The following is a 56,371-nucleotide window of genomic DNA, read 5'->3' as shown; positions in this document are numbered from 1 at the left end:
TCCGCCTCGCACGACCGGCTGCACGCTCCGGCCCCCGTCCTCGGCCAGCTCGCCGCCGCCGGGCTGACCGGGCGCAAGTCGGGCCGCGGCTTCTACACCTACGCGGAGCCGGGCAGCCAGACCGTGGTTCCGGACGCGCTGACCCCGTCGCAGGACGCCGGGGCGGGCGCGGGCCGCACGGTGCGTTCGGTCGGGGTCGCGGGCTCCGGGACGATGGCTTCGGGGATCGCGGAGGTCTTCGCGAAGGCCGGTTACGACGTCGTGCTCGCCGCCCGCAGCCAGGAGAAGGCGGACGTCGCCAAGGGCCGGATCGCCAAGTCGCTGGAGCGATCGGTCACCAAGGGGCGGCTGACGGCCGGGGCCCGGGACGAGACCCTCGCCCGGATCACCGCGGCCGGCTCGCTGGACTCGTTCGCCGAGGTGGACCTGGCCGTGGAGGCGGTCGCCGAGGACCTGCTGGTCAAGCAGCAGCTGTTCGCCACGCTGGACAAGGTCTGCAGGCCGGGTGCGGTGCTCGCCACCACCACCTCGTCGCTGCCCGTCGTGTCGATCGCCCGGGCCACGTCGCGGCCCGAGGACGTCATCGGGATGCACTTCTTCAACCCGGCGCCGGCGATGAAGCTGGTCGAGGTCGTCCGTACGGTGCTCACCGCCGACGATGTGCACGCCACGGTCCGCGAGGTCTGCGCAAAGGTGCGCAAGCACCCGGTGGACTGCGGGGACCGGGCCGGTTTCATCGTGAACGCGCTGCTGTTCCCGTACCTCAACAACGCGATCAAGATGGTCGAGGAGCACTACGCGACCCTCGACGACATCGACGCCGCGATGAAGCTGGGCGGCGGCTACCCGATGGGGCCCTTCGAGCTCCTGGACGTCGTCGGCCTCGACGTCTCGCTCGCCATCGAGAAGGTGCTGCACGGCGAGTTCCGCGACCCGGGCCTCGCGCCGGCACCGCTCCTGGAGCACCTGGTGGCCGCGGGCTGCCTCGGCCGCAAGACGGGACGCGGCTTCCGCGAATATGCCCGCCGCTGAGAGGGCCCGGTCCGGAAGGCCCGACGCGGGGCCTTCCGGGCCGGGAGCCGACTGGGGCGGGCTGCTCGGCCCTTCGGGCAGCCCGCCCCCACAGGCGCACTCTCCTGCACCGATGCAGTACGTTCACACCATGTCCCAGCCCGCCAGGTCCCCCCGTGTGTCCGCCACGCCCGACGTCCCGGAAAGTGCCGCGGGCACCCGCGCCGCCGCCCAACGGCTCAAAATGCGCCGTGAACTGGCCGCCGCGGCGATGGAGCTCTTCGCCACCAAGGGGTACGAGGCGACGACCGTCGACGAGATCGCGGGCGCCGCGGGTGTCGCCCGGCGGACCTTCTTCCGGCACTTCCGGTCCAAGGACGAGGCGATCTTCCCGGACCACGACGACACCCTCGTGCGGGCCGAGGCGGTCCTCAACGCCGCCCCCGCGCACGAGCACCCGCTCGACACGGTCTGCCGGGGCATCAAGGAGGTCATGCGGATGTACGCGGCGAAGCCCGCGGTCTCCGTGGCCCGGTACAAGCTGACCCGCGAAGTGCCCACCCTGCGGCAGGCCGAGATCGCCTCGGTGGCCCGCTACGAACGGCTGTTCACGCGCTATCTGCTGGGCCACTTCGACGAGCGCGACCACCTTGCGGGCAATGACGATCCGCTGCTGGCGGAGGTCGCGGCGTCGGCCGTGGTCACCGCGCACAACCACGTGCTGCGCCGCTGGCTGCGCGCGGACGGCCAGGGCGACGTGGAGGCGCAGCTGGACCAGGCGTTCGCCATCGTCCGCGACACGTTCGGGACGGGGATCGGCGCGGGCCGGACCGCCGGCACCGATCCGGCGAAGCCGTCGGCCGCGTCGGTGAGCACGGAGGGCGAGGTCCTGGTGGCCGTGGCGCGGACGGACGCGCCGCTGGACGAAGTGATGCGCACGATCCAGCAGGCGCTCAAGGAGCGCTGAGCGGGGCCCTGCCGCTCCCGGCCGTCCGGCCCCGTCCGCCGGGCCTTCACACACCCTCGTCGGTCTGCCACGGCGGCGGCGCGGAGCCCTCGCTCCACGCCGTGAGCTCGTCGCCGTCCAGGCACAGGATCGCGCACTGCTCGGCGTAGTCCAGGGCCGGTCCCGTGTACGCGCTGGTCGTGACGCAGACGGCGATGTCCGCCTCGTGCACGGCGTAGCAGGTCCCGCCGAAGCGCTGAAGGTCCTGGGAGCCGACCTTGGTGGCGGGGCCGTAGCACTTGCACTGGACGACCAGGCGCCGTCCGTCGGGGGCCGTAGCGATCACGTCCGCCCCCAGATCGCCCGCTCCGCCCACGACCTGCACGTCGCGGCAGCCGTCCCGCTCGCAGAGCGCGGCGACCGCGTCCTCGAATCCGTCGGCGTCCAGGGCCGCGTAGTCCGCGGCCTCGCCCTCCGGTTCCTCCGGTTCCGCCGGTTCCGGCTCTGTCAGGACGGCCGTGGGGGCGAGGTCGTCGTGGGGGTGTCCGAGCGGCTCACGGGCCGGGGCGGAGGGCTCCCGGGACGGGTCGAAGAGTTCGCGCACGGCCTCGGAGAACGGTCCGGGCCTCCCACGCCGCCTGCGGCGCGGCCCGCGGAGATGCAGGAGCAGGACGCCGGCCGCGCCGAGCGCCGCGGCCGGCACGACGGCGGCCGGATGCCTGCACACGCCCTCCCAGACGGTGCGCAGCGTCAGCCATCCACCGCAGAGCAGCAGGGCCGTGGCGCCGAACCCGAAGGCCGTCCTGCGCACACTGAACGCCTTCCGGGGCCCTGCGTTACCGCATTCCCGTGCCGGTGCCGTCATCCGCACCGCCCCGCTCGTCCCGCTCGCACCGATATGAGTCTTCCAAGATCATCCATGTCTGCCGTCTGCCCGGGTCCGGCGGATCCAACGGCCGCGAAATGCGGTTGCCGGGGCATCGGCCCGGTGCTGTGGTGTGCGGATGAACGATCAACTGGATCCCCGCCACGCAGAGCTACTGGCCGTTTTCGACCGCGAGATGCGCGAGCACGCCCGCGCCGACGGCCCCGGCGTCCGCGTCGAGCGCACCGGCGGACTCGTACGGCAGGTGGGCGCGGCCCACGACTGGAACGGGGTCGTCTGGTCGTCGCCGGACCTGGACGCCGCCGGGGCGGACGCGGCGATCGCCGCGCAGGTGGCCCACTGGACCGAGCTCGGGTACGACGAGTTCGAGTGGAAGCTGTACGCGCACGACCGGCCGGCCGACCTGGGGGCACGGCTGCTGGCGGCCGGTTTCGAGCCGGAGGAGCCGGAGACCCTGCTCGTGGCTCCGGTGGCGGACCAGCCCACGACCGTCCGGCTCCCGGACGGCGTCCATCTGCGCACGGTGCGCGACGAGGCCGATGTGGACCTGATGGCGCGGGCCCATGAGCAGGCGTTCGGCTCGGACTGGTCCCGGCTGCGTCCTCAGGTGCTGGCCCGGCTGAGGGACGACCCGGACCACTTCGTGGGCGTGCTGGCCATGGCGGGCGACGAGCCGGTGAGCTCGGCCCGGATGGAGCTGTACCCGGGATCGGGCTTCGCCGGGCTGTGGGGAGGCGGCACGGTCGAGGCGTGGCGCGGCAGGGGCGTCTACCGGGCGCTGGTCGCCTTCCGGGCGGGCATCGCCGCCGAGCGCGGCTACCGGTACCTCCAGGTCGACGCCACCGAGGACAGTCGGCCGATCCTCCAGCGCCTCGGTTTCGCGGCCCTGAGCACGACGACGCCGTACGTCTACCGCCCCGCCTCCTGACCCCCACAGCGGGGCACATGACGGCAAATCGCCCGCCGTGTTGCTCATGCGTGGCACCCGGATGACAATTGAGGGAAATTGCTGGCACCCAGTGCCTTGCCAGCTGTCACGGAGTGCCATACGTTGAAGTCGTCCGGGCGGCCGGCGTGCTGAGACCTCACGTACGCCGGCTGTCCCCGCAAGCCACGTGCCTGCGCGCCCGGACGCCTGCGTCACAGGCAAACCCTTCTGCTCCACCGAGCAAGCAGCCGAAGCACCATCCGCCGAACCGACGGCACACCTCCACGCAACACCGCTCCCCCTGCTTCGCAGGACCCTCAAGCGTTCCCTCAAACGCCGCACCGCCGGAGGCACACCGTGAAGGAAATCCTGGACGCGATCCAGTCCGAGGACAGCACCGCCGCAGACATCGCGGCCCTGCCCATTCCCGAGTCGTACCGCGCGGTGACCGTGCACAAGGACGAGGCCGAGATGTTCGCCGGCGTCGCCAGCCGCGACAAGGACCCGCGCAAGTCCCTGCACGTCGAGGACGTCGCGGTGCCCGAGCTCGGTCCGGGCGAGGCCCTGGTCGCGGTCATGGCCAGCTCGGTCAACTACAACTCCGTGTGGACGTCGATCTTCGAGCCCGTCTCGACCTTCGGCTTCCTGGAGCGCTACGGCAAGCTCAGCGACCTCAGCAAGCGCCACGACCTGCCGTACCACGTCATCGGCTCCGACCTGGCGGGCGTCGTCCTGCGCACCGGCCCGGGCGTCAACGCCTGGAAGCCCGGTGACGAGGTCGTCGCACACTGCCTCTCGGTCGAACTGGAGTCCTCGGACGGCCACAACGACACGATGCTCGACCCCGAGCAGCGCATCTGGGGCTTCGAGACCAACTTCGGCGGCCTGGCGGAGATCGCCCTCGTCAAGTCCAACCAGCTGATGCCGAAGCCGGACCACCTCAGCTGGGAGGAGGCGGCGGCTCCCGGGCTCGTCAACTCCACCGCGTACCGCCAGCTCGTCTCCCGTAACGGCGCCGGCATGAAGCAGGGCGACAACGTCCTCATCTGGGGCGCGAGCGGCGGACTCGGCTCCTACGCCACGCAGTTCGCCCTGGCCGGCGGCGCCAACCCGATCTGTGTCGTCTCCAGCGACCAGAAGGCGGAGATCTGCCGCAAGATGGGCGCCGAGGCGATCATCGACCGCAACGCCGAGGGCTACCGGTTCTGGAAGGACGAGCACAACCAGGACCCGCGCGAGTGGAAGCGGTTCGGCAAGCGCATCCGCGAACTGACCGGCGGCGAGGACGTGGACATCGTCTTCGAGCACCCCGGCCGCGAGACCTTCGGCGCCAGCGTCTACGTGACGCGCAAGGGCGGCACGATCGTCACCTGCGCCTCGACCTCGGGCTACAACCACGAGTACGACAACCGCTACCTGTGGATGTCGCTCAAGAAGATCGTCGGCTCGCACTTCGCCAACTACCGCGAGGCGTGGGAGGCCAACCGCCTGGTCGCCAAGGGGAAGATCCACCCGACGCTGTCGAAGGTCTACTCCCTGGAGGACACCGGCCAGGCCGCGTACGACGTGCACCGCAACCTCCACCAGGGCAAGGTCGGTGTCCTGGCGCTCGCACCGCGCGAGGGCATGGGCGTGCGCGACGAGGAACTGCGCGAGCGGCACATCGACGCCATCAACCGATTCCGGAACGTCTGACATGACCGGCCGCCAGAAGGACCGCCCCTGGCTCATGCGGACGTACGCCGGTCACTCGACCGCCGAGGCGTCCAACGAGCTCTACCGGCGCAACCTCGCCAAGGGCCAGACGGGCCTGTCGGTCGCCTTCGACCTGCCGACGCAGACCGGTTACGACCCCGACCACATCCTCGCCCGCGGCGAGGTCGGCCGGGTCGGCGTGCCCGTCTCACACCTCGGCGACATGCGCCGGCTGTTCCAGGACATCCCCCTGGAGCAGATGAACACCTCGATGACGATCAACGCCACCGCCATGTGGCTGCTGGCGCTCTACCAGGTCGTCGCCGAGGAGCAGGGCGCGGACGCGGGCAGGCTCCAGGGCACCACGCAGAACGACATCGTCAAGGAGTACCTCTCGCGCGGGACGCACGTCTTCCCGCCGGGGCCCTCGCTGCGGCTGACCACCGACATGATCACGTACACGGTCAACCGCATCCCCAAGTGGAACCCGATCAACATCTGCAGCTACCACCTGCAGGAGGCCGGGGCCACCCCCGTCCAGGAGATCGCGTACGCCATGTCGACGGCGATCGCCGTACTCGACGCGGTCCGCGACTCCGGGCAGGTGCCCGAGGAGAAGTTCGGCGACGTGGTCGCCCGGATCTCCTTCTTCGTGAACGCGGGCGTCCGCTTCATCGAGGAGATGTGCAAGATGCGCGCCTTCGGGCGCATCTGGGACCGCGTCACCCGCGAGCGCTACGGCATCACCGACGCCAAGCAGCGCCGCTTCCGCTACGGCGTCCAGGTCAACTCGCTCGGGCTGACCGAGGCGCAGCCGGAGAACAACGTCCAGCGCATCGTCCTGGAGATGCTGGCCGTCACCCTCTCCAAGGACGCCCGCGCCCGCGCCGTGCAGCTGCCCGCCTGGAACGAGGCCCTGGGGCTCCCCCGGCCCTGGGACCAGCAGTGGTCGCTGCGCATCCAGCAGGTACTCGCCCACGAGAGCGATCTGCTGGAGTACGAGGACATCTTCGCCGGGTCGCACGTCATCGAGGCCAAGGTCGACGAGCTGGTCGCCGACTCGCTCGCCGAGATGGACCGGATCGAGCAGATGGGCGGCGCCATGGCGGCCGTCGAGTCCGGCTACCTCAAGTCCGAGCTGGTCTCCTCGCACGCCGCCCGGCGCGCCCGGATCGAGGGCGGCGAGGAGAAGATCGTCGGCGTCAACATCTACGGGACGACCGAGCCCAACCCGCTCACGGCCGACCTCGACGGCGCGATCATGACGGTCGACCCGGCCAACGAGGCCAAGGTCGTCGCCGCGCTCCACGAGTGGCGCGACAACCGTGACGAGCCCCGCGCCACCGAGGCGCTCGCCGCGCTGAAGAAGGCCGCGGCGGGGACCGAGAACATGATGGAGGCCACCGTCGAGTGCGCCCGTGCGGGCGTCACCACCGGTGAGTGGTCCTGGGCCCTGCGCGACGTCTTCGGCGAGTTCCGTGCGCCGACCGGTGTGTCGTCCGCCCCGGTCGCCGTGACCGCGGAGGCGGGCACCCCGCTCGCGCTCGTACGCGAGAAGGTCGCCCGGACCGCACAGGACCTGGGTGCGGGCCGGCTGCGGCTGCTCGTCGGCAAGCCCGGTCTGGACGGGCACTCCAACGGCGCCGAGCAGATCGCCGTGCGCGCCCGCGACGCCGGTTTCGAGGTCGTCTACCAGGGCATCCGCCTGACGCCCGAACAGATCGTGTCGGCGGCGGTCGCCGAGGACGTGCACTGTGTCGGTCTGTCGATCCTGTCCGGCTCGCACGCCGAGCTGGTGCCGGACGTACTGAACCGGCTGCGCCGCACCGGCGCCGGCGACATCCCGGTGATCGCGGGCGGGATCATTCCCCCGGCTGACGCCGAGGCCCTGATCAAGGCCGGTGTCGCCGCCGTATTCACCCCGAAGGACTTCGGTATCACGGAGATCATCGGCCGTATCGTCGACGAGATCCGGAAAGCGAACAAGCTCGACCCTCTGGAGGTCCCCGCATGACCACGCCTGCCCCGTCGCCCGCCACCACCCCGCAATCGGGCGGCTCCGCCGCACAGCCCTTGAACCGGCTGCGCCCCCGCCGCTCGTGTCTGGCGGTACCGGGAAGCAACCCGCGGTTCCTGGAGAAGGCCCAGGGCCTCCCGGCCGACCAGGTCTTCCTCGACCTGGAGGACGCCTGCGCGCCGCTCGCCAAGGAAGGCGCCCGGCACCACATCGTCGACGCGCTGAACAACGGCGACTGGACGGGCAAGACCCGGGTGGTACGGGTCAACGACTGGACGACGCACTGGACGTACCGCGACGTCATCACGGTCGTCGAGGGCGCGGGACCCAACCTCGACTGCATCATGCTGCCCAAGGTCCAGGACGCCCAGCAGGTCGTCGCGCTGGACCTGCTGCTCACCCAGATCGAGAAGACGATGGGCTTCGAGGTCGGGAAGATCGGCATCGAGGCGCAGATCGAGAACGCCAAGGGCCTCGTCAATATCGACGACATCGCGGCCGCCTCGCCCCGCCTGGAGACCCTGATCTTCGGCCCGGCCGACTTCATGGCGTCGATCAACATGAAGACCCTGGTCGTCGGCCAGCAGCCGCCCGGCTACGGCGCGGACGCGTACCACTACATCCTGATGCGCATCCTGATGGCGGCCCGTACGCACGACCTCCAGGCGATCGACGGCCCCTTCCTCCAGATCCGCGACGTGGACGCCTACCGCGAGGTCGCCGGCCGTGCCGCAGCCCTCGGCTTCGACGGCAAGTGGGTGCTGCACCCCGGTCAGGTCGACGCGGCCAACGAGGTGTTCTCGCCCTCGCAGGAGGACTACGACCACGCCGAGCTCATCCTCGACGCCTACGACTGGTGCACCTCCGAGGAGGGCGGCAAGAAGGGCTCCGCGATGCTCGGCGACGAGATGATCGACGAGGCCAGCCGCAAGATGGCCCTGGTCATCGCGGGCAAGGGCCGCGCGGCCGGCATGCAGCGCACCTCCAAGTTCGAAGCTCCGGAGGCCTGACCATGCAGTTCGGACGCACATACGAGGAATTCGAGGTCGGTGCGGTCTACAAGCACTGGCCCGGAAAGACCGTCACCGAATACGACGACCACCTCTTCTGCCTGCTGACCATGAATCACCACCCACTGCACATGGACAGCAACTATGCCGAGAAGACGACCGACTTCGGCAAGAACGTTGTCGTCGGCAACTACATCTACTCGCTGCTGCTGGGCATGTCGGTCCCGGACGTCTCCGGAAAGGCCATCGCCAACCTGGAGGTCGAGTCGCTGAAGCACGTGGCGCCGACCTTCCACGGCGACACGGTCTACGGCGAGACCACCGTTCTGGACAAGACCCCGTCGAGGTCCAAGAGCGACCGCGGAATCGTTTACGTGGAGACCAAGGGCTACAAGCAGGACGGCACCCTCGTCTGCGTGTTCCGCCGCAAGGTCATGGTCCCCACCGAGACGTACATCAAGGAGCGGGGCGGCGAACAGCCCGGCCGCCCGGAGCTGAAGCAGCCTTCGCAGAAGAACGTGGAGAAGTAGCCATGACGCGACTCGCCCAGACGGCCGGTCTCAACGACGTCCAGCAGGAAATCCTCTCCACGGTCCGGGATTTCGTCGACAAGGAGATCATTCCGGTCGCGACCCAGCTGGAGCACCGCGACGAGTACCCGACCGAGATCGTCGAGGGGCTCAAGGAACTCGGCCTGTTCGGGCTGATGATTCCCGAGGAGTACGGGGGGCTGGGTGAGTCGCTTCTCACATACGCGCTGTGCGTGGAGGAAATCGCCCGCGGCTGGATGAGCGTGTCGGGAATCATCAACACGCACTTCATCGTGGCGTACATGCTCAAGCAGCACGGCACACAGGAGCAGAAGGACACCTTCCTGCCCCGGATGGCGCTGGGCGAGGTCCGGGGCGCGTTCTCGATGTCCGAGCCGGCGCTGGGCTCCGACGTCTCGGCGATCAGCTCCAAGGGCGTCAAGGACGGCGAGGAGTACGTCCTCAACGGCCAGAAGATGTGGCTGACGAACGGCGGCACGTCCTCGCTCGTCGCCGTCCTGTGCCGGAGTGACGAAGGCCACCCCGAGGGCACCCCGCCCCACAAGTCGATGACGACCTTCCTGGTGGAGAAGGAGCCCGGATTCGGCGAGGTCCGGCCCGGTCTCACCATCCCGGGAAAGATCGACAAGATGGGCTACAAGGGCGTCGACACCACCGAGCTCATCATGGACGGACTGCGCATTCCAGCCAATCGTGTGCTGGGCGGCACCACCGGCCGAGGGTTTTACCAAATGATGGACGGCGTGGAGGTCGGTCGCGTCAACGTGGCTGCGCGTGGCTGCGGTGTCGCACAGCGTGCATTCGAACTGGGCGTTTCCTACGCGCAACAGCGCCACACCTTCGGAAAACCGATCGCCCAGCACCAGGCGATCCAGTTCAAGCTGGCCGAAATGGCCACCAAGGTCGAGGCCGCGCATGCGATGATGGTAAATGCAGCGCGCAAAAAGGACTCCGGGGAGCGAAACGACCTGGAGGCAGGGATGGCGAAGTACCTCGCCTCCGAGTACTGCAAGGAAGTCGTCGAGGACGCCTTCCGTATCCACGGCGGTTACGGCTTCTCCAAGGAGTACGAGATCGAGCGCCTCTACCGTGAGGCCCCGATGCTGCTGATCGGTGAAGGTACCGCCGAGATCCAGAAAATGATCATCGGGCGCCGACTCCTCGAGGAGTATCGTTTCCAGGGTTGATTGTCCCATTCGCGGTGATTTAACCGCGAAGAAGATCACACCCTGTCATCCTCATCCGGTGCCTTCCAGACGTCCGACTCGGCTGCTGGCTTGCCCAGTTGCGGTCCGCAACCGATAACATCGCCGGAAAGCCGCCGTCCCCCGTTGCCAGCGCGGCCTCATCCGCTACGAAGGTCATCCATGCCCGACAGCCATACCTCCGCACCACGCGGCGGGGTCCGCCTTGCACGCGGAGCTTCGCCGTGGCTCCTGCCGACCGTCGCCACCGCCGCACTCAGCCTGACCCGGGCCCGCAGGTCCGGTCGCTGGGCGGCCGTGGCCGTGCCCACCACCGCGCTCGCGGCGGGCATGCTGTGGTTCTTCCGCGACCCGGAGCGCGAGATCACCCAGGGTCGCGTCATCTCACCGGCCGACGGCGTGGTGCAGAGCATCATGCCGTGGAAGGACGGACGTACCCGCGTCGCGATCTTCATGAGCCCGCTGAACGTCCACGTCAACCGCGCGCCGCTGGCCGGCACGGTGACGTCGGTCGAGCACATCCCCGGTGGGTTCGTCCCCGCGTTCAACAAGGAGAGCGAGAACAACGAGCGCGTTGTCTGGCACTTCGACACCGAGCTCGGCGACATCGAGATGGTGCAGATCGCGGGTGCGGTCGCCCGCCGCATCGTCCCCTACATCCCGCAGGGCACGAAGGTGGAGCAGGGCGAGCGCATCGGCCTGATCCGCTTCGGCTCCCGGGTCGACATCTACCTTCCGGAAGGTATCGATGTCGCGGTCGAGGTCGGCCAGGCCACCACCGCGGGGGTGACTCGAATTGACCGTGATTGATCCTGATACACAGGCCGGCTGGGTGCCGGAGGCCGAGGCCGAGGACGACGCCGAGGACATGCCGCTCTCCATGCGGCTGTCGATAGCGGACACCCTCACTCTCGGTAACGCCACGTGCGGATTCATGGCGGTGTACTTCACCACCACCGGGATCCTCATCCCGCACCTCACGGGCAGCGACGAGAGCGGCATGGCGCGGCACTCCGCGGCCACCGCCGTGATCCTCATGCTCATGGCCGCCATCTTCGACCTGTTCGACGGACTCGTGGCCCGCAAGCTGCGTTCGTCGCCGATGGGTGCGGAGCTGGACAACCTGTCGGACCTGGTCAGCTTCGGGCTCGCCCCGGCGTACTTCGTCCTCGTGTACGGCATGGTCGCGGACGACGCGCACCAGCGGGTCTCGGCGCTCGCGGCGATCGTGGTGCTGCTGGCGGTGGTGCTCAGGCTGGCGAGATTCTCCTGCGTGACCTTGAAGGACGGCATGTTCCAGGGCATGCCGAGCCCCTTCGGAGCGCTCACGGTCATTTCGATCGTGCTCCTGGAGCTGCCCTTCGTGCCGACGCTGCTCGCGATCGTCGGAGTGGCGTGGCTGATGGTGAGCCGGGTCGAGTACCCGAAGCCGCGAGGTGTCCTCGCGGTGGCGATGCTCGGCTGGATCGTGGCCGCCATGGGGCTCCTCGCCGCATGGGCGTTCGACGCTCCCGGTGGGCAGCTGCTGCTGCAGACCGGCTGCGCGCTCCAGGTGGTCCTGGGAGCGGTCATCCCGCTCTTCGCGACCGCTCGCCGGGTGAACACCTTCCGCGACAACCGGCGCGAGGCACGGGCGGCTCAGCTGCCGTAGTCCGCACGTCATGCGAGAGGGCCCGGATGCTCCCCAGCATCCGGGCCCTCTTGCATGGGGGGCGTCCGGGCCGGAGAGGGACCCCGTACGTCTCGGAGCCGGGCGGCGCGGCGGCGTCTCACTCGTGCGACCGCGCCTGAGGGCTGTCGGTCCGGACGCATTCGATCAGGTAGTCGCCGGTCTCCGGGTCGCGTGTGACGCCGTGCGTCTCGCTACGGAATCCGGGGAACGAACGGTCGAACGATTCGAGCGCGGTCAGGTAGCCCAGCAGCGGTCCGTCCGGACCGCCGGTGCTCTCACCGGGCATGAGGACGGGAATGCCCGGCGGCGTCACGGTGACCATGGCCGCGGCCACACGGTCGGCGGCCTCCCGCAGGGGCACCCGCTCGGTGCCCCTGCGGATGAGTCGTTCGTAGCAGTGCTGGGGCGGTACGACGGGCACGGGGAGCTTCTGGAACGCGGTGTCGAGCAACTCCACCAGACGCCCCTGCCGCAGATGGTCGTGCATCTGCCGGCACAGGTCCCGCAGGCTGCTGCCCGCGTAGCGGCCCGGGTGCTCCGCCACCAGTGCGGGCAGCAGGTCCGCCAGTGGGACGTTCTGGTCGTAGAGCGTCTTGAAATCCATCAGGGCGTCCATGAGGGTGCCCCACTTGCCCTTGGTGATCCCCATCGAGAAGAGGATCAGCGTGGTGTAGCTGTCCGTCTTCTCCACCACGATGTTCCTGGTGGCCAGATAGGCGGTGAGTACGCGAGCGGGGACACCCCACTCCGCCATGCGCCCTCTCGCGTCGATACCGGGGCAGGTCAGGGTCACCTTGACCGGGTCGAGCAGACAGTACCCCCGGGAGAGGCCGTCGAAGCCGTGCCAGTCGGCGCCCGGCTCCAGCTCCCAGCACGACGGGTGCGTGCCGAGCAGGGCCGGCGGGGCGTCGGCGAAGGGCACCCGCTCGCCGGTGACGGGATCGGTGACAGTCTCGGGCTGCCAGACGCCGAAGAACCATTCGGGCCGGTCACCGGCCTGCGCGATCCGCTGTGCCGTGCGCACCATCGTCTGGCGGAAGCGGACGGCCTCCGTCACCGCTTCGTCGATCAGCCACGTGCCCTGTGGCCCGTCCATCATCGCGGCGGCCACGTCGAGTGAGGCGATCATCGGGTACAGCGGCGAGGTGGTGCCGTGCATCATGAACGCCTCGTTGAACCGCTCGTGCTCGACCGGGGCCCGCGGGGCCGACCTGACGTGCACCATGGCGCTCTGCGACATGGCCGAGAGCAGCTTGTGCGTCGACTGGGTGGCGAAGACGGTCGGCCGCTCCGGCTCCGGAAAGCTCTCCGCGTCCACCGCCATGCCGTAGCGCCCCGCGTAGAGGGGGTGGAAGCGGGCGTAGGCGAACCATGCTTCGTCGAAGTGGAGCCGCGGGGTGCTGGGTGCGAGGGCCCGCGCGACCTGGACCGACTGGTAGCACAGTCCGTCGTACGTGGAGTTGGTGAGCACCGCGTACTGTGCCTCGGCGGAGACCGCGCCCCGGGTCAGCGGGTTCGCGGCGATGGTGGAGGCGATCGCCGTCGCCTCGATCCCGGCCGGCGGCAGCGGCCCCGCGAGTCCGTATCCGTTCCGGGTGGGGATCAAGTACACCGGCCGCGCGCCCGAGAGGACGAGACCGTGCAGGACCGACTTGTGGCAGTTGCGGTCCACCAGAGCGATCTCGTCACGGGTGACGCTGAAATGCCCGACCATGCGGTCACAGGTCGAATCGCCGTGCAGAACGAAATACGTGCGGTCGGCGCCGAAGATCCGGGCGGCATTCGCCTCCGCATCGCCGACCGCGCCGGTGTGTTCGAAGAGCGAGCCGAGTTCCTCCACCGAGATCGACAGATCACTGCGCAGAATCCGTTCCCCGAAATAGTCGTGGAAGGCCCGGCCCACCGGTGACTTGAGAAAGCCGACTCCCCCCGCGTGAGCCGGGGTGTGCCAGGAATATTCGTGGGCGTCGTCGAATCGGCGCAGCGCCTTGAAGAAGGGCGGCAGAAGGCCCTCCTGATAAGCACGGGACGCGGCTACGATCCGTCCCGCGATGAAGGGGGCGGTATCCTCCAAAGGCCAGATATAGCCGACGACGGACTCGGCCACCCACAGCGGCAGATGCTGGAGGTCGTCGCCGTCCGTGACGAGGAAGACCGGAAGATTCCGAAAGCGCCCATCGGCCTGGTGCAGGACATCGGCGCCTCCGCACTCGGCGCCGTCCGTATCCGTCTTCGGAAGGCCCCAGTCCACGACGGCCGCGACCATTCCGGCTTCGGTCCGCAGTACCGCCAGGGCGTCGCGCGCGGTCAACGCTCTGCGCACCTCGAATCCGCGGTCCACGAGCACACGCTCGATCCGGCGCAGTTGTCCGGCTCTGGCGCTTTCCCCTTCCTTGCGCTCGGGGACCGCGAACATAATAAGACCGCTGGACATGCGAAACCCCACTCCGCGAACCGATGAAGCACCGATTCCAGTGCGCCGGACCCAAGAAAAGCACTGACTCGCCAAGCGGCGTAGGGAATGAGAAGCGAAACCACCTGAACGGGCTTCCGCACCGCACCGCCGCAAGGGCACCCCTCCACGCCGTGTTCTTCCGATCGGGTGCGAATATTTTGCGCACCGAACGAGGGCTCGGCGGAGCACTCCACCGCACGTCTCACGGAATCAGCAGCCGCCCCACAGCCCCGTCGAGGCATCGCCGTGGGCGCGCCCCCGGCCTCACCGCTGGGCGACCAAGCGTAGCCAATCCCCTCAGAGCACTCATTCCTCACAGGTTTGAGTCTCATTTTTGAGTAGTTGAAGCAGAATTTTGCGCACCAGCGTGGACTTCCTTGCGTCGCTGCTCCTAGCCTGTGGGCGTCCGCAGAGCCCCCACGAGCCGCAAGGACGACTGTCACGTGACCCCACCATCCCGACGCCCATTGCTCAGACGATCCCTGTCCGCCTCTCTCTCGCTGGCACTCGCCGCGTTCGGCGTCACCGCCGCCGCGGTCCTGTCCAGCGCTCCGCCCGCCCAGGCGGCGGGGGTCCCCGCCCCCTCCCCCCTGGCGGTCCCCGGTCGCGGTGCGACCGTCCCGTTCAAGGAGCAGGAAGCCGAGTACGCCGCCACCAACGGCGCGCTGATCGGCCCCAACCGCCTCTACGGCACGCTGCCCTCGGAGGCGTCCGGCCGGCAGGCCGTGACGCTGGACTCCGTCGGCGAGTACGTGGAGTTCACCCTCACGTCGCCCGCGAACGCCATGTCCTTCCGCTACTCGCTGCCGGACAACGCCGCGGGATCGGGCCGGGACGCCTCGATCGACGTGCGGGTGAACGGCGCCTCGCCGAAGGCGGTGCCCGTCACCTCCAAGTACGGCTGGTACTACGGCGGTTACCCGTTCAACAACAACCCGGGCGACACCAACCCGCACCACTTCTACGACGAGGCCCGGACCATGTTCGGGTCGACCCTCGCGGCCGGTACGAAGGTCCGGCTGCAGGTCTCGTCCACCGCCGCCTCACCGTCGTTCACCATCGACCTGGCGGACTTCGAGCAGGTGGCCGCGCCGACCGCCAAGCCCTCGGGCGCCCTCGACGTCGTCGCCGACTTCGGTGCCGACCCGACCGGGGCCGCCGACTCGACCGCCAAGATCCAGGCGGCCGTCGACGCGGGCAAGGCGCAGGGCAAGGAGGTGTACATCCCGCAGGGCACCTTCCAGGTCCGCGACCACATCGTCGTGGACAAGGTGACGCTGCGCGGAGCAGGGCCCTGGTACTCGGTGCTGACCGGCCGTGACCCGTCGAACCGGAGCAAGGCCGTCGGCGTCTACGGGAAGTACGCCGCGCAGGGCGGCAGCAGCAACGTCACGCTCAAGGACTTCGCGATCATCGGCGACATCCGGGAGCGCGAGGACAACGACCAGGTCAACGCCATCGGCGGCGCCCTGTCGAACTCGACCGTCGACAACGTCTGGATGCAGCACACCAAGTGCGGTGCCTGGATGGACGGTCCGATGGACAACTTCACCATCAAGAACAGCCGCATCCTGGACCAGACCGCCGACGGCGTGAACTTCCACTACGGCGTCACCAACTCCACGGTCACCAACACCTTCGTCCGCAACTCCGGTGACGACGGTCTGGCGATGTGGGCGGAGAACGTCCCGAACGTGAAGAACAAGTTCACGTTCAACACCGTGATCCTGCCGATCCTGGCCAACAACATCGTCACGTACGGCGGCAAGGACATCACCATCTCCGACAACGTCATGTCGGACACCATCACCAACGGCGGCGGGCTGCACATCGCCAACCGCTATCCCGGAGTCAACTCCGGCCAGGGCACAGCCGTTTCCGGCACGATCACGGCAGCGCGCAACACGCTCATCCGTACCGGCAACAACGACTACAACTGGCGCTTCGGCGTCGGCGCGATCTGGTTCAGCGGACTCAACGAACCGATCAACGCCACCGTCAACATCTCCGACACCGAGGTGCTGGACAGCTCCTACGCCGCGATCCACCTCATCGAGGGCGCGTCGAACGGGCTGCACTTCAACAACATCAAGATCGACGGCGCCGGCACCTACGCCCTCCAGATCCAGTCGCCGGGCACGGCCACCTTCACCAACGTCGTGGCCACGCACATCGCGCAGTCCAACCCCATCCACAACTGCGTGGGCAGCGGCTTCCAGATCACCCGGGGCAGCGGGAACTCTGGCTGGTACGCCGATCCGCCGGCCTGCACCGGCAACTGGCCGGACCCGGTGTGGACCAACGGAGGAGTGCCGGGCGGCGGCACCGGTCCGACTGACCCGCCCACCGACCCGCCGACCGACCCGACCGACCCGCCCACGGATCCGCCCGCCGAGACGGGCAATCTCGCCCAGGGCCACCCGGTCGCCGAATCCGGCCACGCGGACGTGTACGGCGCGTCCAACGCCGTGGACGGCAACGCGAACACCTACTGGGAGAGCACCAACCACGCCTTCCCCCAGACCATCACCGTGGACCTCGGCGCGGCCAAGGCCGTCAAGCGCCTGGTCCTGAAGCTGCCGCCGGCGGCAGCCTGGTCCACCCGCACGCAGACGCTGAGCGTGTCGGGCAGCAACGACAACAACACGTTCAACTCGCTCAAGGCATCGGCGGGTTACACCTTCAACCCATCGAGCGGCAACCAGGCGACCGTCACCCTGCCCGGCACATCGGCCCGATATCTGCGGCTGACGTTCACCGGCAACACCGGCTGGCCCGCCGCACAGCTCTCCGAACTGGAGGCCTACACCAGCTGACCGCGTCACGCACACGGCCGCCGTACGGCACGCATCACGCGTGCCGTACGGCGGCCGCCGTCGTGGGACCCGTGCTACTTCAGCGTGTAGGACTTCGCCGCCGGGGCCGCCTGCGCGGGCCTGACGACCTTGAGGCCGCCGGGGGTGGCGGCATCCGGCTTCATGATCACGCTCTCCCGGGTGGAGGGTGCCGCCGGGTCGGAGAAGTCGTGCGGCATCCCGAAGTCGCTGCCGAAGTCCTTGATGGTCAGCAGGGCCTTGTCAATGCCCTCACGGGTGAGGTCCTTGGAGGCGCAGGCCTTCTTCAGCGCCTCGCCGAACAGGCTCGCCGCGTTGTATCCCGCGATGACGCCGTTGTCGAGGCCGTCCTTCGGGTACGCGGCGCCGTACGCCTTGGCGAGCTTCGCCGGACCGGCGCCGGCGTCGCCGATCGGCAGGGTGGACGCGGCGACGTAGTAGTCCTTCGCCAGGGCCGGCCCCGCCTGGGTCTTCAGCAGCTGGGGCGCGAACGCCGAGTTGTTGCCGACGACCGGGACCTTGAAGCCGGTGGCGGCGGCGACACCGACCAGCGAGGCCGCCTGACGGGGGCCCGCGCTGACGACGACGGCCTTGACGCCGGCCTGCTTGAGTGCGGCGACCTGGGCGGTCATGTCGTTGTCGGTGGGCTTGATCTTCTGCTCGACGACGGTGAGTCCCGCCTCCTTCGCCGCGTACTTCGAGCCGGCCAGGGCGTTCTCGCCGTAGTCGCCCTCGAAGTAGACATGGCCGATCTTGTCGCCCTTGGCGATGCGCTTCTCGGCGAGCAGGTAGTCGATCGCGTTGATCGTCTCGACGTCGTACGTGGCTCCGATGACCCGGACGTACTTGCTGCCGAGCAGATTCGCCGACCAGGCCTGCGGCAGGACGAGTCCCTTGTCCTGGCCGTCGATGCGCTGCTCGACCGCCGCCACGAACGGCGAACCGATGAACTGGACGAAGCCCAGCACCTTCGGCTCCAGCTCGGTGTATCCGGCGATGGCCTTCTGCGGGTCGTAGCCGTGGTCGCGCACGGTCAGTTCGACCTTGCGCTCGCAGATGCCGCCCGCGGCGTTGGTCTGCTTGACCCAGAGCTGCTGGGCCTGGGTGACACTCTTGCCGAGCGAGGCGTAGACCCCGGTCATGTCGGTGAGCGCACCCAGCGAGATCGTCGAGTCCGTGACGCCCTCGCCGGTCTTCACACCGCTCTTGTCCTGGGCTCCCTCGTCGGAGGACTTGGCCTTCTCGCTGCAGCCCACGAGGGTGAGGGTGAGGGCCGCGCACACGGCCCCGAGCACACGCAGTTTCATTTCTTCTCTCCCGAGTTCTTCGTCAGACGTGTCAGGCCGCCGGGCAGGAACAGAACAGCCGCGACCACCGCGGCGCCGTACAGATAGCGCGACGCCTCGCCCGGAGCGAGACCGCCCGTGCCGGGGGCGGAGACCAGGGGCAGGGAATCGCTGTAGTGGGTGAGCAGCTGCGGCAGCAGCGAGACGAACGCGGCCCCGACGACCGCTCCCGCCACGGTGCCGAGCCCGCCGATGACGATCATGGCGAGGTATTCGAGGGACAGGACCATGCCGAAGTACTCGGGAACGGTCCGCTGGAAGACCAGCGCGAGCAGCACTCCGGCCAGGCCGGCGTACATCGAGGACAGGACGAAGACTCCCGCCCGGTAGCGGGCCACGGGCACGCCCATCACACCGGCCGCGATGCGGTGGTCACGGATGGCGTTGAGCGCCCGCCCCGGCCGGCCGCGCAGTACTCCGCGGGCGAAGAGGCCGCTCAGGAGCAGGGCGAGCAGCGCCGCGTACCAGAGCTTCTCCGAGGACTGGAACGGCACCGCGGCCACCATGACCTCGGTGTCGTCGAAGTCGAAGCCGAAGAGCGAGAGGGGCGGTACGGCACGGCCATTGAAGCCGCCGGTGAGGGAGCCCGCGTTGAACAGCACATGCTGGCCGATGAAGATCAGCGCCAGGGTCGCGATGCCCAGGTAGGCCCCGCGAAGCCGGCTGGCGATGGGGCTGAACAGTCCGCCGGCGGCTCCCGCGAGGAGGACGGCGAGCACGGCGGCGAGCCAGCTGGGCAGGCCGAGTCCGGACAGCTCGTGCCCGTTCTCCGTGCTGCTCTCCCCCGCGAGTACGCAGTAGCCGTACGCGCCCACCGCGAGGAAGAAGGCGTGGCCCATGGAGAGCTGCCCGGTGGCGCCGGTGAGGAGGTTGAGCCCGATGGCGCCGATGGCCGCGGCCATCGCGAAGAGTCCGGCCTGCAGCCAGAAGCGGTCCAGGTAGAACGGGAACACGAGCAGCAGGACCGAGCCGATGGCCCAGAGGTAGGTACGCGGGTGGCGCAGCCGGGCGGCGAGGAGGGTGCCCGGAGCGGTGGGCCGGGCACCCGCGGCGGTCTCGGTGGTCGTGGTGTCAGACACGGGCGAGCTCCTTCGTACCGAAGAGTCCCGCGGGCCGCAGGAGCAGCACGAGCACCATCACCAGGTAGGGGGCGAGGTCGCCGATGCCGCGGCCCAGGAAGGAGAGGTCGCTCTGGTAGCCGGTGGCGAGCGATTCGGTGACGCCGACGATCAGTCCCCCGGCGAGGGCCCCGGTCGTCGAGTCGAGTCCGCCGAGGATGGCGGCGGGGAAGGCCTTGAGCGCGGCCAGTGAGGTGGCCCGTTCCAGGCCGGGTGTGGGGAAGACGGTGAGGAACAGCGCGGCGACCGCGGCAAGCGCTCCGGCCACCGCCCAGGCGGCGAGTGAGACCCGGCCGAGTCTGATCCCCATCAGGGCGGCGGTCTGCGGGTTCTCGGCGGCGGCCCGCATCGACACGCCCCAGGAGGTGAAACGGAAGGCGAGCAGGAACACGGTGATGAGCAGGCCGGCGGCGAGGAACGCGGCGATCCGGGTCTCGGCGAGGGTGACGCCGCCGATGGTGACGACGCCGTCGCCCCACGGGTCGCCGAGGGCGAGCACGTCCGTGCCCATGCGCCGGGTGAGTTCGGTGGTCAGGAGGATGTCGACCCCGATGGTGACGATCGCCAGAACGCTGTGGTCACTGCCCCGGTAGCGGCGCATCACCAGGAACTCGACGGCCGCTCCGACGACGGCGGCTCCCGCGATGCCGACGGCGAGCGCGGGCCAGAAGCCGATGTCGTCGTGGAGCACGGCGGTCACGTAGCCGCCCGCGAGAAGCAGGGAGGCGTGGGCGAAGTTGACGACCTCGGTGGCCTTGAAGATGACGACGAAGCCGAGCGCGATGAGTGCGTAGACCGAGCCGATGGAGAGGCCGCCGAGGAGGAGTTCGATGAAGGTGGTCATTCCTGTGCCCCCAAGTAGGCCTGGACGACGGCCGGATCGTTCTGGACCTCGGCCGGGGTGCCGCCCGCGATCCTGCGTCCGAAGTCGAGTACGGTCACGGCGTCCGCGAGCTTCATCACCACGCCCATGTCGTGCTCGACGAGCACGATCGAGATGCCGAGGCTCCGGCGGACTCCGGCCACGACCGCCGCGGTGCGCCGCCGTTCGTCGGCGGTCATCCCGGCGACGGGTTCGTCCAGGAGGAGGACCTGCGGCTCCATGCACAGCGCGCGGCCGAGCTCGACGAGCTTCTGCTGTCCGTACGGGAGCGCACCGGCGGGCCGGTCCAGTTCCTTCTCCAGACCGATGAATTCGGCGATCTCGCGGACCCGTTCCAGATGGCGGCGTGCCTCGCGCGTGGCGGACGGCAGGCGCAGTCCGCTGGCGAGGAACCCGGCGCGGGTGAGCCGGTGGCGGCCGAGGAGGAGGCTGTCGGTGACGGTGGCGTGCGGGGGCAGGGCGAGGTTCTGGAAGGTACGGGCGACCCCGAGCCGGGCGATCCGGTGGGGGGCGAGTCCGGTGAGTTCCGTCGTACCGAGGTGGACGGTGCCGGACGTCGCCCGGTACACCCCGGACAGCACGTTGAAGGTGGTTGACTTCCCCGCCCCGTTGGGGCCGATGACGGCGTGCACGCTGCCCGGCTCCACGGTGAAGGAGATGCCGTCGAGTGCGGTGAGTCCGGCGAAGCGGACGGTGACGTCGCGGACGGCGAGTGCGGCCGGGGCGGTCGTGACCGGAGTGATCTCCTGGGCCGTCGTCATGCGGACCACCTGCTCAGGCTGCGTACGGAACCGGCTGCCCGGTCCGCGTCCTCGGCGGCCGTCTCGTCGACGACGCCCAGGTAGCGGCGGCGCACCTCGTCGGAGGCGGCGAGTTCGTCGGCCGGCCCCTGAAGGGTGACTTCGCCGACCTCCAGTACGTAGGCCGTGGCGGCGAGCCGCAGGGCGATCGCGGCGTTCTGCTCGACGAGCAGGACGGAGGTGCCCGACGCGTTGATCTCCTGCACCGTCTCGGCGATGCGCTGCGCCATCAACGGGGCGAGCCCGAGCGAGGGTTCGTCGAGCAGCAGCAGCCGCGGCCGGGCCATCAGGGCCCGGCCCATCGCGAGCATCTGCTGCTCGCCGCCCGACAGCAGCCCGGCGCGCTGGTGCGCGCGCTGGGCCAGTACCGGGAACAGCTCGTGTACGCGGGTCAGCGCGCCCGCCGAGGCCTTGCGGCCGCCGGGTGCCCCGAGGGCGCCCGCCCGCAGATTGTCGGCCACCGTCATCCGGGCGAACACCTGTCGTCCTTCGGGCACCTGAACCACTCCGGCGGCCACCACCTGGGCGGGGCGCAGCCCGTCCAGGGGGCGGCCGTCGAAGTGGACGGTGCCCGTGGCCGTCCCGCGGTGGAAGCCGAGGGTCCGCGAGATGGCCCGCAACAGCGTGGTCTTTCCGGCCCCGTTGCCGCCGAGTACGGCGGTGATCACGCCGGCCGGCACATCGAGGGAGACGTCGCGCAGGGACCGTACCGGGCCGTAGCCCACGGACAGTGCACGGATCTCGAGCGTTGCCATGCGTCCTCCTCCTTCCGCCTTGTCTTGGAATCGACGCGTCGATTCGTGGTGCGCAGGGCTCAGGCCGGGCCGTGACCGGCGGTGTCCGCCTGTGCTGCCTGTGCCTGCCCTGTGCCTTCCTGGGGCCACAGATCAGCAGCGGGCGGGCCGCGCGTCCACGGTCACCGGCCGAAACGCTGCGGGTGCCCCGTGCGGAAGACCCCCGGTTGTGCACGCGCACAGAGGCGGGGTGTGCGCTGTCGCCCCCGGCCGGGACCGGTGCCATCCTCACGTCGGCGGTCCGGTGAGGACCGAGGCGTGGAAGCGGCCCCCCGGGGGCGTGCGGAGGACGGAGCGGGCATGCGGCAGCGCGGGGACGAGCGGGGGTGGGCGCTGCTCGACGCGCTGCTGGAGGACGAGACGGGGCCGGGCCTCGCGGCGCTCACCGGGGCGGTGCTCGGGCTCCCGGAGCGTGGCCGGTACGCGGTGGCGGTGGTTCCGGCGCGCGGGTGCGCCGGGAACCGTCCCGGCGACGCGCGCGGGATGCGGTTCCTCTGGCGGTCGCGGCCGGACCGGGAGATCGCGGTGGTGGCGCTGGGCGACGCGGATCCGGCGGCCGTCGCCGCACTGTTGTCGGACGGGGGCCCCGGCCCGGGAGGGGTCAGCCCTGTGGTGGACGCGCTGTCCGCCCTGGGCACGGCGCGCAGACTGGCCGATGCGGCGCTGCGGACGTGCGCCCTCGATGAGGGTGGGGTCGTGTGCCTGGACGGCCGGGTCCCCGCGGCGCTGGTGGCGGGGGCGCCCGCCCTCGCGGCCCATCTGGCCACGGACGTCTTCGGCCCGCTCCTGGCCCGCGACCCGGCCGACCGGGCCCTGCTGGTGTCGACGCTGGACGCGTGGCTGGAGTGCGGGGGCTCGGTGGGGCGGACGGCCGTACGGCTGTGCTGCCACCGGAACACGGTGCTGAACCGTCTGCGGCGACTGGAGGAGCTGACCTCACGCTCGCTGTCGCGGCCGCGCGAGCTGGTGGAGCTGATGCTGGCGCTGGACGCGGTACGACTGGGGTTCCGCCCCTCCGCCGACTGAGGGGCGGGTCGGGGAGCCGGGTCCGGACGCCGGTCCGGGAAGGGAGAGCCCGAGCTGGGTAGGGGAACGAGGTCCGGGAACGGAGCGCCGGAGTAAGGCCCGGGAACGGAGCCCCCCCGGAGGGGGCCCCGCCCTCCGTCATCTCAGCGCAGGAAGTCCCGTGCGATCGACTCCGCGGCGCGCTCCAGCAGCGGCCCCGCCTCGGCCATGCACACCGCGGGGTCCGGCTCCAGTTCCGTGAGCGCGTACGCGCGGCGGATGCCCGCACGCCCGAGCGCCTCCGGGGTCAGCGCCAGACGGCCGCAGACCGCGACGACTTCGATGCCCGCCGCGCGGGCCGCCGCTGCGACGCCCGCCGGGGCCTTGCCGTGCAGGGTCTGCTCGTCCAGTGAACCCTCGCCGGTGACGACCAGCGTCGCCCGGGCCAGCGCCGGCGCGAAGCCGAGGACGTCGAGCATCACCTCGATCCCGGGCCGGAACCGCGCACCGAGCGCGACGAGGGCCCCGTACCCGATTCCCCCCGCCGCACCGGCCCCCGGCAGCCGGGCATGGTCCGGCCCCAGCACGGAGGCGTAGTGGGCGAGTGCCGCGTCGAGCACCGCGATGTCGTCGTCGGTCGCGCCCTTCTGGCGGCCGTACACCTCCGGCGCGCCCTTGGGCCCGGTGAGCGGGTTGTCGACGTCGCTCGCGAGGATGAGGTCGACCTCGCCCAGGCGGGCGTCGAGCCCGGACAGGTCGGCCGTCGCGAGATCGGCGAGCCCACCACCGCCGGGGCCGACGGGCTTGCCGTCCGCGTCCAGGAAGCGTGCGCCGAGCGCGGCCAGCATGCCCGCCCCGCCGTCCGTGGTCGCGCTGCCCCCGACGCCGAACACGATGGTCCGCGCGCCCGCTTCGAGGGCGGCGAGCAGCAGCTCACCGGAGCCGTACGTGGTGGCCGTGAGCGGGGCGAACACGCCCGCCGGCAGATGCTGGAGGCCGGAGGCCTCGGCCATCTCGACCACCGCGGTGGTGTCGCGCACCGCGTAGGCCGCGGTCACGGGGTCGCCGAGCGGCCCGGTCACCCGCGCCTCGCGGCGCTCGAATCCGGCGGCCACCGCGGCCGCCACCGTGCCGTCGCCCCCGTCCGCCACGGGCAGGGTCTCGACCCGTACCCCGGGGGCTACGCGCCGCAGCCCGGCCGTCACCCGCTCCGCGACCTGCACGGCCGTGAGCGAGCCCTTGAACTTGTCCGCCGCGACGAGCACGCGTGCGGTCTCCATCACTGCTCCGTCCGTCACCTTGATTCCCTTTGCTTTCGAACAGGCAGTCGCGCCGCCCCGACCCTAACCGCAGCACCCCCTCCCTCACCATGGGTGTCCGGGCCCTGGACCCGGTATTGCGCCCCACCACTACGCTTCTGACGTGACCACCAACGACTACGCCGTGTACATCGCCGGTCTCCCGAAGGTCCTGGCCGGTGCGGCCTGCATCTTCCGTGACGCCCGGGGACGGGTCCTGCTCGTCGAACCGAACTACCGCGAGGGCTGGACGCTGCCCGGTGGCACCATCGAGTCGGCGCAGGGCGAGACCCCGCGCCAGGGGGCGCGGCGCGAGTCGGCCGAGGAGATCGGCCTCGACCTGGAGCCGGGCCGGCTGCTCGCCGTCGACTGGGCCCGCGGCAGCGCGAGGCCGCCGATCGTGGCCTATGTGTACGACGGCGGGGTGCTCGACGAGGAACAGCTGAAGGCGGTCCGGCTCCAGGAGGAGGAGCTGCTGTCCTGGAAGCTCGTCGAGCCCGCGGAGATCGACGACTACCTCCTCGGCGGGCTCCGCGGGCGCGTGCGGGCGGCGTTGGACGCGCTGGCGTCCGGTGCGGGCACCGTGGAATTGGAGGACGGCAGCCCCGTCGGCTGACGGGCCTGCCGCGGGCCGCCGGTCAGCCCCTTCGGCTGACCGCCGCCCGATCCCGTCTCCTCGCGCGCGGCGCCCGATAACGCCTCGCGAGGTGCGCCGGACGGTGCGTACGCTCGCCGCATGACACTCGTGGCGATCCTCAGCGGCGCCGGTATCTCCACGGACTCCGGCATCCCCGACTACCGCGGCCCGAACGGCCTCTGGCGCAAGGACCCGGAGGCCGAGAAGCTCGTACGGTACGACCTGTACATGGCCGATCCGGACATCCGCCGCCGCTCCTGGCAGATGCGGCGCACCACCGCGGCGTGGAACGCCGGGCCGAACGCGGCCCACCGCGCGGTGGCGGACCTGGAGCGGTCGGGGGTCCCCGTCCGGGTGATCACGCAGAACGTCGACGGGCTGCACCAGGCGGCCGGTCTCCCCGCGCGCAAGGTGTTCGAACTGCACGGCACCGCACACCAGGTGGTGTGCACGCGCTGTCACGCCCGCTCGACGATGGCCGAGGCCCTGGCCCGGGTCGAGGCCGGTGAGCCCGATCCGCCGTGCGTCACGTGCGGCGGCATCCTCAAGGCGGCCACGGTCATGTTCGGTGAACGCCTGGACCCGGTGGTGCTGGGCGACGCGATGGCGGTGGCCAAGGGCTGCGAGGTGTTCATCGCGGTGGGCACGACCCTCCAGGTCCAGCCCGCCGCCTCACTGGCCGAAATCGCGGCGGAGCACGGGGCGCGGCTGATCGTGATGAACGCGGAGCCGACGCCGTACGACGCGCTGGCGCAGGAGACGATCCGGGAGCCGATCGGCACGGCGCTGCCCGCCCTGCTGGAGCGGCTGACGCACGAGGCGGGTGCGGGCGCGGAGGCGGGTGCCGGGACCTGATGTCGGTGGGCGCCGGTACGGTCCGGTGCATGACTGCCGCTTCCTCGCTCAGCGCCACGCGGGCCTCGTACGACACCGTCGCCGTCGACTACGCCTCCCTGCTCGCCGACGAGCTGGCGGCCAAACCGCTGGACCGTGCGATGCTCGGCGCCTTCGCCGAGCAGGTGACGGCCGACGGCGGCGGGCCGGTCGCCGATCTCGGCTGCGGGCCGGGCCGGGTGACGGCGTATCTGCGGGACATCGGGCTGCGGGCGTTCGGCGTCGACCTGTCCCCCGGCATGGTGGCGGAGGCCCGTCGGCGCCACCCGGACCTGCGGTTCGACGTAGGGACGATGAGCGCCCTGGACCTGGCGGCCGGCTCGCTGCGCGGGGCTCTCGCCTGGTACTCGCTCGTCCATACGCCGCCGGAGGAACTGGACGCGTACGTGGCGGAGTTCCACCGCGTGCTGGCCCCGGGCGGCCATCTGCTGCTGGCCTTCAAGGTGGGCGACGAGCGGGTCCGGCTGGAGCACGCGTACGGGCATCCCGTGGACCTCGACGTGTACCGGTTCTCCCCCGAGCGGTTCGCCGAGCTGCTCGCGCGGACCGGGTTCGAGGTCACGGCCAGGCTGGTCCGGGCGGCCGACCGGTGGGAGGCCACCCCGCAGGCGTTCCTGCTCGCGCGGAAGTCCGCCTAAGGGCTGTCCCGTAATCCCTGGCGGGCGCACGACGACAGCTACGGCACCTCTCCCCCGTAGCCTCAACGGCACGGGGGGACCCCCTCCGTTGTCGGAACGTCCGAATACATCCAGTATGCGGACGCCCCTCCGCCTTGCGATGCACCGCATCTGACGCCGCGCGCTGATCCACCAGGGATTACGGGACAGCCCTCAGGAAGTTCGCCGCCGGCCCGGGGCCTCTCGTTCTGATCACGCAGGGCTCTCGGAATCCGGCCCGATCCGAACGAAAGACCCTACCCCTGGCCGTCCGGCGCCTCCCCCTTGTGGCGCCGGTAGTAGCGGGCCACCCGCGCACGGTTGCCGCAGCGCTCGGCCGAGCACCAGCGGCGGCGGGGGTGGGCGGGCACGAACAGCATCGTGCAGTCCTGCGCCTCGCACTCCCGGATCCGCGCGAGCGCCGGGTCCGCCAGCAGTTCCGCCACCGCCTCGGCCAGCGCGGCGGCCACCCGCACACCGAGCGGGCCGGAGCGGCGGGCCGTCACCACGACGGCGTCGCCGTTCCACTGCGCGTGCCGGACGGCGGGGGCGGCGAGCTGAGCCTCGTTGATCCCTCGCAGGGCGGCCTCTGGCGGGCGCGTGCCACGGCGAGCCGCCGCGACGGCGAGCGCCGCGTGCTCCCGGACCGCATGCACGGCCGCCAGATCGGCCGGGGTCACTTCGCGGGCCTCCGCGGCTCCCGGCAGCCGCTCCGCCTCCAGAGCCAGCCAGGTCAGCAGGCCGGCCGCGTCCGCCAGCTGATCGGCCGGAGGTCCCTGCGCAGTGTACGGCAGCGTGTTGAGCAGGTCCAGGGCAAGCAGCTCGCCGGTCAGTGGCTCAAGACCATTCATACGCCTAATGCTAACTCACTCACTTGACGCATTAGAGGCCCACCCCGTAGAACTAATGCATCGGGCCACCAAGGAGGCATGTGAACATGGCGATTCAGGCTGTTCCGCACATCCGTCACCGGCACATCGAGGTCGACGGCGTCCGTGTCTTCTACCGCGAGTCGCTCCCCGCCGGCGCACCGGACGACGCCCCGGTCATGTTGCTGCTGCACGGTTTCCCGTCGGCCTCGCACCAGTTCCGCCGGCTGATGGACGCGCTCGGCGCCCACTACCGCCTCATCGCTCCGGACTACCCGGGCTTCGGCCACAGCGACGCCCCGGCTTCCTCGACCGAGGGCGGCCCGTTCACGTACACCTTCGACCGGCTCGCCGACATCACCGAAGGCTTCGTGCAGCAGCTCGGACTGTCACGCTTCGTGATGTACGTGTTCGACTTCGGTGCTCCCGTCGGCTTCCGGCTCGCCGCCCGCCACCCGGAGTGGATCGCCGGGCTGGTGATCCAGAACGGCAACGCGTACGAGGAGGGGCTGTCGCAGCAGGCCCGCGACTTCATCGCCCTCCGCCCGGAGGCCCCCGGAGCCGCCGACACCGTGCGGTCACTGCTGACCCTGCCCGCGACCCGCGGCCAGTACGAGGGCGGCACCGCCGACCCGGAACTGGTGGCCCCCGACGGCTGGACGCTGGACCAGCACTTCCTCGACCTGCCGGGCCGCACCCGGCCGCAGCTGGACCTGGCCTTCGACTACCACTCCAATGTGGCGCTCTACCCGCAGTGGCAGGACTGGCTGCGCACGCACACCCCGCCGGCGCTCGTCGTCTGGGGCAGCAGGGACATGTTCTTCCCCGAGCCCGGCGCCCGCGCCTATCTGCGCGATCTCCCGGACGCCGGACTGCACCTCTTCGACACCGGGCACTTCGCCCTGGAGGACCACCTCCCGCAGATCGCGCCCCTGATCGCCGGCTTCCTGGACCGCACCTGGGCAGCCGGCCGGCCGTGACCTCGCCCGGCCACATGCGGTAACGTTGACGGCTGCGAAGGGGAGTAGCCCTGCAAACCGGTCGTCGACACACTGGAACCTCCGGGTTCCCGGTGGCCGGGCTCGTGGATCATTGCGGGCGGGCGAGACCTTCGGTCAGGTATGACACGCCCACGCCCTGTGGGCGGCGCCGTCATGCCGGGCCGAGTGGTCCTCCGAAAAGCCCGAGCGGCACTTCGCGGAGATCCGGGGCCCGGCTCCTACAGAAAGCCACCCGGAATGCATCTCGACCCCCTGGCGATCATCACCGCTTTCGGGCTGATCTTCCTTGCGGAACTCCCCGACAAGACGATGTTCGCGTCGCTGGCCATGGGCACGCGCATGCGCCCGCTCTACGTCTGGTTCGGCACGTCGTCCGCGTTCATCGTCCATGTCGCCATCGCGGTCGGAGCGGGTGGCCTGCTCGGCCTGCTGCCCGACTGGATCGTCAAGCTCGTCTCCGCCGCCCTCTTCGCCTTCGGCGCGTTCATGCTGCTCCGGGCCGACGCGGGCGAGGACGACGAGGAGGGCGGCCCGAAGACGGTGACCGGGTTCTGGCCCGTGTACTCCACCGCCTTCATGGCGGTGTTCATCAGCGAATGGGGCGACCTCACCCAGATCACGACGGCCAACCTGGCCGCGAGCAACGGCGCCTGGTCCACCGCGATCGGATCCGCCGCGGCCCTGATGTCCGTATCGGCGCTGGCGCTGCTCGCGGGCCGGTTCATCGCCAAGCGCGTACCCCTGAAGACCGTGCAGCGCATCGGCGGGGTGTGCATGCTGGGGCTGGCGATCTGGACGGTCATCGAGATCTTCACCGGCTGACCCGCCCGCCGCAGGTACGAGGAAGGGCTCCGCACACATGTGCGGAGCCCTTCCTCTTCGCCCGCCTAGAAGAGCGCCGGAGCGCTGTCCTGCGTCCCGTTCTCGAAGGCCAGCAGGCGCTGCTTGCGGTCGAGACCGCCGCCGTATCCGGTGAGACTCCCCGAGGCTCCGATCACCCGGTGGCAGGGCACGATGATGCCGACCGGGTTCTTCCCGTTGGCCAGCCCCACGGCGCGGGACGCGCCGGGCTTGCCGAGGTTCTCCGCCAGTTCTCCGTACGTACGGGTCTCGCCGTACGTACGGAATCCGCTGGAGCTCGGCCCAGACGGAGCGCTGGAACGGGGTACCGGCGAGGTGCAGCGGAAGGTCGAACTCCCTCAGCTCACCGGCGAAGTAGGCGTCCAGCTGCTCGACGGCCTCGTCGAAGCGACCGGGGTCGGCCTCGCCGAAGGTCTCCTCGGGCGGCCGGTGGCGCTGACCGGTCATGTAGAGACCGGCGAGGACCCGGTCCGTGGCGACGAGGGTCAGCGGGCCGTAGGGACTGTCGATCACTGTGTGCTGCCGGGGCGCGGCGGCCCCGCGGGCGGCCATGGCCCTGCCTGTCGTGGTCACGAGGAACTTCCTTGCGCGGGAAGGTGGTTGATGGGGTGGTCGTCGACGGTCCACAGGTACTGGACGGCGTAGGCCCGCCAGGGCCGCCAGCCCGCCGCGCGTGCGGTGAGCGCGGCCGGTGTCGAGGGCAGGCCGAGCTGCTGGGCGGACCGCCGGATACCGAGGTCCGTCGGCAGGAAGGCGTCCGGGTCGCCGAGCGCCCGCATGGCGATGACCTCGACGGTCCAGGGGCCGAATCCGGGCAGCGCGTCCAGCTCGGCCCGCGCCTTCTCCCAGTCGGTGTCGGTGCCCAGACGCAGCGAGCCGTCCGCCAGCGCACCGACCAGCGTGGTGAGGGTGCGGCGGCGGCTGCGGGGCAGCGCGAGCTGCTCGGGATCGAGTCCGGCCAGCGCCTCCGGCGCCGGGAAGAGATGGGTGAGGCCTCCCTCGGCGTCCTCGACGGGGGTGCCGTGGGCGGTGACCAGCCGGGCCGCGTGGGTCCGGGCGGCGGCGGTCGACACCTGCTGGCCGAGCACGGCCCGGACCGCGAACTCCGGACCGTCGACGGTCCTCGGCACCCGTCGGCCCGGCGCCTCGTCCACGAGGGGGGCCAGCAGGGGATCGGAGCGCAGTTGCTCGTCGACGGCGACCGGGTCGGCATCCAGGTCCAGCAGCCAGCGGCACCGGCTGATGGCCAGGGTGAGATCGCGCGGGTCGGTGAGCGAGAGCCGGCAGGCGATGTGATCGGGGTGCGGGGTGAGGGCGACGATGCCGTGCCCGTGGGGCAGGTCGAGCGTGCGGCGGTAGGCCCCGTCGCGCCATTCCTCGACGCCCGGGACGGCGGTCGCGGCGAGGTGCCCGAAGAGGTTGCTGGGGTTGAGCGGGGCGCGGTACGGAAGCCGTAGCGCTATCACCCCGGGCGTGGCCGGCGGCCGCGCCGACCGGGCGGCGCGGCTGCGCAGCTCCCCCGGCGCGAGGGCGAAGACCTCACGGACGGTGTCGTTGAAGGTGCGGACCGAGGCGAACCCGGCCGCGAAGGCGACCTCGGCCATGGGCAGCCCGGTCGTCTCGATGAGCACCCGTGCGGTCTGCGCCCGCTGCGCCCGGGCCAGCGCCAGGGGCCCGGCGCCCAGCTCGGCGAGCAGCTGCCGTTCGATCTGGCGGGCCGAGTACCCGAGCCGGGTGGCCAGTCCCGGCACACCCTCCCGGTCGACGACCCCGTCCCGGATGAGCCGCATCGCGCGGGCCACGGAGTCGGCGCGCGCGTTCCACTCGGGCGAGCCGGGGCTCGTGTCGGGCCGGCACCGCTTGCAGGCACGGAACCCGGCCTGCTGGCAGGCGGCGGCGCTCGGGTAGAACGTCATGTTCTCGACCTTGGGGGGCACGACGGGGCAGCTCGGACGGCAGTAGATCCGGGTGGTCAGGACCGCTGTGAAGAACCAGCCGTCGAACCGGGAGTCCTTGGACTGGACGGCCCGCACGCAGCGATCGGTGTCGGTGTGCATGGTTCAAGCATGGGGCACGGTCCGGGCTTGCGGCTGGCGAGAATCCGACATCAGCCTCGCACCACCGGTGCGGGCCCGTGCCCCGCGCAGGACACCCGCCGCGCCGTGGGTTTCGGTGGCCCCGACCCGCACCGGCACCGTGGGCCGCGGTGGCCGGCTCCCGGACCCGGCCCCACACCCGCACCCGCACCCGAGCAGGGAGCGTCACGTGGTGGCGGCGAAGTACGCGGCGGCGGCGTCGACGAAGCGGTCGTGTGCGGCGCGCGCGGTGTCCTGTGCCGCGGCAAGCTCCTCCCTGCTCGTGGCGGCATCGACCATGTCGTAGGTGGCGACGACCATGGCCTGTGCGGCGGTGTGGACGGCCGGGGCGGGGACGAGGAGGCGGAGGGCGACCAGGGGACGGGTGATGGCGGATCTGGTGACGTGGGACCGGGCCCGCAGTTCCTCCCGTTCGGCCTCATCGGCGCCGCGCAGGACGGCCTCCCCGCGCATCCACAGGGCCCGTCGGTGGTCGGAGCCCGCCGAGGCGAGGGTCGTCACCGCGTCGAGCCGGTCGCGGCGAAGCTGCGCGGCAGCAGCCGCGCGCTCGGCACGGCCGGCCGCCAGGTGCTGGAACGTACCGGTGACGATCGCCCCGAGGAGCGTCCCGGTGACGGCGAGGACGGTAGCGATCATGATCTGCTCCCCCCGGCCGGTCGCAGGATCCTGGACCGGTACGAAGACGGGTGCGGCCCCCGTCGATCGCCGGGAGTCGCGCCGACCGGGACGTCGGCCGTGGACCGGCCACAGCATAGAACCCGCCCGGCGGCGGGAGTCGTTCGAGGTGTCCGCGAACCCGCCCCCGAGCGGGAACGCCCGTTGCGCCAAGCCTACTTGGCCGTGCGGGAGCGCCCCGCCCGGCCGGGGCCGCACGGCCCCGCCCTCAGTCCTGCGCCGCCGCCAGCGCCTCCTCGAACTCCACGTACGCGTGGGCGTCGAAGAGCACGAACCGCACGTCCTCGACGGGTGCGCCGGCCTCAGCCAGCACGGTGCGGACGGCGATGCGGGCGCCGTCGTCCATCGGCCAGCCGTAGATGCCGGTGGAGATCGCCGGGAACGCGACGGTCCGCGCCCCCAACTCCGCTGCGACGCGCAGGGCTTCGCGGTAGCAGGACTCCAGAAGTCCCGAGCGGTCCTCGGCGCTGCTCCAGACCGGGCCGACCGTGTGCACGACCCAGCGGGCGTCCAGCTTCCCGGCGGTGGTGGCGACGGCCTGCCCGGTGCGCAGTCCCTTGCCGTACTTCGAGGCACGCAACTCCCTGCAGGCGGCCAGGATTTCGGGGCCGCCGCGCCGGTGGATCGCGCCGTCGACCCCGCCGCCGCCGAGCAGCGAGGAGTTCGCGGCGTTGACGATGACGTCGACGGACTGCCGGGTGATGTCGCCCCGGACGAGGGTGACGCTGACGGCGGAAGGTGTGCGCATGCGGACATCATGCCGGTACCGGCCCATGCGCGTGCAGTTCACCGCGCATGGGCCGGGCCGGTGGCCGGGCCGTGGCGGAACCCCGGCCGGCCGCCTTCGCCCCATCGCTGCCGAGGAGGGCTTGCCATCCCTCTCATGTTTACGCAAACATACAGACAGGCATTCGCGCCCACGCGCGCCGGGCCACCCGCGCACCCCCTGAGCACAGGAGCCACCGCACATGTCCGTTCTTCAGATCGACGACGACGGATTCCGACTCGACGGCGAACCCTTCCGGCTCCTGTCCGGCGGGCTGCACTACTTCCGGGTCCATCCCGCGCAGTGGGCCGACCGACTCCACAAGGCGCGCCTCATGGGGCTCAACACCGTCGAGACCTACGTCCCGTGGAACCTCCATCAGCCGCGGCCGGACCGGTTCCGCATGGACGGAGGACTCGACCTGCCCGCCTTCCTCGACCTCGCCGCCGCCGAGGGCCTCCACGTCCTGCTGCGTCCCGGGCCCTACATCTGTGCCGAATGGGAGGGCGGGGGGCTGCCGTCCTGGCTCCTGGCCGAGCCCGGCATCCGGCTGCGCACCCGCGACCCCCGCTATCTCTCGGCGGTCGACGACTACTTCACCCGGCTCCTCACCCCGCTCCTGCCCTACCTCTCCACGCGCGGCGGGCCGGTCCTCGCCGTGCAGGTGGAGAACGAGTACGGGGCGTACGGCGACGATGCCGCGTACCTGGAGCACCTCGCCGGCTCGCTCCGCCGGTGCGGGGTCGACGTACCGCTGTTCACCTGCGACCAGCCCGCCGATCTGGAGCGCGGCGGGCTGCCCGGGGTCCTCGCAACGGCCAACTTCGGCAGCCGCTCCACGCAGAACCTCGCGGCCCTGCGCACACACCGGCCGACCGGCCCGCTGCTGTCCACGGAGTTCTGGATCGGCTGGTTCGACCGCTGGGGCGGCCACCACGTGGTCCGCGAGCCGGACCGGGCGGCGCAGGAACTGGACGACGCACTGGCGGCGGGGGCCTCGGTCAACCTCTACATGTTCCATGGCGGGACGAACTTCGGCTTCACCAACGGCGCGAACGACAAGCACACCTACCGGCCGACCGTCACCTCCTACGACTACGACGCACCCCTCGACGAAGCCGGGGACCCCACCGAGAAGTTCACCGCCTTCCGCGACGTCATCGCCAAGTACGCGGAGGTTCCCGCCGAGCCCGTCCCTCCGCGCACCGGCAAACTCTCGTTGGCCGCAGTCACGCTGCCCGAGAGCGCCGGCCTGCTGACGAGCGCTCCGCTGCTCGGCGACGCCACCGGCTCCCCGCACCCGCTGACGATGGAACAGCTGCGCCAGGACTTCGGGTTCGTCCTCTACGAGACGGTCCTGCCGGCCGCCGGTCCCGCTCTGCTCGAACTGGAGCAGGTCCGCGACCGTGCCCAGGTCTTCCTCGACGGCCAGCCCGTCGGGGTCCTGGAGCGGGAGAACCACGAGCACGCACTCGCCTTCACCGTGCCCCGCGCGGACTGCGTCCTCAGTCTGCTCGTCGAGAACCAGGGGCGGGTCAACTACGGGCCCGGCATCCACGACCGCAAGGGGCTTCTCGGCGAGGTCACGCTCAACAGCACGGACCTCGTCGGCTGGACCAGCCGGCCACTGCCGCTGGAATCCCTCGACGGGCTGGACTTCGCCACCACCACGTCCGTTCCGACCGGCCCGGCCTTCCACCGGGGCACGTTCGAACTCACCGGGACGGCGGACACCTTCCTCCATCTCGACGGCTGGACCAAGGGCAACGCGTGGATCAACGGCTTCGCGCTGGGCCGCTACTGGTCCCGCGGACCCCAGCGGTCCTTGTACGTACCCGCGCCGGTCCTCCGTCAGGGCAGCAACGAGATCGTGGTGCTCGAACTGCACGCGTCCCACCGCGCCCGAACCGTCGATTTCCGGGACACCCACGACCTCGGCCCCACGGAGGAGTAGGCATCCGGGCCGGCGGCGGGGCACGCACCCACGCCGGGCGGCGGGCGCCGACCTCAGGGTCGCCGACCGCCGCCCGGTGTCGTCCGCCGCAGGTCACGGGGCCCGCGACGGCATCGGGCGCGGGGGGAGGCAGGGCGCTGCACCGGTCAGACGGTGGACCCCGTGCCGGTCAGGCCGCCGCGCGGTGCCACTTCTGGTTGTCACCGGAGTTGCAGGTCCACTGCCCCAGGGCGGTGCCGTCGGCGGTCGACTGGTTCATGACGTCGAGGCACTTGCCGCTGTGGCGGGCGACGATCCGCACCTGGCCGGAGATGTCCGTCGCCTGGACTCTCCACTGCTGGGATGCCTGGCCGTTACAGGAGTTCTGCACGACGAGCGCCCCGTCCTGAATCGAAGCACCGCTCACCTCCAGGCACTTGCCACTGTGCCTGGCCATGATCCGCACATATCCCGTGCCGAGATCCTCGATCCAGAAGTGCTGGTTGACGCCGCCTCCGCAGCCCCACTGGATCACCTGCGCGGCATCGCCCATGCGGAAGTCGGCCACATCGGCGCACTTGCCGCTGTTGCGGGCCGTGAGCGTCTCCCAGGTCACGTTCATGCCGTCGACGGTCCCGGCGACGGTGTCCACGGTGATGTCCGGGGAGTAGTCCATCGTCATGGTCGTACGGGAGGGGAACTTCAGCGGCAGCCAGACGTACAGGGAGTCGTTGACCGCACCGCCCATGGAGTTGCCCCAGCGGTCGCCCAGGTAGAGGTAGCTCGTGCCCTCGGTGCCCTGGACCGGCAGCACATAGGCGGTCTGACTGCGGTAGGCGGTCGAGTCCCCCACGTTCGTCAGGCCGCTCCAGCTGCCCGTGATGCTGGTGGCCGTCCCGTACTTCTGCTGGTTCGGGGACCATCCGGTGGCGGCGGAGGTCAGCAGGAAGTAGACGCCGTCCCGCTTGAACATGGCCGGCGCCTCCCGCGACCGGCCCGCCCAGAGGTTCTGCACCTGGGACTCCACCGCGGTGTAGTCCGCTGTCAGTCGGTACACGTGCAGGTCGGCGTTCTCGTTGGCGGCCGAGATCATGTAGCCGGTTCCGTCGGTGTCGACGAAGGTGGTGATGTCGCGCGACATCTCCCCGAGCGGGCGGAAGCTGCCGCGCCAGCTGTAGTCGCCGTCGACGGTGGAGGAGACCGCGACCGCGGCCCTGGCCTCGCCGTAGTCGGTGGCGCCCTCCTTGTGCATCCACATCACGAACTGGCCGGTGGCGCTGTTGAACATGACCTTGGGCCGCTCGATGTTGGCCGACCGGAGCTCCGGATCGGCGGCCTGGGTCAGGACGTGGTTGCGGAACTCCCACGTCTTCAGGTCGGTGGAGCGGTAGACGGAGACGTACCGGAAGCTGTTGTCGGCGTTCCGGTCCTCACCGAACCAGTAGTAGTACTGGCCCACCTTGACGACCCCGCCGCCGTGCGCGTGCACGGGGTTGCCGTCCGGGTCGGCGAACTGCGTCGCGTTGGCCACGGTGACCGGGGCGGCCCGGGCGGTGCCGACGCCTCCGAGGAGTGTCAGGAGGAGGGCGGACAGGACGGCCGCTAAGACCTTGGCCGTGCCGGGGTTCCTGTGTCGCGTCATCACGTACCTCTTACTGTCGGCCGGGTGGGGACGGCGTCGAGCTGCCGCATCACTCACACATGTTTGCGTAAACATGTGTGCTGTGGAGAGAGTGTGGGAGCACCCCCCGCGACTGTCAAGGCTTCCGGCACGAACTCCTGACGGTCCGGCCGTCAGCAGCCTCGGCCGGTCCGCCCCCTCGGGCCGCCTCCCGAGCGGCCGCCAACCGGGCACGCGCACCGGGCACCCGGACCGCCCGTCGGCACGGCCTCCTCGGCGAGGAGGCGCTCAGGCATCGCGACGCGGCGCTGTGCTCGCCCGCTCGACGAGGCGGGTCGGCACGAGCGTCGTGCCGCCCTCGACGGCCTCGCCGCCCAGCTCTCTCAGGATGGCGTCGACACACAGCTCCCCCACCCGGGCGAAGTCCTGGTGGACCGTGGTCAGCGGCGGAATGAAGGAGGCGCTCTCGGCGATGTCGTCGAAGCCCACGACGCTGACGTCCTCGGGCACGCGCCGTCCGCGCTCATGGAACGCCCTGAGTACACCCAGTGCCATCTGGTCGTTCGCCACGAACACCGCCGTGCACCCGGGCTCGTCCGCCAGCCGGAGGCCCGCCTCGTAGCCGGACTCCGGAGCCCAGTCGCCCCGCAGCAGAGGGGGCACCTCCCGCCCCTCCTCGCGCAGCTCCGCCTCCCAGGCGGCCGCCCGGCGGCCCGCCGCGAACGACTCCTTCGGACCGGCCAGGTGCCAGACCGTGCGATGCCCGAGCCCGAGCAGGTGGCGCACCGCCGTACGGGCCCCCTGATGCTGGTCGGTGTCCACCACATGGAACCGGTCACCGGCGTCGGAGTCCACGACGACGACCGTCACATGCGGCGGCAGAGTCAGCAACGCCGTGTCGAGCAGGTGCACTTCCATGATCAGCACCACCGCGTCGACGGCCAGCTCGTCGAGCCGCGTGAACGCACCTCTGACGTTGTCCTGCGTCGGAGCGTCGATGGGGATCAGCGTGACCGCGTACCCCGCCCGCGAGGCGAACTTGGCGATGGCCTCGAGCGTCCGCACGTTGCCCGTGGTGGAGAGGCTCATGGTGATGACGCCGATGGTCCGGAACTCGCCGCGCTTGAGCGCGCGGGCGGCACTGTTGGGCCGGTAGCCGAGCTCCTTCATGGCGTCCCGCACCTTCTGCCGGGTCCGCTCGATGACGGCCGGGTCCCCGTTGGAGACCCGGGAGACCGTCTGCGACGAGACCCCCGCGACCCGGGCGACGTCGGCCATCGACACACGGGGCTGCCTGCCTCTCACCGCACGCCGGCCCGCGCCGTCAGCCGTCTTCGCGCGTGCGGCCGCATCCTTCTCCGTCACCGTTCTTCCTTCCATCGACTCTCGCTCCATGCTTGACGACCCCCACCGGGAGTGTCACCATCACGCTACCGATGATTACGTAAACATTTCCCATCGGACACCGCCTGATCCGGCCGCTTCCGGCCCGAAGGCCCTCGTATCCCCCGCACGGACCGGTCGGTCACCGACACAAGGAACCAGCCATGACGCTCCTGCCGACTTCGGCGAAGGCACCACCCCCACCCCGTCTGCGAGCGCGCTCGCGCCTCCGCAAGCAGGCCCTCGTCGGGTGGGGATTCGCCGGGCCGTTCGTCGCGGTCTTCGGCCTCGTCTTCCTGGCTCCGATCGGCTACGCGCTCTACCTCAGCCTCTTCCGCGACCGGCTCGTCGGCGGGAACTCCTTCGTCGGCACGGACAACTACCGCCAGGCGCTGGCCGATCCGCAGTTCTGGGAGGGACTGGCCAGGGTCGGGCTGTTCCTGGCCGTGCAGGTGCCGATCATGCTGGGCATCGCGCTGCTGGTCGCGCTGGCCATCGACAGCGGGCGCCTGTACGGCACGTCCTTCTTCCGCATCTCGATCTTCCTGCCCTACGCCGTCCCCGCCGTCGTCGCCAGCCTCATGTGGGGCTTCATCTACGGCACCCGGTTCGGCCTGGTCGGCAACGTCAACGACGCCTTCGGCGTCACCCTTCCCGACCCGCTGTCCCCCTCGCTGGTGCTCGCCTCCATCGGCAACATCGTGACCTGGGAATTCGTCGGGTACAACATGCTGATCTTCTACTCCGCGCTGAAGGTCGTACCGCGCTCGCTCTACGAAGCCGCCGCGATCGACGGCGCCGGGGAGTGGCGGGTGGTGACCGCGATCAAACTTCCGGCCATCCGCAGCGCCCTGGTCATCGCGACGATCTTCTCGGTCATCGGCAGCTTCCAGCTCTTCAACGAGCCGAGCATCCTGCAGAAGCTCGCGCCGAACGCGATCACGAGCGACTTCACCCCCAACCTCTACACCTACTCGCTGTCCTTCTCCGGCCAGCAGCACAACTACGCGGCCACGGTGGCGATCGTGATGGGCGTCATCACCGCGATCATCGCCTACACCGTCCAGCTGCGCGGAATGCGGAAGGCCTGAGCCATGACCACGAACCTCGCCGGCGTCACCTCCAGCGACGCGGAGCCCACCGGTCCGGCCCGGCCCGCGGGCACCTCCGGCGGCACCGGCCGGCCGGTCCCCCGGCTCCGCCGCCGCCCCCACACCCCGCTCAACCCCCGCCGCAGCATCCCGCTCACCCTGCTGACCGGACTGGTCCTCGTATACACGCTGCTGCCGCTCGCCTGGCTGGTCATCAACTCGACCAAGGACCAGAAGGGTCTGCTCAACTCCGCCGGCCTGTGGTTCGGCGACGACTTCAGCCTCTGGGACAACATCACCCGCACGCTGACCTACGACGACGGCGTCTTCGTCCGCTGGCTGCTGAACACCCTGCTGTACGTCGCCGTGGGAGCGGGCGGCGCCACCGTACTCGCGGTGCTGGGCGGTTACGCACTGGCCAAGTACCACTTCCCGGGTCGCCGGGCCGTGTTCGCGGTCGTCATCGGAGCCGTGGCCGTGCCGGGCACGGCCCTCGCGGTGCCGACGTTCCTGATGTTCAGCAACATGGGGCTGACGAACACCCCGTGGGCCGTCATCATCCCCTCGCTCATCTCCCCGTTCGGGCTCTACCTGATGTGGGTGTTCGCCACCGAGGCGGTGCCCGCCGAACTCCTCGAAGCGGCCCGTGTCGACGGCTCCGGCGAACTGCGCACCTTCTTCCGCATCGCGCTGCCGCTGCTGATGCCGGGCACGGTCACCGTGCTGCTCTTCTCCATGGTCGCGACCTGGAACAACTACTTCCTGCCGCTGATCATGATCAAGGACCCGGACTGGTACCCGCTCACCCTCGGCCTCAACGCCTGGAACGCCCAGGCCCAGACGGCAGGCGGCGAGGCCGTCTTCGACCTCATCATCACCGGCTCCCTGCTCACGATCGTGCCGATCGTCGTGATCTTCCTCCTGCTCCAGCGGTACTGGCAGTCCGGCCTGGCCGCGGGCAGCGTCAAGGAGTGACTCCGCCCCCACTCGCGCCCTCCCCTTCCCCGAAGACCGAACCAGGAGTTCCACGCATGAGGACACACACCACTCGTCGGCTGCTCGCCGCCGTCACCGCGGTCTGCGCCATCACCCTGGCCGCGACCGCGTGCGGCTCCTCCGACCCGGCGGACGACAGCGGCGGCAGCGCGAAGGACGTCGAGTCCGCGCTGGCGAAGGGCGGCAAGATCACGGTGTGGGCCTGGGAGCCCACGCTCAAGAAGGTGGCCGCCGACTTCGAGAAGAAGTATCCCAAGGTCGACGTCGAACTCGTCAACGCGGGCACCGGGGACAAGCAGTACACCGCTCTGCAGAACGCCATCGCCGCCGGCTCGGGCGCCCCGGACGTGGCGCAGATCGAGTACTACGCCCTCGGCCAGTTCGCGATCGCCAAGTCCGTGGAGGACCTGGCCGGTTACGGTGCGGCCGGACAGGACAAGACCTTCACCACCGGCCCGTGGAACGCGGTGAAGTACGACAAGGCCGTCTACGCGCTGCCCATGGACTCCGGCCCGATGGCGCTGTTCTACAACAAGAAGGTCTTCGACAAGCACCACATCGAGGTCCCCACCACCTGGGACGAGTACGTCGAGGCCGCACGCACCCTGCACAAGGCCGACCCCAAGATCTTCATCACCAACGACACCGGTGACGCGGGCGCCACCACCAGCCTCATCTGGCAGGCGGGGGGCCGTCCGTACAAGGCCGAGGGCACCGACGTCACCATCGACTTCAAGGACGCCGGGACCACGACGTACACCAGGACCTGGCAGAAGCTGCTGGACGAGCACCTGGTCGCGCCCATCACCTCCTGGAGCGACGAGTGGTACAAGGGGCTGGCCGACGGGAGCATCGCCACGCTGTCCATCGGCGCCTGGATGCCCGCCAACTTCACCTCGGGCGTCGCCTCCGCCTCCGGTGACTGGCGGGTGGCCCCACTCCCGCAGTGGACCAAGGGCGAGACGGTGAGCGCCGAGAACGGCGGCAGCTCCCTCGCCGTACCGAAGGCCGCCAAGAACAAGGAGCTGGCCTACGCCTTCACCGAGTACGCCACCACGGGCGCCGGCGCCTCGGCCCGCGTCGCCGAAGGCGCGTTCCCCGCCACCCGGGCGGACCTCGATTCGAAGGCGTTCCGGGAGACCGCGTTCCCCTACTTCGGCGGCCAGCAGGCCAACAAGATATTCGCCGACTCGGCCCGCAACGTGGGGACCGGCTGGTCGTACCTGCCGTACCAGGTGTACGCGAACTCCGTGTTCAACGACACCGTGGGCAAGTCGTACGTCTCCTCGAAGCCCCTGTCGCAGAGCCTGGACGACTGGCAGCAGTCCAGCATCAAGTACGGCACCGATCAGGGCTTCACGGTCAACAAGTAGTCCGCACACGGTGGTGACGGCTGTGCGGGGCTTTCCCCCGCACGGCCGCCGCCCGCCGTCCGCCCGTGGGGGCGCACCGGGTCGTCACCGCCCGCCGGTGGGTCCCGACGCCCGCAGCCGTCGCCACACCGCCTTCGCCGCGTGGTGTCCGGACATGCCGTGCACCCCGGGCCCGGGCGGGGTCGCCGACGAGCAGATGTAGACCGACGGGTGCGCGGTCGCGTACGGCACCCGGGCGAGCCGGGGGCGGATCACGGTCTGGAGCCCGGAGAAGGCACCGCAGGCGATGTCGCCGTCGACGTAGTTCGCGTTGCGCACGGCGAGCCCGGGCGGGCCCGTCACCGCGCGGGCGAGCACGAGGTCTCGGAAACCGGGGGCGAAGCGCTCCAGTTGGCGTTCGATGACGTCGGTGGCGTCACCCTCCCAGCCCGCCGGGACGTGTCCGTACACCCAGAAGACCTGCTTGCCCTCGGGGGCGCGGGACGGGTCGGTGAGGCTGGGCTGGGCGGTGATCAGGAAGGGCACGCTCGGGTCGCGTCCGGTCACCGCGGCGCGCAGGGCGGAGTCGATCTCGCCGGCCGTGGGGCCGATGTGGACCGTGCCGGCCCGGCGGGCCTCCTGCGCGGTCCACGGGACGGGCCCCGACAGGGCGTAGTCGATCTTGAAGCAGGACGCGCCGTAGCGGTAGCCCCGGTAGGCGTTGCCCAGTCCCGCGATCCGGGCCAGCGCGGTCGGCGAGGTGTCGAAGACGTAGGCGCGGGCGGGCGGCAGCTCGTCCAGGCGCTTGACCTCCGTACCGGTACGGATGACACCGCCCTGTTCCCGCAGAAACGAGGCAAGGGCGTCGGAGATGGCCTGCGAGCCGCCGCGCGGCACCGGCCAGCCCTTCTCGTGTGCGGCGAGCGCGAAGAGCAGGGCGATGCCGCCGGTGGCGAGGCCGTTGGTCGGAGCTATGGCGTGAGCGGCCAGCCCGGCGAAGAGGCCGCGGGCCTTCTCGCTCCGGAAGCGGCGGGACAGGAGCGTGGCGGGCTGGATCGCGTCGAGCCCGAACCGCACCCAGCGGTACGGATCATGAGGCAGTCCGTCCCACGGTGTACGCAGAAAGTCCTGGGCGAGGGTGTCCCAGTGGCCGAGGAACGGTGCGACGAGTCTTCGGTACGCCCCCGCGTCCTGGGGCCCGAGCGCCATGGCCGTCTCCCCCACCGACGCGGCCAGCACGGCGGCGGTGCCGTCGGGGAAGGGGTGGGCCAGGGCGAGCGACGGCTGCAGCCACTCCAGGCCGTGCCGGGCGAGCGGCATCCCGTCGAAAGCGGGCGAGCCGATGCCCAGCGGGTGGACCGCCGAGCAGGGATCGTGCCGGAAGCCCGGCAGCGTGAGCTCTTCGGTGCGGGCCCCGCCGCCGACGGCCGGTCCGGCCTCGAAGACCTCCACGGCGAAGCCACGGCGGGCCAGTTCGGCCGCGGCGGTCAGTCCGTTGGGCCCCGCCCCCACGACGACGGCATCGAGCATCGACGGCACCTTCGGACTCCTTTGTCAGCCGACGGTCTGAACACCCAGGATATTCGCAGGCACCGACAGTCCGGGCGCGGGTAGGGTGCCCATCCGTGAATACCCCGGACCACACGCGACCACCGCACCCGGAACCGCTCCCTCCCACCGCCCCCGAAGCGGCGGAGCCAGCGCTTCGCCGGAGGATCGGCGCGATGGCGGAGCGGCTGACCGCGGTGCCCGGAGTCCGCGCCGTCGTCCTCGGCGGGAGCCGGGCCCGGGGCACCCACAGGCCGGACTCCGACTGGGACCTGGGGCTCTACTACCGGGGCGCACCGGACCTGGCGGCGCTCACCGCGCTGGCGTCCGCCTTCCAGGGGTCCCCGGTGGAGGTCGCCGGGCCGGGCGGCTGGGGGCCGTGGGTGAACGGCGGGGCCTGGCTGCGGGTGGACGGCGCGCCGGTCGACTGGATCCTGCGCGATCTGGACCGGGTCGAGGCCGTCTGGTCCGACTGCCGGCAGGGCCGCTACGAGGTGGGGGTGCAGCCGGGCCATCCGCTCGGCTTCTGGTCGCCCGCGTATCCGGGCGAGGTCGCCCTCGGGCGCGTACTCGCCGATCCGCACGGAGAACTGACGGCACTTCGGCAGGAGACGTCCGGCTATCCGGAGCCGTTGCGCGCGGCGCTTGCCGCCGCGGCCTGGGAGGCGGAGTTCTCGGTCGTGGCGGCCCGCAAGTCGGCACCGTCCGGTGACCGGCTCCATGTCTCGCTCTGCCTGTCCCGGGCGTTCGGCGTCCTCGCCCAGTCCCTGCACGCCCACCACCGCACCTGGTGCCTCAACGAGAAGGGCGCGCTGGCCGCCGCGGCGGCTCTGCCGGACACGCCCCGGGACTTCGCGGAGCGGGTGGGCGAGGCGTTGCAGGGGCTCGACGCCGCGGCGGTGGAGACGGCCGCGGGGGTCGTGCGGGACGTACGCGAAGTCCTGTGCGCGGTCTGATCCGGACGCGGGACCGGCAACCTTAGAATCTCGCCATGATCGCCGAACTGCAGTGCGTGGTGCTCGACTGTCCCGATCCGTTGCGTCTCGCCGAGTTCTACCGCTCGCTGCTCGGCGGGCGCGTGAACCAGGTGGACCGCCGGTGGGCGGTCGACGACGACTGGGCCACCCTGCACACCGCGGCCGGGAGCGTGCTCGCGTTCCAGCGCGTGGCGGACCACCGGCCGCCGCGGTGGCCGGATCCGGAGCGCCCCCAGCAGTTCCATCTGGACTTCGGCGTGCCCGACCTGGCCGCCGCCGAGCCGGAGGTGGTGGCGGCCGGTGCGACCGTGCTGGACGACGGGGCCGGGACCGACCGCCCGTGGCGCGTCTACGCGGATCCGGCCGGACATCCGTTCTGCCTGGTCAAGCACGGCGCGGGCCCCTCCTGAAGGAGACCGGTCCCACCGCCGCGCGTCCTCAGTCCCGCTGAATGGCCGTCACGCAGCGGGCGAGCAGACCGCGCAGCGCCTCACGCTCCTGCGGGGTGAACTCGTCGGCGATCCGGCGTTCGATCCGTACCGCCTGCTCGTCGGCCTGCCCCAGCACCTGGGTCCCTGCCTCGGTCAGCCGGGTCTCCAGCATCTTCTGGTGCCATGGGTGCACGGACCTGACGATCAGCCCGCGTTCCTCCAGGTGCTTGAGCACCGCCGCCATCGCCTGCGGTGTCACCAGGCAGGCCCTCGCCAGCGCTGCCCCGGACATCCCGGGGTTGTCGGCGAGGGCGAACAGCGCGGCGTACTGCGCGACGGTCAGGTCGGCGCCCTTCAGCGCGGCGCTCTTGGCTGCCATGAGGGCTTGCTCTGCACGCTTGATGTCCGCGCCGAGGCGGTCGCCGGCGGTCATTCCCATGCTCGCGAGCGTACAGCCATGGGCAGACGACAGGAGTCGAACGTATGGCAAGCGTGGAAGTTTAATCAAGGTCTTGATATAACTCAACACATGGATACTCAGGACACGCACAGCCCCGCGCCCGCCACTTTCGACCGGACCGTCCTCGTCACCGGCGCCACCCAGGGACTCGGCCTCCACCTCGCCCGCGACCTGGCCGGCCGCGGCGCGACCCTGCTTCTGCACGGCCGGAACCGGGAACGCCTGGACCGGGCCGCCGCCGAGGTCCGTGCGGTCTCGGCGGGCCGCGCGGAGGTCCGCACCTATCTCGCCGATCTCTCCGACCTGGACCAGGTCCGTTCCCTGGCCGCGGCCGTCCGGGCGGCCGAACCCCGGCTCGACGTGCTGGTCAACAACGCGGTGGCCGGCGGGGGCACCGAGCCGCTGCGCCGCGATGTGAGCGCGCAGGGCCATGAACTCCGGTTCGCCGTCAACTATCTGGCGCCCTGCCTGCTGATCCGGGAACTGCTTCCGCTGCTGACCGCGTCGGCCCCGGCGCGCGTGGTCCAGGTGGCCTCGGTGGGACAGTCGCCCGTCGACTTCGACGACGTCATGATGGAGCGCGGCTACGAGGGCCTTGAGGCCTACTGCCGGAGCAAGCTCGCGCTGATCATGTCGACGTTCGACCTGGCGGCCGCGCGGACGCCCGGCAGCGGGGTCACCTTCAACGCCCTGCACCCGGCCCATCTGATGGACACCGAGGGGGTACGGGCGTACGGACTGACTCCGGCGGTCCCCGTATCGGAGGGCGTCCGGCCGACGGTGCGGCTGATCACCGACCCCGCCCTGGCGGAGGTCAGCGGGCGCTACTTCGACCGGTTCACGGAGACGACCGCCCATGAGCAGGCGTACGACCCCCGGGCGCGCGAGCGTCTCGCCGCGCTGACCGGCGCCCTGCTGGCCTGAAGCGCCAAACCCGTCAGGCTCCGGCGCGCAGTGCGGCCAGGATGCGTTCGGCCGTTTCGCGGTCCCGGGCTGCCGTGAAGGGCAGGTCGTTGCCGCCGGTGATACGGAAGGGCACGCCGGAGAGCGTGGCCTGGGCGCCGCCCGCCTCCGCGACCAGGAGGAGCCCCGCCGCGTGGTCCCAGGCGTACTCCCAGTTGAAGGCCAGGGCGTCCAGGTCACCGCGGGCGACGGCCAGGTATTCGAGGCCGGCCGAACCGCAGGGGCGGGCGTCGATGCCTTCGGTGCGCAGGCCGAGCAGGGCCTGCTTCTGTGCGTCGGTGGTGTAGTCGGGGTGGGACATGGCCACCCGCAGTACGGCGCCGGGCGCGGGCGAGCCGGAGCGTATCGGAGCGCCGTTGAGCGTGACTCCGCGGCCGCGGACGGCGACGGCCATCTCGTCCAGGGCGGCGGCGTACGTCCAGGAGGCCAGCAGCTCGCCGTGGTGGGCCAGGGCGACCAGGGTGCAGAACCCTGTTTCGCCGCGGACGAACTGGCGGGTGCCGTCGACGGGGTCGACGATCCATACGGGGGCGTCGCCGCCCAGCGCCTCGTACACCTTCGGGTCGGCGTGGACCGCCTCCTCGCCGACGACCACGGAGCCGGGCAGGAGCCGGCTCAGGGACCGCGTGAGGTGTTCCTCGGCGAGCCGGTCCGCGGTGGTCACGAGGTCGTGCGGACCGTTCTTCTCGACGATCTCGTGTGCGGCGAGCTGCCGGTGGCGCGGCATGATCTCGGCGGCGGCCGCTGCGCGGACCGCCGCCTCGACCTCGGTCAGGTCCCCGGCAAGGAAGTCATCGATCATGCCCCCCAGCTAAGCACGCGCCGTCCGGGCGCCGACGACCTGGTCATGACGGGGACGTGGCCGGCCGGTGGCCGGTCAGCGCCCGACCGCGTACCCCTGCATGCCACGCGGGTTCGCCGCCGCGGACAGCACCCCGGTCTCCGGATCACGCGCCACCGCGCACATCCGCCCCTCGGACCAGGGGTCGCCGACCGTGACGTCGTGACCGCGCCGGCGCAGTTCCGCGACGACCTCCGGGTCCATACCCTCCTCGACGGTGACGCTGCCGGGGCGCATCCCGCGCGGGAAGAAGGAGCCGGGGAAGCTGTCGTTGTGCCAGTTAGGGGCGTCGATGGCGCCCTGGAGGTCGAGGCCGCCGCGCACTTCGGCGCGCAGGGCGACCGCGAGGAAGAAGTGCAGCTGCCACTGGTCCTGCTGGTCGCCGCCCGGCGTCCCGAACGCCATGACCGGAACGCCGTCGCGCAGGGCGAGGGACGGGGTGAGGGTGGTGCGGGGGCGGCGGCCGGGGGTGAGGGAGTTCGGCAGGCCCTCGTCCAGCCAGGCCATCTGGAGGCGCGTACCGAGCGGGAAGCCGAGCTCGGGCACGACGGGGTTGGACTGGAGCCAGCCGCCGCTGGGGGTCGCGGAGACCATGTTGCCCCAGCGGTCGACGACGTCGACGTGGCAGGTGTCGCCGCGGGTCGCCCCGTCCTTGGCGACGGCCGGCTCGCCGGCGCGGTCCGCGGTGACGGTCGGCTCGCCGGCGCCCTCCTTCGCGACGGTCGGCTCGCCGACGCCGGCGGCCGGTATGCCCATGGCGTCGAAGCCGGACTCACCGGCGGCGACGGCGTGTGCGTGCTCGCTGAGGACGGGGGTGCGGCCGTCGGGGCTGCCCGGACGGAGCTCGTGCGAGGCCTCGTCGGTGACCAGCGCCCGGCGGGCGGCGTTGTACGGCTCGGAGAGCAGGGTGCCGAGCGGGACCTCGGCGGCGTCTCCGTACCAGGCCTCCCGGTCCGCCATGGCGAGCTTGCAGCCCTCGATGAGCAGGTGGACGTAGTCGGCGGAGCCGTAGGCCGGCAGTTCGGCGGGGAGCAGGGCGAGCTGCTGGAGGAAGGCGGGGCCCTGGCTCCAGCCGCCGGCCTTGGCCAGCGTCCAGCCGTTCCAGTCGTACGTGGCGGGGGCCTCGTACGACGCGGACCAGCCGGCCAGGTCGGCGGCGGTGAGGGTTCCGGTGTGACGGGTGCCGCTGGTGTCCATCGTGGGGACGGCTGCCTGGCGGACCAGGGCCTCGGCGATGAAGCCCTCGCGCCAGACCGCGCGGGCGGCTTCGATCTGCGCGACGCGATCGTCCCCTCCGGTCTCCTCGGCCTCGGCGATCAGGCGGCGCCAGGTCGCGGCGAGGGCGGGGTTGCGGAACAGCTCGCCCGGCTTCGGGGACTTCCCGCCGGGCAGGTAGACGTCGGCGGAGGTCTGCCAGTGGGTCTCGAAGAGCTCGCGGACGGTCTCGACGGTCTGGCCGACGCGCTCGACGGGGGCGTGGCCGTCCTCGGCGTAGCCGATGGCGTACCGCAGCACCCGGGCGACGGTCATGGTGCCGTGGTCGCGCAGCAGCAGCATCCAGGCGTCGAAGGCGCCCGGTACGGCGGCGGCGAGCGGTCCGGTGCCGGGGACCAGGTCGAGACCGAGCCCGCGGTAGTGGGCGACCGTCGCGCCGGCGGGGGCCGGGCCCTGGCCGCACAGCACCTGGACCTCGCCGTCCCGGGGAGCAAGGATCATCGGCACCTCGCCGGCCGGGCCGTTGAGGTGCGGTTCTACGACGTGCAGGACGAATCCGGCGGCGACGGCGGCGTCGTAGGCGTTGCCGCCGTCCTCCAGGACCGCCATCGCGGACTGCGAGGCGAGCCAGTGGGTGGACGACACCATGCCGAAGGTGCCCTGGAGGGTGGGCCGGGTGGTGAACACGGGTGCGGCTCCTTGCTGCGACGTTCTGTGGTTCGTTGCGGATCGTACGTACGGGAGGCCGGCCCCGGGAACGGGGGCGGCCTCCCGTACCGGGTCAGGCGGCCGCGTCCGGGGCGGTTCCGTCGTCGTCGACGAGGTGGCAGGAGACCTGATGGCCGCCGGGCAGTTCGCGCAGGACGGGGACCTCGGTGCGGCACCGTTCGGTGGCGAGCGGGCAGCGGGTGTGGAAGCGGCAGCCGGGCGGCGGGTCCAGGGGGCTGGGCAGCTCGCCGTGGAGCACGATGCGCTCGCGGGAGCGCTGGAGCTCCGGGTCGGGCACGGGCGCCGCCGAGAGCAGCGCCTGGGTGTAGGGGTGCTTGGGGGCCGCGAACAGTTCGGCGGTGGGGGCCTGTTCGACGATCTGGCCGAGGTACATCACGGCGATCCGGTCGGCGAGGAACTCGACGGCGGCCAGGTCGTGGGTGATGAACAGGCAGCCGAATCCGCGGTCGCGCTGGAGGTCGGCGAGCAGGTTGAGGACGGACGCCTGCACCGAGACGTCGAGCGCCGAGGTCGGTTCGTCCGCGACGACGAGATCGGGGTCGCAGGAGAGCGCGCGGGCGATGGAGATGCGCTGGCGCTGACCGCCGGAGAGCTCGTGCGGGTGCCGGTCGGCGTGTTCGGGGCGCAGTCCGACCTGGGCGAGCAGTTCCTCGACGCGCGCGCGGACGGCGGCGCCGCGGGCCCGGCGGTGCAGCTTGATCGGCTCGGCGATGATCTGACCGATGGTCATGCGCGGGTCGAGCGAGGACGAGGGGTCCTGGAAGACCAGGTGGAAGTCCTTGCGCAGCGGGCGCACCGCGCGGCGGGACAGGTGGGTGATGTCGGTGCCGTTCATCCGGACGGTGCCGCCCGTGGGTTCGTCGAGGCGTACGGCGCAACGGCCGACGGTCGACTTCCCGCTGCCGGACTCCCCGACCAGGCCGACGACCTCACCCCGGCCGACGGTGATCGAGACCCCGTCGACGGCACGGACGGTGCCGCCGCCCGAGGCGGCGAAGTGCCGTTCCATAGCATCGATCCGGAGCACGGGGTACGGCTGGTCCGCGGCGCCCTCGGCGCTTTCGCGCGGGGCGGGGACGGTCTGTGGTGCGGTCACTTTCCGGCCTCCTGGTCGGTTCGCGCGGGCTCGGTGGCGGGGGCGGCCGTGAGGGTGTCGGACGCCTCGTCGGCGGCGTACGGGTGCCAGCACGCCGCCCGGTGGACGGCGTCCGTGCCCGTACGCGGGTCGACGGACATGAAACCAGGACGCCTGCCCGTGCAGCTGTCGTCGGCGCGGCTGCACCGCGGGGCGAAGGTGCAGGCGTCGGGCTGGCTGTCGAGGCTGGGCACCAGTCCGGGGATCTCGGGCAGCCGGCGCTTGCCCTCGCCGCCGGGCCGCAGGACGGCGCCGAGCAGGCCCCGGGTGTAGGGGTGCCGGGCGGTGCCGAACAGGTCGTGGACGGGGGCCTGTTCGACGGAGCGTCCGGCATACATCACCAGGACCCGGTCTGCCGCGTCGGCGACGACGCCGAGGTCGTGGGTGACCAGGACGATCGCGGTGCCGAGCCGTTCGCGCAGCGACTGGAGGACTTCCAGGATGCCCGCCTGCACGGTCACGTCGAGTGCGGTGGTCGGTTCGTCGGCGATGAGGACCGAGGGGTCGCAGGCGACGGCGATCGCGATCATGACGCGCTGGCGCATGCCGCCGGAGAGCTGGTGCGGGTACTCGTCGATGCGGCTGCGCGGGGCGGGGATGCCGACCAGGTCGAGGAGGTCCACGGACCGTTCCCTGGCCTCCTTGCGGTTCAGCCCCTGGTGCCTGCGGAGCACTTCGCCGATCTGCCGGCCGATGGTGAGGACCGGGTTCAGCGAGGTCATCGGCTCCTGGAAGATCATCGCGATGTCCTTGCCGCGGATCTTCTGCAGTTCCTTCTCGGGCGCGCCGACCAGTTCCCGGCCGCCGAGGCTGATGGAGCCGCCGATCCGTGCCGTGGGCGGGAGCAGCCCCATGACGGCCATCGAGGTGACGGACTTGCCGCACCCCGACTCCCCCACGACGGCGAGGACCTCGCCGGGGTGCAGATCGTAGGAGACGCCGTCGACGGCGTGCACGGTCCGGGTGTCGGAGCGGAAGGACACCGACAGGTCGCGGACGCTCAGGACGGGTTCGCGCACCGGTCCCCGTACGGATTCGAGAACGGTCTCGGTCATCGGGTCCCTCCACGGGGGTCGAGGACGTCCCGCAGTCCGTCGCCGAGCAGGTTGAAGGCCAGGGTCGCCGCGACGATCGCCAGGCCGGGGAAGACGGCGAGCCAGGGCGCGGGGGCCAGGAAGGACTGGGCGCCGGAGAGCATCACGCCGAGCGACGGGTCGGGCGGCTGGACGCCGAGGCCGAGGAAGCTGAGCAGCGCCTCGCCGATGATGGCGGCGGGGATGCCGACGGTCGCCTGGACGATCAGCGCGGAGGTGGCGTTGGGCAGGATGTGCCGGAAGAGCACGGTCCCGTCGCCGCCGCCGTTGGCGATCGCCGCACCGACGTAGTCGACGTGCTTGAGCCGCAGGGTCTCGGCCCGGGTGATGCGGATGACGGCGGGGATCTGCGAGATGCCGATGGCGATGGTCGCGTTGGTCAGCGAGGGGCCGAGGATCGCGGCGAGTCCGACGGCGAGCACCAGGAAGGGGAACGCCAGCATGGTGTCGGTGAGCCGGGAGATCGCACCGTCGGCGAACTTCCCGTAGTAGCCGCCGACCAGGCCGAGCGGTACGCCGATCACGAACGCCAGCACGACGGCGACGAGGCCGACCTGCATGGAGGCGCGGGCCCCGAACACGATGCGGGACAGCTGGTCGCGTCCCAGGTCGTCGGTGCCGAGCCAGTGCGCCCCGCCGGGTGCGGCGAGGACGTTCCCGAAGTCCGGCTGGGACGGGTCGTACGGGGCGATCAGCGGGGCGAAGAGGGCGACCAGGATGAAGACGGCGGCGATGATGCCGCCGGTCATGGCCAGTCGGTTCCTGCGCAGGGCGCGCAGCCGTCCGTTGCCGGTCCGCTTCTTCGCGGTCCGCGGGACGGTGGGGAGCGCTGGGGTCGCTGTGGTCACCGGGCACCTCCGAGCCGGATGCGCGGGTCGATGACCGAATAGACCACGTCGACCAGCAGATTGATGAGGATGTACGCGGCGGAGGTGCAGAGCACCACGGCCTGGAGTGTCGCGTAGTCACGGGTGAAGACGGCGTCGATGGTGAGCTTGCCGAAGCCGGGCAGGACGAAGATCTGCTCGGTGACGACGGCGCCGGAGATCAGGTGCCCGAGCTGGAGTCCGAGGACCGTGACGACGGTGACGAGCGAGTTGCGCAGGGCGTGCCCGCCGACGACGGCGCGCTTCGACAGCCCCTTGGCCCGGGCGGTGCGTACGTAGTCGGCGGAGAGCGAGTCGAGCATCGCGGCCCGGGTCTGCCGCATCACGACGGCGGCGAGACCGGAGCCGAGCACGATGGCCGGCAGCACCATGCGGCGCAGGTTGTCGACCGGGTCGGTACCGAAGGGGACGTAGCCGGAGGCGGCGAACACGGGAAGGGCGATGGCGAAGCCGAGTACCAGCACGATGCCGAGCCAGAACGTCGGGATGGAGAGCCCGATGAGGGCGATGACGTTGGCGATCCACTCCTCGGGCTTCCCGCGCCGCACGGCGGCGACGACTCCGGCGCCGATGCCGAGGACCACGGCGAGCAGCAGGGAGAGCGCGGCCAGTTCCAGCGTGACGGGGAGAGCCTGCCCGATGGCGTCGGCGACCGGCAGCCCGGTCCGGGAGGAGTTGCCGAGGTCACCGGTGAGGGCGTGGCCGATGAAGCGGGCGTACTGCACGACGATGTTGTCGTTCAGGCCGTACGCCTCACGGATCGCGGCGAGCGCCTCGGGGCTGCGCTCCTCACCGGCCAGGGCGAGCGCCGGGTCGCCGGGCAGCGCCCGGATGCCGGCGAACACGACGACGGAGACCAGGAAGAGCGTGATGAGGGACTGGCGCAGGCGCGTCAGAAGGTATTTCGTCATCGGGTGTACCCCGCAGTCGTGACCCGGACCAGTCCGTCGCCGTAGACGCGGATGCCCGCGACGTCCTTGGTGGCGACGACGTAGTTCTTCTGCCGGTAGAGGTAGATCATCGTGTGGGCGTCCTGCACGCGGTGGGTGAGCTCGTCGTAGATCTCGGTGCGCCGGGCCGGGTCGGCGACGGTGCGGCCCTCGGCGATGAGCTTGTCGATCGCGGGGTCGCCGAGGCCGTAGGCGTTCATGGCGCCGGCGGTCTTGAGGAAGTTGGAGACGTTGCCGTCCGGGTCGAGCCGGCCGGACCAGCCGCTGGTGAAGACGTCGTAGTTCCCGGCGTCGGTCTCGGAGAGCATGGTGGCGTACTCGGTGGGCCGCAGCGAGAGGTCGAAGCCGGCCTCCTTGACCATGGCCTGGAGGACCTGTCCGACCCGTCCCTGCTCGGGGGTGGTGGAGGTCTTCAGCTCGATCTTCAGCGGGGTCTTCACCCCCGCTTCCTTCAGCAGCTTCTTCGCCTTGGCGATGTCGCGCTTCGGGCAGTCCTCGGGTTTCACTCCGGGGGCGATGGCGGACTGCGGCGAGATGGGGCCGCAGGCCGGTTCGTACATGCCCTGGAAGACGACCTCGTTGAGGGTGTCGCGGTCGATCGCGAGCTCGAACGCCTCGCGGACCCGGACGTCCCGGGCGATCGGGGTGTCGAGCTTGCCCGGCTTCTGCCCGAGGCCCTTCACGTTGCCGACGTTGAGGCCGATGCCCTGGTAGCCGAGGGAGGGCGAGTTGAAGAGCTGGAGCTTCGGCTCGGTGAGGGCGCTCTGTACGTCGACGGGGCCCATCTGGTCGCCGACCTGGAGGTCGCCGGAGCGCAGGTTGGCGAGCCGCACGTTGCCGTCGGGGATGGGCTTGTAGACGACGCCGTCGAGGTGGACCTTGTCCGCGTCGTAGTAGTTCGGGTCCTTCTTCAGCACGATCCGGTCGCCGCCGACCCGCTCGACGAACCGGAAGGGTCCGACGCAGGAGGGGTGGTTGGTGAAGTTCTTCCCGTACTTCTTCAGCGCGGTCGGTGACATCACCATCCCGGCCCGGTCCGCGAGGACGCCGGTGAGCGGTACGTAGGGCTGGTCGAGCCGCATCCGTACCGTGTCGGGGCCGGTTGCCTCGATGGAGGTGACCGGGGCGAGCTCGGTGCCGCGGGCGGATCCGGGCAGGTCACGGTGGCGCAGGAGTGAGGTGACGACGGCCGCGGCGTCGAGCCGGGTGCCGTCGCTGAACTTCAGGCCGGGGCGCACCTTCAGGGTGACGGTGCGGCCGTCGGCCGAGGTGGTGGGCAGTGCGGCAGCGAGCTGCGGCACGACGACCCCGTCCTCGTCGATGTCGTAGAGCTTCTCGCACATGCCCGCGAAGACCGTGCGGCCGACGAGGGTCTGGGCGAGCGTCGGGTCGAGTTTGTCCGGGTCCGAGTTGAGGGCGACGGTGAGTGTCCCGCCGTCGCGTACGGACCGGTCGTCGGTTTTGCGTACACCGCCGACTTCGGTCGCCGAGGACTGCAGCGACGCGCAGCCCGAGGTGAAGGACACCAATGCAACCGCCACCAGGGCAACCGCTTTTCGGCGCACGAGGGCCTACCTCCCGCCAGGGGGTGATCAAGGGATATCGCAGACCGTATTTCGCATACAGTCCGCAGGCAAGAGGGGTGCCCACATAGCGGACGGTTTTTACTGACGATCGGATAACGGGGGTGCAGAAGGCGTGAAGACGCCTGTCCGCACCCCCGGAGCTCAGCTCTGGGTGACGAGGCCAAAACTCTGTGCAGCCGATCCGTCACAGCCGCGCTGGACCAGCTGGACACCGGCGGCGCCGGACGACGGCACGCTCAGGCACTTTCCGCTGTGCCGGGCGATGAAGTGGTAGCGGCCCGAGGGCTCCCGGACGGGCTTCCACTGCTGGTTCGCGCCGCCCCCGTACGCCCACAGCTGGAGCGGAGCCTGCTCGGCCACGGACACGTTCGCCACGTCGACCACCTGCCGGCCGTCGCTGTCGGCGGCGATCCGTACATAGCCGCTGTCCGTGGCCGGGAACCTGTACCGCTGCGCGGCCGTGCCGTTGCACGTGTACTGCTGGATCACCGTGCCGTTGCCGGTCGCCGCCGCGCGCGCGTCCACGCAGTTCCCGTTGGCCCCGGAGACCACCGCGAACGCCGACGTCCCGTCGACCGGGTCGCCGGGCGCCGGGTCTCCCCCGCCACCGCCCAGCCACTTCAGCCCGTCCACCACGAACCGGTTCTGGGTCTCACTGGCGAACGTCGAGGACAGGGTCGTTCCCGATCCGTAGTCCATGGCGTTGTGGCCGAAGTTCGCGTACAGCATCCGGTAGTGGGTGTTGGTCCACAGGACCGGGTAGTCGCCGCTGTACCAGGACTGGTTCGGGTCCGTCCCCAGCGGGAAGCTCACCGGGTCCACGGAGGCAAGGACCTTGATGTCCGGGTTGTCGCGGAGGTTGTTCTCCCACGCGTACCACTCACTGACCGACGAGGTGAAGGTGGCGGGCAGCGAGACGGTCGCGGGGTGCGTCCGGTCCTCGGTGCGCAGCACCGCGGTGGTCGGTCCCCAGGTGTTCGACCTGAAGTTTCCGCTGCCGAGGAACTGGTCGTAGAACCACGGCCATCGCTGGGCCTCGGTGGTGAAGGCGGAGACGTGGAATCCCATCCAGGCACCGCCGGAGCGCATGTACCGCTCGAAGCCGGAGCGCTGGGAGGCGGTCTGCGGGGCGTCGTCGAGGAACAGCACCACCTGGTACTGGTCCGGGGTGATGCTGCTCAGCCGCTCCCAGTCGTTGGTGGAGGTGTAGGAGAAGTTGTGGGCGGCCGCGGTGGCGGGGAACCACCGGTTGGCCTCCTGGACGAAGCTGATGTGCGCCGCGTCCCAGGTGCCGTTGTAGAAGGCGATCACCTTGAAGGCGGGCGTCTGGGCTGCGGCGTGCGCGGGGGCGGTGGAGAGCCCGAGCAGTAACGCCGGCAGCAGGAGCAGCCATCGGCACAGCCGGCCGATGCCTCCTCGGAGGGCCGAGGTGGCCCTGATGGTGTTCATACGGAACCGTCCTTTCCGGACCGGGTGGGGGACGGGCCGGACCCGACGGGTGTCGGATCCGGCCCGGTGTGTTCCGGTGAGGCCGCGCCGGTCAGGGGTAGCTGACGAGGTTGGCGACGTTGGAGGAGGAGTTGGAGGGGCCGCCCCGTCCGTTGATGACGTGGCGGATGGTTCCGGTGCCGCCGAGCGAGACGGTCACCATGCTCTGGAACCGCACGTTCGGGTTGTCCGGGACCTCGAAGGCGTGCTCGGCGCTCACGCCCGGGTTGGAGCTGAAGAAGCAGTAGCTGCCGAGGCCGTACGCCTGGTGGCTGGTGACCGAGTCCGCGACCTTGTAGGCGGCGTAGCCCTGGGTGGAGCCGTTCATCCAGGACGCCTGGTCGGGGACGTCGTAGGGCATCTCGTTCTGGTAGAAGTACGTGCGCCCGCCGTTGCCGTTCCAGATCGTCTGGTGCTTCTGGTAGTGCTCGACGAACAGCCCGTACATCGTCACGTCGTCGCCGTTGACGACGAGACCGGTGTCGGCCCGGTTGCTGTTCCAGCCGATACCGCTGCCGTGGTCGCCGCGCCAGATCCACATGTGGTCGCCGATGACGTGGTCGCTGTTGACCACCAGGCTGGTGGTCGCCCGTCCCACCGCGGCGCCGCCGACCCGGAAGAAGACGTCGTGCAGCGAGGTCGGGTTCGCCGCGTGCGAGGCCGAGGATCCGGCCGGACCGACCTCCATCAGGGTCGGCGAGTTCGTCGTACCCGCGTCGAAGAGGATGCCCGCGACCTTGACCCCGTCGACGTCGGCCACCGTCATGGCGGTGACCCCGTTG

At 70.9% G+C, this 56,371-nt stretch carries 49 protein-coding genes and 1 pseudogene (2 of these 50 only partly in view); 24 read left to right on the top strand and 26 right to left on the bottom strand.

Annotated features, from left to right (window positions below; genetic code table 11):
• Positions 1–1,032: the 3' portion of a 3-hydroxyacyl-CoA dehydrogenase family protein gene (locus ACGFZA_RS10860; protein ID WP_393678673.1), read on the top strand. The gene continues 750 nt to the left of window position 1, outside the view; the window shows 1,032 of its 1,782 coding nt (coding positions 751–1,782); the start codon falls outside the window, past its left edge; its stop codon occupies positions 1,030–1,032.
• 130 nt (positions 1,033–1,162) lie between these two features.
• The gene (locus ACGFZA_RS10855; RefSeq protein WP_385278060.1) at positions 1,163–1,978 is read left to right on the top strand and encodes a TetR family transcriptional regulator; all 816 of its coding nucleotides are present in this window, start codon (positions 1,163–1,165) and stop codon (positions 1,976–1,978) included.
• A gap of 46 nt (positions 1,979–2,024) precedes the next feature.
• Here ACGFZA_RS10855 and ACGFZA_RS10850 read toward each other — a convergent pair whose 3' ends face one another.
• On the bottom strand, positions 2,025–2,768 hold the full coding sequence (locus ACGFZA_RS10850) for a restriction endonuclease (protein ID WP_393678672.1): 744 nt from the start codon (positions 2,766–2,768) through the stop codon (positions 2,025–2,027).
• A 193-nt stretch (positions 2,769–2,961) separates the two neighbouring features.
• Here ACGFZA_RS10850 and ACGFZA_RS10845 point away from each other — a divergent pair, with 193 nt between their 5' ends.
• From ACGFZA_RS10845 to pssA, 8 genes are all read left to right on the top strand, one after another.
• Positions 2,962–3,771, top strand: a complete 810-nt coding sequence (locus tag ACGFZA_RS10845) for a GNAT family N-acetyltransferase (protein WP_385278064.1) — start codon at positions 2,962–2,964, stop codon at positions 3,769–3,771.
• A 357-nt stretch (positions 3,772–4,128) separates the two neighbouring features.
• On the top strand, positions 4,129–5,466 hold the full coding sequence (ccrA, locus tag ACGFZA_RS10840; RefSeq protein ID WP_385278066.1) for a crotonyl-CoA carboxylase/reductase: 1,338 nt from the start codon (positions 4,129–4,131) through the stop codon (positions 5,464–5,466).
• A 1-nt stretch (position 5,467) separates the two neighbouring features.
• A complete protein-coding gene (locus ACGFZA_RS10835; RefSeq protein WP_385278068.1) occupies positions 5,468–7,480 on the top strand; it encodes a protein meaA in 2,013 nt (670 codons plus the stop codon).
• Positions 7,477–8,493, top strand: coding sequence for an HpcH/HpaI aldolase/citrate lyase family protein (locus ACGFZA_RS10830; RefSeq protein WP_393678671.1), 1,017 nt, complete (start codon positions 7,477–7,479; stop codon positions 8,491–8,493). Before ACGFZA_RS10835 ends, ACGFZA_RS10830 begins: the two co-directional genes overlap by 4 nt.
• A 2-nt stretch (positions 8,494–8,495) precedes the next feature.
• Complete coding sequence (locus tag ACGFZA_RS10825) at positions 8,496–9,023, top strand: MaoC family dehydratase (protein WP_385278071.1); 528 nt, start codon at positions 8,496–8,498, stop codon at positions 9,021–9,023.
• A 2-nt stretch (positions 9,024–9,025) separates the two neighbouring features.
• Positions 9,026–10,231, top strand: a complete 1,206-nt coding sequence (locus ACGFZA_RS10820) for an acyl-CoA dehydrogenase family protein (RefSeq protein WP_219569935.1) — start codon at positions 9,026–9,028, stop codon at positions 10,229–10,231.
• 180 nt (positions 10,232–10,411) lie between these two features.
• Positions 10,412–11,059, top strand: coding sequence for a phosphatidylserine decarboxylase (locus tag ACGFZA_RS10815; RefSeq protein WP_326656564.1), 648 nt, complete (start codon positions 10,412–10,414; stop codon positions 11,057–11,059).
• Positions 11,060–11,081: 22 nt separating this feature from the next.
• Positions 11,082–11,900, top strand: a complete 819-nt coding sequence (gene pssA, locus ACGFZA_RS10810; protein WP_328898482.1) for a CDP-diacylglycerol--serine O-phosphatidyltransferase — start codon at positions 11,082–11,084, stop codon at positions 11,898–11,900.
• Between the two features lie 118 nt (positions 11,901–12,018).
• On the opposite strand, the gene ACGFZA_RS10805 is transcribed toward pssA, so the two are convergent.
• On the bottom strand, positions 12,019–14,355 hold the full coding sequence (locus ACGFZA_RS10805; RefSeq protein WP_393678670.1) for an Orn/Lys/Arg decarboxylase N-terminal domain-containing protein: 2,337 nt from the start codon (positions 14,353–14,355) through the stop codon (positions 12,019–12,021).
• A gap of 464 nt (positions 14,356–14,819) precedes the next feature.
• Between ACGFZA_RS10805 and ACGFZA_RS10800 the strand changes: the two genes are divergently transcribed.
• Positions 14,820–17,192 (top strand): discoidin domain-containing protein, encoded by a 2,373-nt coding sequence (locus tag ACGFZA_RS10800; protein WP_393678669.1) that lies wholly within the window; start codon positions 14,820–14,822, stop codon positions 17,190–17,192.
• Between the two features lie 74 nt (positions 17,193–17,266).
• On the opposite strand, the gene ACGFZA_RS10795 is transcribed toward ACGFZA_RS10800, so the two are convergent.
• Genes ACGFZA_RS10795 through ACGFZA_RS10775 form a run of 5 tightly spaced genes read right to left on the bottom strand, consistent with a single transcriptional unit; the run spans position 17,267 to position 22,112 of the window.
• The gene (locus ACGFZA_RS10795) at positions 17,267–18,517 is read right to left on the bottom strand and encodes an ABC transporter substrate-binding protein (RefSeq protein WP_393678668.1); all 1,251 of its coding nucleotides are present in this window, start codon (positions 18,515–18,517) and stop codon (positions 17,267–17,269) included.
• Complete coding sequence (locus tag ACGFZA_RS10790; RefSeq protein WP_385278090.1) at positions 18,514–19,635, bottom strand: branched-chain amino acid ABC transporter permease; 1,122 nt, start codon at positions 19,633–19,635, stop codon at positions 18,514–18,516. The genes ACGFZA_RS10795 and ACGFZA_RS10790 overlap by 4 nt, the downstream gene beginning before the upstream one ends.
• Positions 19,628–20,518: a branched-chain amino acid ABC transporter permease gene (locus ACGFZA_RS10785; RefSeq protein ID WP_393678667.1), complete on the bottom strand. Its 891-nt coding sequence runs from the start codon at positions 20,516–20,518 to the stop codon at positions 19,628–19,630. The genes ACGFZA_RS10790 and ACGFZA_RS10785 overlap by 8 nt, the downstream gene beginning before the upstream one ends.
• The gene (locus ACGFZA_RS10780; protein ID WP_385278094.1) at positions 20,515–21,318 is read right to left on the bottom strand and encodes an ABC transporter ATP-binding protein; all 804 of its coding nucleotides are present in this window, start codon (positions 21,316–21,318) and stop codon (positions 20,515–20,517) included. Before ACGFZA_RS10780 ends, ACGFZA_RS10785 begins: the two co-directional genes overlap by 4 nt.
• The gene (locus tag ACGFZA_RS10775; protein WP_385278096.1) at positions 21,315–22,112 is read right to left on the bottom strand and encodes an ABC transporter ATP-binding protein; all 798 of its coding nucleotides are present in this window, start codon (positions 22,110–22,112) and stop codon (positions 21,315–21,317) included. Before ACGFZA_RS10775 ends, ACGFZA_RS10780 begins: the two co-directional genes overlap by 4 nt.
• 339 nt (positions 22,113–22,451) lie before the next feature.
• Between ACGFZA_RS10775 and ACGFZA_RS10770 the strand changes: the two genes are divergently transcribed.
• Complete coding sequence (locus ACGFZA_RS10770; RefSeq protein WP_393678666.1) at positions 22,452–23,177, top strand: PucR family transcriptional regulator; 726 nt, start codon at positions 22,452–22,454, stop codon at positions 23,175–23,177.
• Positions 23,178–23,320: 143 nt separating this feature from the next.
• Here the strand turns inward: ACGFZA_RS10770 and ACGFZA_RS10765 are convergent, their stop codons facing one another.
• The gene (locus ACGFZA_RS10765; RefSeq protein ID WP_385278287.1) at positions 23,321–24,436 is read right to left on the bottom strand and encodes a glycerate kinase; all 1,116 of its coding nucleotides are present in this window, start codon (positions 24,434–24,436) and stop codon (positions 23,321–23,323) included.
• A gap of 142 nt (positions 24,437–24,578) precedes the next feature.
• Here ACGFZA_RS10765 and ACGFZA_RS10760 point away from each other — a divergent pair, with 142 nt between their 5' ends.
• The 3 genes from ACGFZA_RS10760 (at position 24,579) to ACGFZA_RS10750 (ending at position 26,623) form a co-directional block, all read left to right on the top strand.
• A complete protein-coding gene (locus tag ACGFZA_RS10760; protein ID WP_385278100.1) occupies positions 24,579–25,070 on the top strand; it encodes an NUDIX domain-containing protein in 492 nt (163 codons plus the stop codon).
• Between the two features lie 120 nt (positions 25,071–25,190).
• Positions 25,191–25,946 carry an NAD-dependent deacetylase gene (locus ACGFZA_RS10755; protein ID WP_393678665.1) on the top strand — a complete coding sequence of 252 codons (756 nt, stop codon included), beginning with the start codon at positions 25,191–25,193 and terminating at the stop codon, positions 25,944–25,946.
• A 29-nt stretch (positions 25,947–25,975) separates the two neighbouring features.
• Positions 25,976–26,623, top strand: coding sequence for a class I SAM-dependent DNA methyltransferase (locus ACGFZA_RS10750; protein WP_385278104.1), 648 nt, complete (start codon positions 25,976–25,978; stop codon positions 26,621–26,623).
• A 275-nt stretch (positions 26,624–26,898) separates the two neighbouring features.
• Here the strand turns inward: ACGFZA_RS10750 and ACGFZA_RS10745 are convergent, their stop codons facing one another.
• Positions 26,899–27,492 carry an ABATE domain-containing protein gene (locus tag ACGFZA_RS10745; protein ID WP_385278106.1) on the bottom strand — a complete coding sequence of 198 codons (594 nt, stop codon included), beginning with the start codon at positions 27,490–27,492 and terminating at the stop codon, positions 26,899–26,901.
• Between the two features lie 86 nt (positions 27,493–27,578).
• Between ACGFZA_RS10745 and ACGFZA_RS10740 the strand changes: the two genes are divergently transcribed.
• Positions 27,579–28,490, top strand: a complete 912-nt coding sequence (locus tag ACGFZA_RS10740) for an alpha/beta fold hydrolase (protein ID WP_385278108.1) — start codon at positions 27,579–27,581, stop codon at positions 28,488–28,490.
• A 258-nt stretch (positions 28,491–28,748) separates the two neighbouring features.
• Positions 28,749–29,333, top strand: a complete 585-nt coding sequence (locus ACGFZA_RS10735; RefSeq protein ID WP_385278110.1) for a TMEM165/GDT1 family protein — start codon at positions 28,749–28,751, stop codon at positions 29,331–29,333.
• A 65-nt stretch (positions 29,334–29,398) separates the two neighbouring features.
• Here ACGFZA_RS10735 and ACGFZA_RS10730 read toward each other — a convergent pair.
• The 4 genes and pseudogenes from ACGFZA_RS10730 to ACGFZA_RS10715 form a co-directional block, all read right to left on the bottom strand.
• Positions 29,399–29,924, bottom strand: a pseudogene (locus ACGFZA_RS10730) (methylated-DNA--[protein]-cysteine S-methyltransferase).
• Between the two features lie 17 nt (positions 29,925–29,941).
• Entirely contained in the window at positions 29,942–31,429 is a 1,488-nt protein-coding gene (locus ACGFZA_RS10725; protein ID WP_393678664.1) for an AlkA N-terminal domain-containing protein, read from the bottom strand.
• 204 nt (positions 31,430–31,633) lie between these two features.
• Positions 31,634–32,104 (bottom strand): hypothetical protein, encoded by a 471-nt coding sequence (locus ACGFZA_RS10720; RefSeq protein ID WP_385278116.1) that lies wholly within the window; start codon positions 32,102–32,104, stop codon positions 31,634–31,636.
• Positions 32,105–32,351: 247 nt separating this feature from the next.
• Positions 32,352–32,891, bottom strand: a complete 540-nt coding sequence (locus tag ACGFZA_RS10715; RefSeq protein WP_393678663.1) for an O-acetyl-ADP-ribose deacetylase — start codon at positions 32,889–32,891, stop codon at positions 32,352–32,354.
• A gap of 220 nt (positions 32,892–33,111) precedes the next feature.
• Between ACGFZA_RS10715 and ACGFZA_RS10710 the strand changes: the two genes are divergently transcribed.
• On the top strand, positions 33,112–34,863 hold the full coding sequence (locus ACGFZA_RS10710; protein ID WP_393678662.1) for a beta-galactosidase family protein: 1,752 nt from the start codon (positions 33,112–33,114) through the stop codon (positions 34,861–34,863).
• 169 nt (positions 34,864–35,032) lie between these two features.
• Here the strand turns inward: ACGFZA_RS10710 and ACGFZA_RS10705 are convergent, their stop codons facing one another.
• Both ACGFZA_RS10705 and ACGFZA_RS10700 read right to left on the bottom strand, forming a co-directional pair.
• The gene (locus ACGFZA_RS10705; protein ID WP_393678661.1) at positions 35,033–36,484 is read right to left on the bottom strand and encodes an RICIN domain-containing protein; all 1,452 of its coding nucleotides are present in this window, start codon (positions 36,482–36,484) and stop codon (positions 35,033–35,035) included.
• A gap of 267 nt (positions 36,485–36,751) precedes the next feature.
• Positions 36,752–37,741, bottom strand: a complete 990-nt coding sequence (locus ACGFZA_RS10700; protein ID WP_393678895.1) for a LacI family DNA-binding transcriptional regulator — start codon at positions 37,739–37,741, stop codon at positions 36,752–36,754.
• 269 nt (positions 37,742–38,010) lie between these two features.
• Between ACGFZA_RS10700 and ACGFZA_RS10695 the strand changes: the two genes are divergently transcribed.
• Genes ACGFZA_RS10695 through ACGFZA_RS10685 form a run of 3 tightly spaced genes read left to right on the top strand, consistent with a single transcriptional unit; the run spans position 38,011 to position 41,306 of the window.
• On the top strand, positions 38,011–38,937 hold the full coding sequence (locus ACGFZA_RS10695) for a carbohydrate ABC transporter permease (RefSeq protein ID WP_393678660.1): 927 nt from the start codon (positions 38,011–38,013) through the stop codon (positions 38,935–38,937).
• A 3-nt stretch (positions 38,938–38,940) separates the two neighbouring features.
• Positions 38,941–39,912, top strand: coding sequence for a carbohydrate ABC transporter permease (locus ACGFZA_RS10690; protein WP_393678659.1), 972 nt, complete (start codon positions 38,941–38,943; stop codon positions 39,910–39,912).
• A gap of 56 nt (positions 39,913–39,968) precedes the next feature.
• On the top strand, positions 39,969–41,306 hold the full coding sequence (locus tag ACGFZA_RS10685; RefSeq protein WP_393678658.1) for an ABC transporter substrate-binding protein: 1,338 nt from the start codon (positions 39,969–39,971) through the stop codon (positions 41,304–41,306).
• 84 nt (positions 41,307–41,390) lie between these two features.
• Here the strand turns inward: ACGFZA_RS10685 and ACGFZA_RS10680 are convergent, their stop codons facing one another.
• A complete protein-coding gene (locus ACGFZA_RS10680) occupies positions 41,391–42,824 on the bottom strand; it encodes a phytoene desaturase family protein (protein WP_385278130.1) in 1,434 nt (477 codons plus the stop codon).
• A 185-nt stretch (positions 42,825–43,009) separates the two neighbouring features.
• On the opposite strand from ACGFZA_RS10680, the gene ACGFZA_RS10675 reads away from it, so the two are divergent.
• Positions 43,010–43,789: a nucleotidyltransferase domain-containing protein gene (locus tag ACGFZA_RS10675; protein ID WP_385278132.1), complete on the top strand. Its 780-nt coding sequence runs from the start codon at positions 43,010–43,012 to the stop codon at positions 43,787–43,789.
• A gap of 35 nt (positions 43,790–43,824) precedes the next feature.
• Positions 43,825–44,220: a VOC family protein gene (locus ACGFZA_RS10670; RefSeq protein ID WP_385278134.1), complete on the top strand. Its 396-nt coding sequence runs from the start codon at positions 43,825–43,827 to the stop codon at positions 44,218–44,220.
• A 28-nt stretch (positions 44,221–44,248) separates the two neighbouring features.
• On the opposite strand, the gene ACGFZA_RS10665 is transcribed toward ACGFZA_RS10670, so the two are convergent.
• The gene (locus ACGFZA_RS10665; protein ID WP_385278136.1) at positions 44,249–44,680 is read right to left on the bottom strand and encodes a MarR family winged helix-turn-helix transcriptional regulator; all 432 of its coding nucleotides are present in this window, start codon (positions 44,678–44,680) and stop codon (positions 44,249–44,251) included.
• Positions 44,681–44,770: 90 nt separating this feature from the next.
• Here ACGFZA_RS10665 and ACGFZA_RS10660 point away from each other — a divergent pair, with 90 nt between their 5' ends.
• Positions 44,771–45,625: an SDR family NAD(P)-dependent oxidoreductase gene (locus ACGFZA_RS10660; RefSeq protein ID WP_393678657.1), complete on the top strand. Its 855-nt coding sequence runs from the start codon at positions 44,771–44,773 to the stop codon at positions 45,623–45,625.
• A 13-nt stretch (positions 45,626–45,638) separates the two neighbouring features.
• Here ACGFZA_RS10660 and ACGFZA_RS10655 read toward each other — a convergent pair whose 3' ends face one another.
• The 9 genes from ACGFZA_RS10655 to ACGFZA_RS10615 form a co-directional block, all read right to left on the bottom strand.
• Entirely contained in the window at positions 45,639–46,466 is an 828-nt protein-coding gene (locus tag ACGFZA_RS10655) for an inositol monophosphatase family protein (protein WP_385278140.1), read from the bottom strand.
• A 75-nt stretch (positions 46,467–46,541) separates the two neighbouring features.
• Positions 46,542–48,407, bottom strand: coding sequence for a gamma-glutamyltransferase family protein (locus ACGFZA_RS10650; RefSeq protein ID WP_385278142.1), 1,866 nt, complete (start codon positions 48,405–48,407; stop codon positions 46,542–46,544).
• 94 nt (positions 48,408–48,501) lie between these two features.
• Positions 48,502–49,458, bottom strand: a complete 957-nt coding sequence (locus ACGFZA_RS10645) for an ABC transporter ATP-binding protein (RefSeq protein WP_385278291.1) — start codon at positions 49,456–49,458, stop codon at positions 48,502–48,504.
• Between the two features lie 83 nt (positions 49,459–49,541).
• Positions 49,542–50,639 (bottom strand): ABC transporter ATP-binding protein, encoded by a 1,098-nt coding sequence (locus ACGFZA_RS10640; protein WP_393678656.1) that lies wholly within the window; start codon positions 50,637–50,639, stop codon positions 49,542–49,544.
• Entirely contained in the window at positions 50,636–51,457 is an 822-nt protein-coding gene (locus ACGFZA_RS10635; protein ID WP_385278293.1) for an ABC transporter permease, read from the bottom strand. Before ACGFZA_RS10635 ends, ACGFZA_RS10640 begins: the two co-directional genes overlap by 4 nt.
• 65 nt (positions 51,458–51,522) lie before the next feature.
• Positions 51,523–52,476, bottom strand: coding sequence for an ABC transporter permease (locus ACGFZA_RS10630; RefSeq protein WP_385278145.1), 954 nt, complete (start codon positions 52,474–52,476; stop codon positions 51,523–51,525).
• Positions 52,473–54,056 carry an ABC transporter substrate-binding protein gene (locus ACGFZA_RS10625; RefSeq protein ID WP_385278147.1) on the bottom strand — a complete coding sequence of 528 codons (1,584 nt, stop codon included), beginning with the start codon at positions 54,054–54,056 and terminating at the stop codon, positions 52,473–52,475. The genes ACGFZA_RS10630 and ACGFZA_RS10625 overlap by 4 nt, the downstream gene beginning before the upstream one ends.
• Before the next feature lie 186 nt (positions 54,057–54,242).
• The gene (locus ACGFZA_RS10620; RefSeq protein ID WP_393678655.1) at positions 54,243–55,550 is read right to left on the bottom strand and encodes a ThuA domain-containing protein; all 1,308 of its coding nucleotides are present in this window, start codon (positions 55,548–55,550) and stop codon (positions 54,243–54,245) included.
• Between the two features lie 91 nt (positions 55,551–55,641).
• On the bottom strand, positions 55,642–56,371 hold the final stretch of the coding sequence (locus tag ACGFZA_RS10615; protein ID WP_393678894.1) for an RICIN domain-containing protein. Its footprint extends 1,457 nt past the window's final position; 730 of the gene's 2,187 nt are visible here — the last part of the coding sequence; its start codon lies beyond the right edge, outside the window; the stop codon is at positions 55,642–55,644.

It is taken from the genome of Streptomyces sp. NPDC048211 (assembly GCF_043202315.1).
Classification (GTDB): domain Bacteria; phylum Actinomycetota; class Actinomycetes; order Streptomycetales; family Streptomycetaceae; genus Streptomyces.
The sequence above is the reverse complement of the archived record's forward strand: the minus strand, read 5'-3'. Positions and strand labels throughout refer to the sequence as shown.

Bases quoted from the DNA above. Each gene is read 5' to 3' on its own strand.
- ACGFZA_RS10855 (WP_385278060.1), top strand. From the start codon at position 1,163: ATGTCCCAGCCCGCCAGGTCCCCCCGTGTGTCCGCCACGCCCGACGTC.
- ACGFZA_RS10845 (WP_385278064.1), top strand. From the start codon at position 2,962: ATGAACGATCAACTGGATCCCCGCCACGCAGAGCTACTGGCCGTTTTC.
- ACGFZA_RS10835 (WP_385278068.1), top strand. From the start codon at position 5,468: ATGACCGGCCGCCAGAAGGACCGCCCCTGGCTCATGCGGACGTACGCC.
- ACGFZA_RS10830 (WP_393678671.1), top strand. From the start codon at position 7,477: ATGACCACGCCTGCCCCGTCGCCCGCCACCACCCCGCAATCGGGCGGC.
- ACGFZA_RS10825 (WP_385278071.1), top strand. From the start codon at position 8,496: ATGCAGTTCGGACGCACATACGAGGAATTCGAGGTCGGTGCGGTCTAC.
- ACGFZA_RS10820 (WP_219569935.1), top strand. From the start codon at position 9,026: ATGACGCGACTCGCCCAGACGGCCGGTCTCAACGACGTCCAGCAGGAA.
- ACGFZA_RS10815 (WP_326656564.1), top strand. From the start codon at position 10,412: ATGCCCGACAGCCATACCTCCGCACCACGCGGCGGGGTCCGCCTTGCA.
- ACGFZA_RS10805 (WP_393678670.1), bottom strand. From the start codon at position 14,355: ATGTCCAGCGGTCTTATTATGTTCGCGGTCCCCGAGCGCAAGGAAGGG.
- ACGFZA_RS10795 (WP_393678668.1), bottom strand. From the start codon at position 18,517: ATGAAACTGCGTGTGCTCGGGGCCGTGTGCGCGGCCCTCACCCTCACC.
- ACGFZA_RS10785 (WP_393678667.1), bottom strand. From the start codon at position 20,518: ATGACCACCTTCATCGAACTCCTCCTCGGCGGCCTCTCCATCGGCTCG.
- ACGFZA_RS10780 (WP_385278094.1), bottom strand. From the start codon at position 21,318: ATGACGACGGCCCAGGAGATCACTCCGGTCACGACCGCCCCGGCCGCA.
- ACGFZA_RS10775 (WP_385278096.1), bottom strand. From the start codon at position 22,112: ATGGCAACGCTCGAGATCCGTGCACTGTCCGTGGGCTACGGCCCGGTA.
- ACGFZA_RS10770 (WP_393678666.1), top strand. From the start codon at position 22,452: ATGCGGCAGCGCGGGGACGAGCGGGGGTGGGCGCTGCTCGACGCGCTG.
- ACGFZA_RS10765 (WP_385278287.1), bottom strand. From the start codon at position 24,436: ATGGAGACCGCACGCGTGCTCGTCGCGGCGGACAAGTTCAAGGGCTCG.
- ACGFZA_RS10755 (WP_393678665.1), top strand. From the start codon at position 25,191: ATGACACTCGTGGCGATCCTCAGCGGCGCCGGTATCTCCACGGACTCC.
- ACGFZA_RS10750 (WP_385278104.1), top strand. From the start codon at position 25,976: ATGACTGCCGCTTCCTCGCTCAGCGCCACGCGGGCCTCGTACGACACC.
- ACGFZA_RS10745 (WP_385278106.1), bottom strand. From the start codon at position 27,492: ATGAATGGTCTTGAGCCACTGACCGGCGAGCTGCTTGCCCTGGACCTG.
- ACGFZA_RS10740 (WP_385278108.1), top strand. From the start codon at position 27,579: ATGGCGATTCAGGCTGTTCCGCACATCCGTCACCGGCACATCGAGGTC.
- ACGFZA_RS10735 (WP_385278110.1), top strand. From the start codon at position 28,749: ATGCATCTCGACCCCCTGGCGATCATCACCGCTTTCGGGCTGATCTTC.
- ACGFZA_RS10725 (WP_393678664.1), bottom strand. From the start codon at position 31,429: ATGCACACCGACACCGATCGCTGCGTGCGGGCCGTCCAGTCCAAGGAC.
- ACGFZA_RS10720 (WP_385278116.1), bottom strand. From the start codon at position 32,104: ATGATCGCTACCGTCCTCGCCGTCACCGGGACGCTCCTCGGGGCGATC.
- ACGFZA_RS10715 (WP_393678663.1), bottom strand. From the start codon at position 32,891: ATGCGCACACCTTCCGCCGTCAGCGTCACCCTCGTCCGGGGCGACATC.
- ACGFZA_RS10710 (WP_393678662.1), top strand. From the start codon at position 33,112: ATGTCCGTTCTTCAGATCGACGACGACGGATTCCGACTCGACGGCGAA.
- ACGFZA_RS10705 (WP_393678661.1), bottom strand. From the start codon at position 36,484: ATGACGCGACACAGGAACCCCGGCACGGCCAAGGTCTTAGCGGCCGTC.
- ACGFZA_RS10700 (WP_393678895.1), bottom strand. From the start codon at position 37,741: ATGGCCGACGTCGCCCGGGTCGCGGGGGTCTCGTCGCAGACGGTCTCC.
- ACGFZA_RS10695 (WP_393678660.1), top strand. From the start codon at position 38,011: ATGACGCTCCTGCCGACTTCGGCGAAGGCACCACCCCCACCCCGTCTG.
- ACGFZA_RS10690 (WP_393678659.1), top strand. From the start codon at position 38,941: ATGACCACGAACCTCGCCGGCGTCACCTCCAGCGACGCGGAGCCCACC.
- ACGFZA_RS10685 (WP_393678658.1), top strand. From the start codon at position 39,969: ATGAGGACACACACCACTCGTCGGCTGCTCGCCGCCGTCACCGCGGTC.
- ACGFZA_RS10675 (WP_385278132.1), top strand. From the start codon at position 43,010: ATGGCGGAGCGGCTGACCGCGGTGCCCGGAGTCCGCGCCGTCGTCCTC.
- ACGFZA_RS10670 (WP_385278134.1), top strand. From the start codon at position 43,825: ATGATCGCCGAACTGCAGTGCGTGGTGCTCGACTGTCCCGATCCGTTG.
- ACGFZA_RS10665 (WP_385278136.1), bottom strand. From the start codon at position 44,680: ATGGGAATGACCGCCGGCGACCGCCTCGGCGCGGACATCAAGCGTGCA.
- ACGFZA_RS10660 (WP_393678657.1), top strand. From the start codon at position 44,771: ATGGATACTCAGGACACGCACAGCCCCGCGCCCGCCACTTTCGACCGG.
- ACGFZA_RS10655 (WP_385278140.1), bottom strand. From the start codon at position 46,466: ATGATCGATGACTTCCTTGCCGGGGACCTGACCGAGGTCGAGGCGGCG.
- ACGFZA_RS10645 (WP_385278291.1), bottom strand. From the start codon at position 49,458: ATGGAACGGCACTTCGCCGCCTCGGGCGGCGGCACCGTCCGTGCCGTC.
- ACGFZA_RS10640 (WP_393678656.1), bottom strand. From the start codon at position 50,639: ATGACCGAGACCGTTCTCGAATCCGTACGGGGACCGGTGCGCGAACCC.
- ACGFZA_RS10630 (WP_385278145.1), bottom strand. From the start codon at position 52,476: ATGACGAAATACCTTCTGACGCGCCTGCGCCAGTCCCTCATCACGCTC.
- ACGFZA_RS10620 (WP_393678655.1), bottom strand. From the start codon at position 55,550: ATGAACACCATCAGGGCCACCTCGGCCCTCCGAGGAGGCATCGGCCGG.